Below are 57,671 nucleotides of genomic sequence, written 5' to 3'. Positions count from 1 at the left end.
TCCTGGTCATCTGGGCCGACCGCCGCTTCAAGCTGGGACACGGCCGGGCGTTCGCGCTGTACGTGGCGTCGTACTGCGCGGGCCGCGGCTGGATCGAGTACATGCGGGTCGACGACGCGCACCACGTCCTCGGCCTGCGGCTCAACGTATGGACCGCCATCGCCGTGTTCGTCCTCGCCGTCGTGTACTTCGTGCTCTCCGCGCGGACCCGCCCCGGGCGCGAGGAGATCGTCGAGCCCGTGCCTGCCGGTCAGGAAGCCGCGGAGGTCGACGACACGAAGCCGTCCCTGAGCAAGGACGTGGAGGACAAGGGCAAGGACAAGGCCGACGAAGCCGAAGCCGACGCCTCTCCGGACACAGGGGACAAGGACAAGGACGGAGCCGGGTCCGCCAAGAAGGGCTGACGCGCTCCACGCTCCGTACGTCGATGGGGCCGCCGGATCACTGATCCGGCGGCCCCATCGCCATGAACCACGCATCGCTAGGGGCGCCGCCGCGCGAGCTCCAGGACTCGCTGCGCCCCCTCCACCACGGCCTTGTCCACGAAGGTGCCGTCCGGGAGTGCCAGGGCGCCCGACTCCGTCGTGGACGCCTTGACGACCCGCTCGGCGTGGTCGATCTCCTCCACGGTGGGGAGGTAGGCGCGCTCGATGGCGGGGAGCTGACGGGGGTGGATCGCGGCGCGGCCCAGGAAGCCCAGGGAACGGCCGTGCGCGCAGGATGCCGTCAGGCCCGCGATGTCACGGATGTCGGTGTACACCGACTGCGCGGGCGGTGCCAGGCCCGCAGCCCGCGCCGCCACCACCACGCGCGCGCGGGACCAGTCGAGGCCCGCGTCGTCACGTACTCCCAGGTCCGAGCGGAGATCCGCCTCGCCGATGGAGAGACCGTGCAGGGCCGGGTGCGCGGTGGCGATGGCGAAGGCGTGCTCCAGGCCCAGGGCCGATTCGATGAGGGCGTGCAGGGCGGGGGCGCCGCCGTCCGCGGGTGCCGCACGCTCCGCGACGCGGACGACGTCGGCGGGACAGGTCACCTTCGGCAGCCGCAGACCGCAGACGCCGGGCAGGTGCGCGATCGCCCGGAGGTCGGCATCGGCAAGGGGCCCGTCCAGGGCGTTCACGCGGACGTGGACCGGGACGGCGTGGGTGTCGGTGAGCAGTTCGGCCGTCGCCGCTCGCGCGTACTCCTTGCGGTCGGGGCCGACCGCGTCCTCCAGGTCGACGATGACGGCGTCGGCGCCAGCGAGCAGCGCCTTCGCGACGACGGACGGCCGGTCTCCGGGCGCGTACAGCCAGGTCAGCGGCGTGTCCTTCATAGCGCGCCCGCCTCGCGCAGGCCCGTGATCTCGCGCCCCGTCAGGCCCAGTTCGGTCAGCACGGCCTCGGTGTCCGCTCCGTGAGGGCGCCCCGCCCAGCCGATCGAGCCCGGGGTCTCGGAGAGGCGGAAGAGGACGTTCTGCATGCACAGCGGGCCGAGCTCCGGGTCGTCGACCGTGGTGACGCTGTCCAGGGCCGCGTACTGGGGGTCGGTCATGACGTCGCGTACGTCCTGGATGGGGGCGACCGCCGCCTCCGCCTTCTCGAAGGCCTCGATCACCTCGGCGCGCGTGTGCCGCGCGATCCAGCCGCCGACCGCCCCGTCGAGCACGTCCGCGTGGGCCGCGCGGTCCGCGCCCGACGCGAACCACGGCTCGGCGATCAGCTCCGGGCGGCCCACCAGACGCATCACGCGCTCCGCGATCGACTGGGCGGACGTGGAGACGGCGACCCAACTGCCGTCCGCCGTGCGGTAGGTGTTGCGGGGCGCGTTGTTCGTGGAGCGGTTGCCGGTGCGGGGCTGCACGTGGCCCAGCTGGTCGTACCAGAGCGGCTGCGGGCCGAGGACCGTGAGGATCGGCTCGATGATCGCCATGTCCACCACCTGGCCCTTGCCCGTCCGGTCCCGGGCCGCGAGCGCCGTCATCACCGCGTACGCCGTCGCGAGACCCGCGATCGAGTCGGCGAGGCCGAAGGGCGGCAGGGTCGGCGGCCCGTCCGGCTCGCCGGTGATCGCGGCGAAGCCGCTCATCGCCTCGGCGAGCGTGCCGAAGCCGGGGCGGCGGGAGTACGGGCCGAACTGGCCGAAGCCCGTGACGCGGGTCAGGACGAGGCGGGGATTGGCCGCGCTCAGCTCCTCCCAGCCGAGGTCCCACTTCTCCAGGGTTCCCGGGCGGAAGTTCTCGACGATCACGTCCGCCGTGGCGGCCAGGCGCAGGAGGGTCTCACGGCCGCCCGGTGCGGAGAGGTCGAGCGTCATCGTGCGCTTGTTGCGGCCCAGGAGCTTCCACCACAGGCCGACACCGTCCTTCGACGGGCCGTGTCCGCGGGACGGGTCGGGCTTGCGCGGGTGCTCGACCTTGATGACCTCCGCGCCGAAGTCGCCGAGCATCGTGGCGGCGAGCGGGCCCGCGAAGAGCGTCGCAAGGTCGAGGACGCGGAGGCCGGTGAGGGGTGCCGTGGGTGCGGTGGTGCCGGTGAGGGGTGCCGTCATGACGCCGTTCCGTTCGCCTGGGTGTCGATCTCGGAGCGGAACGGCATGGACGCCGAAGCTCCCGGACGCTGCACGGAGAGCGCGGCCGCCGACGACGCCCACGCGAGCGCGTCCGGCACGGAGCCGCCCTCGGCCAGTGCCACCGCGAGGGTGCCGACGAACGTGTCGCCCGCGCCGGTCGTGTCCACGGCGGTGACGTGCGGGGCCTCCACCATGACCGGCTCCGCGCCCCGGGCCGCGTACAGGCTGCCGCGCGCGCCGAGCGTGACGACGACTTCGGGGACCTGGGAGAGGAGCGCGTGGGCGGCGGCCCGTGGGTCGGTCAGGCCGGTGAGGGTGGTGGCCTCGTGCTCGTTCGGCACCAACAGGTCGATGGAGGAGAGGAGTTCGGGGGAGAGCGGCCGCGCGGGAGCCGGGGTGAGGATGGTGCGTACGCCGTGCCTGCGCGCGGCCTGCGCGGCGGCGAGCACGCCCTCCACGGGGGTCTCCAACTGCAGCAGGAGGGTGTCGGCGGAGGTGATCAGGCCCTCGTCTCCGGGGGCGAGCGCGGTGAGCGTGCCGTTGGCGCCGGGGATGACGACGATCGCGTTGCCGCCCTCGTCGTCGACCACGATGTGCGCGGTGCCGGTGGGCGCGGTGTCGACGGTGCGCAGCAGGTCGGTGTCGACTCCGGAGTGCTCGAGTGCGGCGCGCAACTGCGTCCCGAAGGCGTCGGCGCCGACCGCGCCGATCATCGACACGGCGTCGGCGCCCGCGCGGGCCGCCGCGACGGCCTGGTTGGCGCCCTTGCCGCCGGGGAGCGTACGGAACTCGCGCCCGGTGACGGTCTCTCCGCGCTGCGGGGCCTTGGCGACGTACGCGACGAGGTCCATGTTCGTGCTGCCGAGCACGGCGATGTGGGTCATGGGCGGGGGGTCTCCTGGATCTCCTGGGCGAATTCGGTGGTGAGGGCCAGTTCGGTGGTGAGGTCCGCGAGGGTGTCGAAGCCGGTGCCGTCGAAGCCGGGGACGGAGCTGGCGAGGCGGTTCTTGAGGGGGGCTGTCCAGCGGTCGGGCAGCGTGTCCGGGTGGCCCGCGAGCAGGCCCGCGATCGAGCCCGCGGTCGCGCCGTTCGAGTCGGTGTCCCAGCCGCCGGAGACCGCGCGGGTGATGGAGCCGGTGAAGTCGCCTTCGGCGTGGGTGAGGGCGGCGGACAGGAGGGCGGCGTTGGGGATGACGTGTACCCAGTGGTGGTGGCCGTAGGCGGCGTGCAGCTCGTCGACCACTTGGTCGAAGTCCGCTGTTCTCGCGGACAGTTGGATGCCGTGACGTACCGCTCGGGCCAGGCGCGAGTCCTGCGGTACGACGGTGAGGCCCGTGCGGAGGCAGTGGTGGACGTCTCCGGTGCCTGCCGCCGCCTCTGCGATGGTGGCCGCCGCGAACATCGCGCCGTACACGCCGTTGGCGGTGTGCGTGAGGCACGCGTCGCGGTACGCGCTGTCGGCTGCCGCCGTGGGGGCGCCGGGGTGCGTCCAGCCGTGGACGTCGGCGCGGATCAGGGCGCCGATCCATTCGCGGAAGGGATTGTGGTGGGTGGCGGTGTGCGGGGGCTCGATGCCGTTGAGGAGGTTGCGGTAGGCGATGCGTTCGGCGGTGAAGGTGCGGGCCGCGGGGAGCTCGTCCAGCCAGAGCTTCGCCACGTCCGTGGTGGTGAAGTCGCTGCCGTGGCGTTGGAGGAGGCGGAGGTTGAGAAGGGGGTAGTTGAGGTCGTCGTCCTCGGGCATGCCGTCGATGTTTTCGGCGAGGGAGGTGTGCGCGGAGCGCTTGTTCCAGGGGTGGGCCGCTGTGAGTTCCGGGGGGAGGCCCTTTTCCGTGAACCAGGTGGTGAGGGGCCAGTTGCCGGTTGCCTTGGCGAGGCTTCTGATGGCGTCGAGGGGGAGCTTCTCCACTGGTTTGCCCAGGAGACAGCCTGCCGCTCTGCCCAGCCAGGCTGCGTGCAGGCGGTGACGGAGGGCTTCCTTTTCCCCGGTCCCGCCCCTTCCCGAAACCGCCTGTAGCGGGGCCTTGTTCTCCGGCGCGGGCTGGTGGGTGGCGCCCTGCGGAACGCCTGCCCACAACGGGGGGAGTTGGGACAGCTCGGCCAGTAGGTCCTCCGCGAGAGCCCTTAGCTGTGGAGAAGGTGAGGTCGGGGACGCGCCCGCTCTTGCCGGGGCCAGGTGGCCGCCCGCTGTCAGCCAGCGGGATTGGATCGCGCTGGTGTCCTTGCCCTCCTCCTGCGCCTGGCGGAGTTCGTGGCCCACCAAGTCCTCCGGCTGGACCCAGGTGAGGCGGATCATGGGGTGGCCGTCAGGGTCGCGTACGCCGACTCGTGGGCGCGGCGGCGCCGTACGTCGCGGGTGAAGATCTCCTGGGTGACCTCCGTGAGCGTCCTCGCGGGGGCGTGCAGGTCCAGGCGGCTCGCCTCCGCGACCGTCTTCGACCACTCGGGCGGTGCGCCCGAGCCCAGAGCGCCCGCGATCGCGCCGCTCATCGTGGCGATGGAGTCGCAGTCGCGGCCGTAGTTGACCGAGCCGAGGACCGTGTGGCGGTAGTCGCCGTCGCCCACCAGGAGCATGCCGAGCGCGATCGGGAGTTCCTCGATGGCGTGCAGGCGGGAGGGGCGGCGTGCGCCGAGGGACGGGGCGCGGTAGTCCGTGCCGACCGTGTCGAAGGGGGTGACGGCGGTGCGCAGGGGGACCAGCGCCGACTCGAAGTCCCGGTAGTGGGCGGCGACTTCGGCCACCGATTCGATCGCGGCCCGCGTTCCGTCCTTCGCGAGGGAGAGGGCGGTGTCGATCACCGAGGTGGGCGTCGCGCCCGGCGCGCACGCCGCAGCCACCGCCGCCGCGAAGACCGCCGCCGCCTCACGTCCGTACGACGACTGGTGCGCGCCCGCGATGTCGAGGGCCTCGGCGTACGCACCCTCCGGGTTCGCGGCGTTGACCAGGCCGACCGGCGCCATGTACATCGCCGCACCGCAGTTGACGATGTTGCCGGTGCCCGCCTCGCGCGGGTCGACGTGGCCGTAGTGGATGCGGGCGACGATCCACTTCTCGGCGAGGAAGATCCGGTGGAGGGGGATCGTCTCCGATTCGAGTTCGGGGATCCAGCGGGGGTTCGTCATGAGGTCGGGGACCAGGTGGTCGGCGACCGCGTAGGCGTCCAAGTGGTCGCGGACGGCGGCGTACACGCGGATGAGCGCGTGCGTCATCAAGGTGTCGTCGGTGACGTTCCCGTCGCCCTTGTGGTACGGCGCGATGGGGCGGGCGGTGCGCCAGCGGTCGCCGTTCCAGGGTCCGACGATGCCGTGTACGCGACCGCCGTGCCGTTCGACGATCTGCTCGGGGGAGTAGCCCTCGACCGGGCCGCCGATGGCGTCGCCGACGGCGGCTCCGACCAGGCAGGCGGTGATGCGGTCGGGGAGAGGCAGGTCGGTGGGGGGCAGTTCAGCGGGGCGTGTCCGGGGTGTTGATGGCGTCATGTCGGAATTGTCCTCCCGGAGTGGTCAGTTCCGTGGCTGCCAGGCGCCCGGCGAGTTCCACCAGGTCCGTGCCCGCGAGGCGGGGGAGGGCGCACCCGGAGAGGGTGCGGCAGGCGTCGCGCCAGGCCTCGGGGATGGCGGAGGCCGTGCCGAGCGCACCGGTCAGCGCGCCGGCCAGGGCGGGTGCGGAGTCGGCGACGCGGGAGAGGCAGGCGGCGGCGGGCACGGCGTCGCGGATGCGGCCGCGGGCCGCGGTGGTCAGGGCGAGGGCGACCGGGACGGTCTCGGCGGCGGCGATGCCGTAGCTGTAGACGTGGTCGACGATCTGGTGCTCCAGGAGGGGGACGAGGCCGAAAGCGCCGTCCTCCTCCGCCTGGGTGCGGGCGAGTTTGACGGCGTGCCAGGCGTTGCGGCCGATCTCGGTGTGCTCGGGGAGCTGGGCCAGGGCGGCGTCCACCGTCGCGTCGACGTCCCAGCCGCCGAGTGCCGCCGCGATCGCCGCGGCCATGGCGCGGGCGCCGTGCACGCCGTCGCCGTCCTGGGTGTAGCGGGCGTCGAACTCGGCCAGTGCGGCGGCCTGTTCGGGGTCGCCCGGGTGGACCAGGGCGAGGACGCAGGCGCGTACGCAGGCGGCGTCGTCGAAGAAGTGGGGGTTGTCGTGACCGGTGGCGGGTGGGCGCAGGCCTGCGGCGAGGTTGCCGAGGCCCGCGCGGACGGAGATGCGGGCGCGGAGGGGGAGTACGGCGGACTCGACCTCGGGGGCGCGGGCCGCTGCGGCGGCGATTGCTCCCGCGAGGTTGTTCCAGGCGCGGTCCAGGGCTGCGCGCATGCGGCGGTCGGGGCTCAGCTTGGCGCTGAGGGGGCCTCCATCCGCTGCGCGGAGCAGTGCCTGGGCGGTGAAGGCCGCCCATTCGGCGTCGTCGGACGGGCCGAGGCGGAGGGGCTCCGGGGGTTGGTTCAGGGCGATGGGTACGGGGAGGGTGGTGGTGGCGTTCTGCTCGGCGAAGGTGTCCAGTTCGCGGGTCAGTCTGCGGGTCCACTCGGGCATGCGGGCGGCGCGGTGCCTGGCCGCGGGCCAACCGGCGGCGTCGCCTGCTGCCAGGCCCAGCAGCAGGCCCTCGATCTGCCGAGCGCCTGGTTCATCCGGACCCGGCATCAAGGGCTGTGCCCACCCGTCCCGCCCAGCGGAACGCCTGCCCACGGCGGGGGCGGCGGGGGCCTCGGCAGCGGGAGCCGCTGCGGGGTGAACGGGTGGGTGGCCGGGAGAGATCCGCCGCGAAGCGGCGGGCTTGTCCTCGGGCGAGGCGGCCCCAGGCCACGACGTGGCAGGCTCGTCGCCGCTCATGAGACCCCCCGGTCGGAAACAAGCAGTTCCGCGACGTCCAGCACGTGCTGCCCCCGCATCGAGGGGAGGCAACTGCCCCGCGCAGGCCCGATCGCGGCCGCCCACGGCGGTGGAATCACCGAGGCACCGCAGGTGGCACCGGCCAGCGCGCCCGCCACCGCCGCGGTGGTGTCCGCGTCCCGGCCCATGTTGACGGCGGTCAGCACCGCCTCCGGGAACCGGCCGGAGGCCGCCGCGTACGCCCCGAAGGCGAGCCCCACCGCCTCGGGGGCGAGGTCGGTCCAGGGGTAGCCGCCGATCACCACCGCGGAGCGGACCGCGCGTTCGCCGCGGTGGGCCACCGCCACCGCCCGCCGCAGCGAACGGGACGTCCAGCAGTCCATCGGGATGACGGACAGGGCCGCGGCCACCACGGAGTGCACCGGCGCCCCGCCCATCGCGGCCGCGACCCCCGCGGCCACCGCCTGCCCGCCGTAGATGCCCTCGCCGTCATGGCTGACCGAGCCGTCGATCGCGACGAGCCGGGCCGCTTCGGCCGGCCGGCCCGGGGCGAAGACCCCGAACGGGGCGGCCCGCATCGCGAGGCCGTCGCTCCACGCGTGCCGGTGCTGCGCCGAGATGGGCGCCGCGAGGCCACGGCGCAGGTTCTCCAGCGTGCCGCGTTCGCTGAAGCCCGCGCCGCGGAAGGGTCCTTCGTCGAGGTCCGCGATCCACTCGTGCCAGGCCGCCTCGACATGCGCGACGGTGAGCGCGGAGCCGTGCCGGGCGAGGAGGAGCCCCGAGAAGATCGCGTACTCGGTGTCGTCCGTGCCCGCCGGATGTTCGGCGACGTACCCGGTGATGCGTCCCCAACGGCGGCGGATCTCCGACGGCTTCATGTTCTCGGCGGGCGCGCCCAGCGCGTCGCCGACCGCGAGGCCGAGAAGCGCGCCGCGCGCCCGCTCTCTCAGGCCGGTCACTCCGGTCGCTCCGGTCGTTCCGGTCGTTCCGGTTGCCCCGGCCACTCCGGTCGTTCCGGTCACTCCAGTCACACCGGTCAAGCCCGTCATGCTGTGCCTCCTGGTGCCGAGACGTGTGCCTGCAGTCGCTGGCTGCGTCTGCCTGCGTCTCTGTCTGCATCCCTGCCACGCGGCACCCCCGACGCGAGCATCCGGGACACCGAAGTCACCCCTCCGACCCATGCGATCACCGGTTCGAGGAACCCGTGTTCACCGGTTCGAGGACCTCGCGTTCACGCAGGTAAGTACGGCCTTCCTTGCTGGCGAGAGCGATTTTTCGCGCGTACTTTCGAGATCGTCCAAGCACTGAGGGGGCCCATCATGGCGATCATCGAGACCGAAGCGACGCTGCACGAGGCACATCGCGACAACCACACCCACCGCGACGTCAACGGCGGCTGGCTGCGCCCCGCCGTCTTCGGCGCGATGGACGGCCTGGTGTCCAACCTGGCCCTGATGACCGGTGTCGCGGGCGGAGCCGTCTCGCAGCAGACCATCGTCGTCACGGGCCTGGTCGGCCTCGCCGCGGGCGCCTTCTCCATGGCGGCGGGCGAGTACACCTCCGTCGCCTCGCAGCGTGAGCTCGTCCAGGCCGAACTCGACGTGGAGCGGCGGGAGTTGCGCAAGCACCCCGCGGACGAGGAGAAGGAGCTCGCCGCGCTGTACGAGTCGCGCGGTGTCGAGCCGAAGCTCGCCCGCGAGGTCGCCAAGCAGCTGTCCAAGGACCCCGAGCAGGCCCTGGAGATCCACGCGCGCGAGGAGCTGGGCATCGATCCCGGCGATCTGCCCTCGCCGACCGTCGCCGCGGTCTCCTCCTTCGGCGCCTTCGCGCTCGGCGCCCTGCTTCCCGTGCTGCCGTATCTGCTCGGCGCCGACACGTTCTGGCCGGCGCTGCTCCTCGCCCTGATCGGGCTCTTCGCCTGCGGTGCCGTCGTGGCGAAGGTGACCGCGCGTTCCTGGTGGTTCAGCGGACTCCGGCAGCTCGCGCTCGGTGGCGCCGCGGCCGGTGTGACGTACGCCCTGGGCAGCTTGTTCGGTACCGCCGTAGGATGAACCCTTGCAGTCCTATGCGGGGCCATGCATAAGTAGTCGTTACTCGGCGGTTTCGAGTCCTTAACCACCGGGCATGAGCCGTAAGCGCTGCGGGCAATGAGGCCTGTGCCGCTCTCGGGCCCTCGGTCATGGATCTGTCCGCATTGGTCCTCTCCTTGTCGCTCTCCACACCTTTGAGCGATGTCCACATGGTGGAATGAGCTATCCGCTTTTCGAGAAGCGTTCCATCATGTAACCTGCACGAAATTTTGCCTGGGCCAACGTCGTCCCTCGCTTTTTGCCTATGCCACGACGACGACGGGAGAGCCAATGCGTACGCACGCCTGGTCGCCCATGGACGGTCGCCCCGCCCCTCAGGGCATGTACGACCCCCGTAACGAGCACGACGCCTGTGGTGTCGGGTTCGTGGCCACCCTCACCGGTGTAGCCAGCCATGAGCTGGTCGAACAGGCGCTGACCGTACTGCGCAATCTCGAACACCGTGGTGCCACCGGCTCCGAGCCCGACTCCGGCGACGGCGCCGGAATCCTGCTCCAGGTCCCGGACGCCTTTCTGCGCGATGTCACCGGCTTCGCGCTCCCCGAGGCCGGCGCGTACGCCGTCGGCATCGCCTTCCTGCCGGTCGACACGGCGGGCACGACCGATGCCGCCGTCTCGCAGATCGAGACGATCGCTTCCGAGGAAGGCCTGACGGTCCTCGGCTGGCGCGACGTTCCCGTCGCCCCCGAGCTGCTCGGAGCCACCGCACGCTCGACGATGCCGGTCTTCCGGCAGATCTTCGTGGCCGACGGCGAGAGCACCGGCGTCGCGCTCGACCGCAAGGCCTTCGTCCTGCGCAAGCGCGCCGAGCGTGAGGCAGGGACGTACTTCCCCTCGCTCTCCGCCCGGACCATCGTCTACAAGGGCATGCTCACCACCGGCCAGCTGGAGCCGTTCTTCCCCGACCTGTCCGACCGCCGTTTCGCCACGGCCGTCGCGCTCGTCCACTCGCGCTTCTCCACGAACACGTTCCCGAGCTGGCCGCTCGCGCACCCCTACCGCTTCGTCGCGCACAACGGCGAGATCAACACGGTCAAGGGCAACCGGAACTGGATGCGGGCGCGCGAGTCGCAGCTCGCCTCCGACCTGTTCGCCTCCGCCGGCGAGCGCAGCACCGACAAGCTCGACCGCGTCTTCCCGATCTGTACGCCGGACGCGTCCGACTCGGCGTCCTTCGACGAGGTGCTCGAACTCCTCCACCTCGGTGGACGTTCGCTTCCGCACTCGGTCCTGATGATGATCCCCGAGGCGTGGGAGAATCACGGCTCGATGGACCCGGCCCGCCGCGCCTTCTACCAGTACCACTCCACGATGATGGAGCCCTGGGACGGCCCGGCCTGTGTCACCTTCACCGACGGCACCCAGGTCGGCGCCGTTCTCGACCGCAACGGCCTGCGTCCGGGGCGCTACTGGGTCACCGACGACGGACTCGTCGTCCTCGGCTCCGAGGTCGGCGTCCTCGACATCGACCCCGCGAAGGTCGTCCGCAAGGGCCGCCTGCAGCCCGGCCGGATGTTCCTCGTCGACACCGCCGAGCACCGCATCGTCGAGGACGACGAGATCAAGGCCGCCCTCGCCGCGGAGAACCCGTACCAGGAGTGGCTGGAAGCCGGCGAGATTGAGCTCTCCGACCTGCCCGAGCGCGAGCACATCGTGCACACGCACGCCTCCGTCACGCGCCGCCAGCAGACCTTCGGCTACACCGAGGAAGAGCTGCGCATCATCCTCGCGCCGATGGCCAAGTCCGGCGGCGAGCCGCTCGGCTCCATGGGCACGGACACGCCGATCGCGGCCCTCTCCGAGCGCCCGCGGCTGATCTTCGACTACTTCACGCAGCTGTTCGCGCAGGTCACCAACCCGCCGCTTGACGCCATCCGTGAAGAGCTCGTCACCTCGCTGCACTCCTCGCTGGGCCCGCAGGGCAACATCCTGGAGCCGACCGCCGCGACCTGTCGCAGCGTCACGCTGCCCTTCCCGGTGATCGACAACGACGAGCTCGCCAAGCTCATCCACATCAACGCCGACGGCGACATGCCCGGCATGACGGCCGCGACCCTCTCCGGTCTCTACCGCGTCAGCGGCGGCGGCGACGCCCTCGCCGCCCGTATCGAGGAGATCTGCACCGAGGCCGACGCCGCCATAGAGGCAGGCGCCCGCCTGATCGTGCTCTCCGACCGGCACTCCGACGCCGAGCACGCGCCGATCCCCTCGCTGCTGCTCACCGCGGCCGTCCACCACCACCTCATCCGCACGAAGCAGCGCACCCAGGTGGGCCTGCTCGTCGAGGCGGGCGACGTCCGCGAGGTCCACCACGTGGCCCTCCTCATCGGCTACGGCGCCGCGGCGGTCAACCCGTACCTCGCCATGGAGTCCGTCGAGGACCTCGTCCGCGCCGGGACCTTCCTGCCCGGCATGGAGGCCGAGCAGGCCATCCGGAACCTGATCTACGCGCTCGGCAAGGGCGTCCTGAAGGTCATGTCCAAGATGGGCATCTCGACCGTCGCCTCCTACCGCGGCGCGCAGGTCTTCGAGGCCGTCGGCCTCCAGGAGAACTTCGTCGCGAAGTACTTCGTCGGCACGACCTCCAAGATCGGCGGAGTCGGCATCGACGTCGTCGCCCAGGAGGTCGCCGCCCGGCACGCCAAGGCGTACCCGGTCTCCGGCATCGCGTCGGCGCACCGCGCGCTCGACATAGGCGGTGAGTACCAGTGGCGCCGCGAGGGCGAGCCGCACCTCTTCGACCCGGAGACGGTCTTCCGCCTGCAGCACTCCACGCGCAACCGCCGCTACGACATCTTCAAGAAGTACACGGACCGCGTGAACGAGCAGTCCGAGCGCCTCATGACGCTGCGCGGCCTGTTCAACCTGAAGTCGGACCGCCCCTCGATCTCCATCGACGAGGTCGAGTCGGCCGCCGACATCGTCAAGCGGTTCTCGACCGGCGCCATGTCGTACGGCTCGATCTCCCGCGAGGCGCACGAGACCCTCGCCATCGCCATGAACCAGCTGGGCGGCAAGTCCAACACCGGTGAGGGCGGCGAGGACGCGGACCGCCTCTACGACCCGGCCCGCCGCTCGTCCATCAAGCAGGTCGCATCCGGCCGCTTCGGTGTGACCTCCGAGTACCTGGTCAACGCGGACGACATCCAGATCAAGATGGCCCAGGGCGCCAAGCCCGGCGAGGGCGGCCAGCTGCCAGGACACAAGGTCTACCCGTGGGTCGCCAAGACGCGTCACTCGACGCCGGGCGTGGGCCTGATCTCCCCGCCGCCGCACCACGACATCTACTCCATCGAGGACCTGGCCCAGCTGATCCACGACCTGAAGAACGCGAACCCGCAGGCGCGGATTCACGTGAAGCTGGTCTCCGAGGTCGGCGTCGGCACGGTCGCCGCGGGTGTCTCCAAGGCGCACGCCGATGTCGTGCTCATCTCGGGTCACGACGGCGGTACGGGCGCATCCCCGCTCACCTCGCTCAAGCACGCGGGCGGTCCCTGGGAGCTCGGCCTCGCCGAGACCCAGCAGACGCTGCTGCTCAACGGCCTGCGCGACCGCATCGTCGTCCAGACCGACGGCCAGCTCAAGACCGGCCGTGACGTCGTCATCGCCGCGCTGCTCGGCGCCGAGGAGTTCGGTTTCGCGACCGCGCCGCTCGTCGTCTCCGGCTGCGTCATGATGCGCGTCTGCCACCTGGACACCTGCCCGGTCGGCATCGCCACGCAGAACCCGGCGCTGCGCGAGCGGTTCTCCGGCAAGGCCGAGTACATCGTCAACTTCTTCGAGTTCATCGCCGAAGAGGTCCGCGAGATCCTCGCCGAGCTCGGCTTCCGCACCATCGAGGAGGCCGTCGGCCACGCCGAACTCCTCGACACCGAGCGCGCCGTCAACCACTGGAAGGCGCAGGGCCTCGACCTGGAGCCCCTCTTCCACGTGCCCTCGCTGCCCGGCGGCGCCGTGCGCCACCAGATCGCGGTCCAGGACCACGGCCTGGAGAAGGCGCTCGACAACGAGCTGATCAAGCTCGCCGCCGACGCGCTCTCCGCCTCCAGCGCGACCGACGCCCAGCCGGTCCGCGCCCAGGTCGCGATCCGCAACATCAACCGCACGGTCGGCACCATGCTCGGCCACGAGGTGACGAAGAAGTTCGGTGGCGCGGGCCTGCCCGACGACACCATCGACATCACCTTCACCGGCTCGGCGGGCCAGTCGTTCGGCGCGTTCGTGCCGCGCGGTGTGACCCTGCGCCTGGAGGGCGACGCCAACGACTACGTCGGCAAGGGCCTCTCCGGCGGCCGCGTCATCGTCCGCCCGGACCGCGGCGCCGACCACCTCGCCGAGTACTCGACGATCGCGGGCAACACCATCGCGTACGGCGCGACCGGCGGCGAGCTGTTCCTCCGTGGCCGCACGGGCGAGCGGTTCTGCGTCCGCAACTCCGGCGCGACGGTCGTGTCCGAGGGCGTGGGCGACCACGGCTGCGAGTACATGACCGGTGGCCACGCGGTGGTCCTCGGCGAGACAGGACGCAACTTCGCGGCCGGTATGTCCGGCGGCATCGCGTACGTCATCGACCTCGACCGGGACAACGTCAACCCCGGCAATCTGGGTGCCGTCGAGGCCCTGGACGACTCCGACAAGCAGTGGCTGCACGACGTCGTGCGCCGCCACCAGGAGGAGACGGGCTCGACCGTCGCCGAGAAGCTGCTCGCCGAGTGGGACACCGCCGTGGAGCGCTTCAGCAGGATCATCCCCAGCACGTACAAGGCAGTGCTCGCCGCCAAGGACGCCGCCGAGCGAGACGGTCTCTCGGAGAACGAGATCACCGAGAAGATGATGGAGGCGGCGACCAATGGCTGATCCCAAGGGCTTTTTGAACCATGGCCGCGAGGTCGCGCAGACCCGCCCGGTCGGCGAGCGCGTCCAGGACTGGAACGAGGTCTACGTTCCGGGCTCCCTCCTCCCGATCATCTCCAAGCAGGCCTCGCGCTGCATGGACTGCGGTATCCCGTTCTGCCACCAGGGCTGTCCGCTGGGCAACCTGATCCCCGAGTGGAACGACTTCGCGTACCGCGAGGACTGGTCGGCCGCCTCCGAGCGGCTGCACGCCACGAACAACTTCCCGGAGTTCACCGGGCGCCTGTGCCCGGCGCCCTGTGAGTCGGCGTGCGTGCTCGGCATCAACCAGCCGGCCGTCACCATCAAGAACGTCGAAGTCTCGATCATCGACAAGGCCTGGGACGCCAACGACGTGCTGCCGCAGGCGCCCGACCGCCTGTCCGGCAAGACGGTCGCCGTCATCGGTTCGGGCCCGGCGGGCCTGGCCGCCGCCCAGCAGCTGACGCGCGCCGGTCACACGGTCGTCGTGTACGAGCGCGCGGACCGCATCGGCGGCCTCCTGCGCTACGGCATCCCCGAGTTCAAGATGGAGAAGCGCCACATCAACCGCCGTATCGAGCAGATGCGCGCGGAAGGCACCAAGTTCCGTACGGGCGTGGAGATCGGCCGCGACATCGACGCGGTGAAGCTGCGCAAGCGGCACGACGCGGTGGTCATCGCCGCGGGCGCCACGATGGCACGCGACCTCCCGGTCCCCGGCCGTGAGCTCAAGGGCGTCTACCAGGCGATGGAGTACCTGCCCCTGGCCAACAAGGTCCAGGAGGGCGACTACGTCACCACGCCCGTCTCCGCCGAGGGCAAGCACGTCGTCGTCATCGGCGGCGGCGACACCGGCGCGGACTGCGTGGGCACGGCCCACCGCCAGGGCGCGGCGTCCGTGACGCAGCTGGAGATCATGCCGCGTCCGGGCGAGGAGCGGGCGGCGGGTCAGCCGTGGCCGACCTTCCCGATGCTGTACAAGGTGACCTCCGCGCACGAGGAGGGCGGCGAGCGGGTCTACTCCGTCTCGACCACCCACTTCGAGGGCGACGAGGACGGCAACGTCCAGTTCCTGCACCTCATCGAGGTCGAGTTCATCGACGGCAAGCTGACGCAGAAGCCGGGCACGGAGCGCAAGATCCCCGCCCAGCTGGTCACGCTTGCGATGGGCTTCACGGGTACGGACCGCGAGAACGGTCTGGTGGACCAGTTCTCCCTGGACCTCGACGAGCGGGGCAACGTCGCCCGCGACGCCGAGTTCCAGACGAACGTCCCCGGTGTCTTCGTGGCCGGTGACGCGGGCCGCGGGCAGTCGCTCATCGTCTGGGCGATCGCCGAGGGCCGTTCCGCCGCGCGGGGCGTGGACCGATTCCTGACCGGTGCGAGCGACCTGCCGTCGCCGATTCGACCCACGGACCGTTCTCTGATGGTCTAGTCCCTGCGGCACAACCCCATATTCGTCCCGTACAACGGCGTACGGAACTGATGCGACGCCCGCCTTGTCCCCGACCGGACTGGGGCGGGCGTCGTGGCGTTTCCGGGCCACGGTGACGTACCCGTGCGTTGCAGCGTGCGCAACATGCATTGCTTGCAACGCAAATTACGTTTCGGCCCCGCTAGCCGAATGGGTCTAGACCGCACCGAGCCCCTGTGTCCACAATCGCTCCCACGAACGGATCGGCGCAGGAACCAGCACGAACCCATGAGGGGGCCGGTATGAAGCGACGGGTCATCGCGGCAAGTATCGCCATGACGCTCGGACTGACCGCGACGGCATGCGGCAGCGATGACGGGAGCGACAGCGGCGACAAGGCCACCGACGGCAAGGGCAAGACCCTCACCGTATGGATCATGGAGGGGACCAACCCCGACGCCAGGCCCTTCTTCAAGGAGGCCGAGAAGGCGTTCCAGAAGAAGACCGGTGCCAAGATCCACGTCGAGTACCAGCAGTGGGCCACCGCGCAGAAGAAGTTCACCACCGCCATCGAGGGCGGCGCGGACCAGGTCCCGGACGTGGCCGAGGTCGGCACGACCTGGGTGCCGCAGTTCGCCGAGACCGACGCGCTCGTCGACGTGACCGACGAGGTCAAGAAGTCGGGTCTCAACGACGACCTCGTCGAGGGCCTCAAGGACGCGGGCACGCTCGACGGCAAGCAGTACGGCATGCCGTGGTACGCGGGCGTACGCAGCATCGTCTACCGCAAGGACATCTTCGAGAAGCACGACCTGAAGGCACCGACCACCTGGAAGGAGCTCCAGTCCGCGGCCAAGACGCTGAAGGCCAAGGAGCCCAAGATGATTCCCTTCCCGGTCGCGGGCGGCGCCGAAATGTTCGCCACCCCCTTCATCTGGGGCGCCGGAGGCGAACTCGCCACGGAACAGGGCGGCAAGTGGAAGTCGGGGATCAATTCCCCCGAGGCGGTCAAGGGCATCGAGTTCTACACCGGGCTCGCCACCAAGGACAAGGTCTCCCCGGCCAAGGTCAACACCTGGACGGAGAAGGAGGTCGGCGACGCCTGGGGCAAGGGCGAGGTCGCCATGTCCGTCAACGGGAACTGGACCCCGAAGGCCATCGTCGAGGCCAACCCGGACCTCAAGGGCAAGCTCGCCGCCGTGCCGATCCCCGGCCAGACCGGCGGCATGAGCAAGTCGTTCCTCGGCGGCTCCTACCTGTCCACGTTCAACACGGACAAGAAGGACCTCGCCTGGGAGTTCGTGAAGATGCTGACCACCGGTGACTTCGCGGCCAAGTGGGCCGAGGAGACCAACTACTTCCCGGGTCAGAACTCCGAGCTGAAGAAGATCGAGGCGAAGAAGGACCCGCTGGTCGAGCCGTTCGCCAAGCAGATGCTGGAGGCCGGCGCGACCGTCCCCAAGACCAAGGCGTACGGCGAGATCCAGGCGTCGAAGGTCATCCCCGGCATGGTGCAGTCCATCCTGACCGGGAAGTCCTCCGTCCAGGAGGCGGCGGACAAGGCCGCCAAGGACATGGACGCCATCTTCGCCAAGGACAAGTAGGCAGGGGCGAGTCGGCACTGTGAAAGACACGCTTGTCGGCGGCGGGCCGAAGAAGGACGTCACGGCCCGCCGCCCCGCCATCCGACCCGAACACGCAGCAGCCCTCCGCAAGAAGAAGCTGGTCGACCTCACCCGGCCGTGGCTGCTCCTCGCACCGTCCCTCCTGGTCCTCGCGGGCCTGCTGCTCTGGCCGCTGATCCAGGTCGGCAAGCTCTCGATGCAGGACTACGCCGTCAAGTTCGGCGGCGGAGTGGGCACCTTCACCGGCTTCGACCACTACGCGGACCTGCTCGGCAGCGCACTCCTGTGGAAGACGGTCCTGCCCAACACGGCGTTCTTCGCGGTCGCCTGCGTCGGACTGACCGTCGCGCTCGGCACGCTCGTCGCGCTGCTGCTCAACCGCCTCGGCCCGGCCTGGCGGCTGATCTGTTCCATCGCGGTCCTCGCCGCCTGGGCGATGCCCGCCGTCACCGGGACGTACGTCTGGATCTGGCTCTTCCAGCCGCAGGACGGCATGGTCAGCCAGATCGCGGGATCGATGGGGCTCATCGATCCCGAGACCACCAACTGGTTCACCGAGCGGGGGCCGTTCTACGCGATCGCGACCCTGAACGTCGTCCACCACGGCTTCCCGTTCGTCGCCATCACCGTCCTCGCGGGCCTGATGACGATCCCCAAGGAGCTCTACGAAGCAGGGGAGTTGGACGGCGCCAACGCCTGGCAGCGGTTCTGGAAGATCACCGTGCCGACGATCAAGCCCGTCTTCCTCGTGGTGACCATCCTCTCCACCATCTGGGACTTCAAGGTCTTCACTCAGATCTATCTGATGCCGGGCGGCGACGGAGCCAACGAAGAGGTCTACAACCTCGGCGTCTTCTCGTACATCCAAGCCTTCGCCAAGAACGACTACGGCACGGGCGCGGCAGCCGCGGTCCTGCTCACGCTGCTGCTCCTTGCCATCACGATCGTCTACATCCGTACGCTGTTCCGGCAGGGGGAGGAGGACCTGTGAGCGTCCGTCGCACCACACTCGCCGCACGCATCGGGCTTCCCGTCGCGGTCGCCGCGCTCCTGCTCTTCGCGCTCTTCCCCGTGTACTGGATGATCTCCACGGCACTCGACCCGAAGGCGATCACCCGCGGTTCGGACGTGCTGCCGAGCGGGATCAGCTTCGAGCACTTCACCTACGTGTTCGAGAAGGGCAACTTCGGCACGTACCTGCTGAACTCGGCCCTCGTCGGCTTCGGCACGATCCTGGCCGCCGGAGTGCTCTCGCTCTTCGCGGCGATCGCGGTGGCCCGCTTCAAGTTCCGGTTCCGCACCTCCGTACTGATCATGGTGCTGATCGTGCAGATGGTGCCGCTGGAGGCGCTCGTCATCCCGCTCTTCATCCAGATGCGGGACTACGACATGCTCAACTCGCTGCTCGGCCTGACGATCGTCTACGTGGCGCTCTCGCTCCCCTTCGCGATCTGGACCCTGCGCGGCTTCGTGCAGACCGTGCCGAAGGAGGTCGAGGAGGCGGCGTACATCGACGGGGCGTCCTGGTTCCGGATGTTCCGTTCGGTGCTGCTTCCGCTGGTGGCGCCCGGACTCGTCGCGACCTCGATCTTCGCCTTCATCACGGCGTGGAACGAGTTCGTCTTCGCGTACACCTTCATGAAGGGCAGCGACAAGTACACGGCCGCCGTGGGCATTTACCAGTTCTTCGGCGAGAACTCCACGGCCTGGGGCCCGGTCATGGCCAGCTCCACACTGGTCACGGTGCCGGTGATGATCTTCTTCGTGATCGTGCACCGGAAGCTGGGCTCGGGCCTGGCCGCGGGAGCCGTCAAGGGCTGAGCTCCCGGGGAGACGTTCAGGGTTTCCGGGTCACGGAACCTTGTACGTCTCCCCGTACACCTTCCAGGTCAGCGGCGTCTTCAGGTCCAGATTGCCGTCGTAGAGGAACTGCCGCTGCGCCGTGTCCACGCGCGTCGTGTCGCGGTGTGCCTTCTCGGACTTCATCGCCGTGCGGCGGATGTCCAGGAAGATGTCGAGGTACGCCTTCTCCTTGCCGCCCTGCGCGGGCGTGTTCGCCTCCTTCAGCGCCGCCTCGCGCAGGCCGTAGAAGCCGCGCGGTCCTGTGCCGGGGCCGTGCAGGACCATCGCGTCGTAGTAGATGAACTGGCCGAGGGTGCCGAGCCCGTCGAGCTTGGCGAGGCGGACCGCGGGGTCGAAGTAGATGCGGTCGCGCGCGCTGTTCTGGGCCTCGCGGAAGGCGGGCTCGTCGGCTTCGGCCTTCCAGGCCTTGGTGAAGCCCGGGTCGAGCCCTTCGTGCGATTCGCTGCCGTCGACCTTGCGCAGGGCGGGCAGATAGCGGGCGAGGCCGTTGTCCGGGTGGTCCTTCGTGTACCGCTCGACGAGGGTGAGCAGGTCGTGCGTGCCGGTGCAGAAGCCGATGATCCCGGCGGTGTAGCCGTGCCCGTCGTCGATGTCCTCGATGTAGCCGTACTGCCCGCGCCAGTTCAGCGTGGAGTTCTCCGCGCTCGTCACGAGCTTCTGTGCCAGTTCCTTCTTGGCGGGCGCCGCGAGGCCCGGAGGCAGGTCCGCGATCAGCTCGTCGTCGGCCTCGATCTCGGACGCCGACTTGTCCTTGTCGTACGGACGCTGGGTGCCGGACGGCATCCCGTCGGCTCCCGAGGCATCGCTGTCCGAGTCCCCGCCCAGGAGGTAGACGGCGACCGTGGCGACCGGGGCGACGGCGAGAAGAAGGAGGCCTGCACGTTTCATTCGCACAAGATTACGGGTGGTTTCGCGGTAGCGCGCCTTCCGGATCCGGCTCTATTGACTAATAGTCAATCTCGCATCAGTCTCGGGGACGATCCGTACCGGTCATGGTCATGGGAGGCCCTATGAGCACCGAAGCGCGGGAGCGGCTGAGCAAGGAGCTGCGGGACGAGCCACCGGAATCCTTCGGCCAGTTGGCGCCGGAGCAGCTGACCCTGCTGGCCGACGCGCTGGAGCGCGAACGCGAGCGCCGCGCGTCGGGCCTGAACGAGGCCGCCGAGGAGGCGCTGAAACTGGTGCCTGCCCTCGCCCGGGGTCCCGTACGCCGGATTCTGTTCCGCTAGGCGATGGGGAGGGAGCAGGCCATGGACAAGCTGCGGAGCAGGGCGGAGACCCTGAAGATCGCGCGACTGCTGGACGTGGGGCCCGAGGAGCTCGCCTTCCTGGCGACGCTTCCCGTCGAGGACGTACGCCGCTTCCGCGAGAGCTGCGTCGCGGCGCTCTTCGACCGTACGCCCGAGATGCTGGACCGGATCGCGTCCGCGACGAAGCTGGTGCCGGCCGGGGTCGCTGCCGCGATCTCGCAGAAGGCACTGGGCCCGCGGCTCGCCGCCGGGGTCGCCGGACGCCTCGAACCTGCGCGGGCCGCCGACATCATCGAGAAGCTGCCGGTGCCGTTCACGGCGGAGTCGTGCGGGCATCTCGACCCGCGCAGGATCAAGGGCATCGTCGACCGGCTCGACGAGGGCCTCGTGGTGCGGATCGCGGTGACGCTCGCCGAGCGGGGCGACCACCTGACGATGGGCCGCTTCGTCGGCCATCTCCGGGACTCCTCGCTGCGGCGGATCCTGCCGCAGGTGGACGACGCGGCCGTCCTGCGGACCGGGTTCGCGATCGACGTGCCGGAGCGGCTCGGCCAGATCATCGAGCTGATGGGCGCGGAGCGGCTCGCGTCGGTCATCGCGTCGGCGTCGGGGGAGGGGCTGTGGCCGGAGGCGCTGGCCGTCGCCGGGATGGTGACGGGGGAGCAGCGGGGACGCATCGCCTCGCTGGCCGCCGCGCAGCCGCAGGAGCGGCTCGACTCGCTGGTCGTGACGGTGGCGGAGCAGAACCTGTGGGAGTCCCTGCTGCCGCTGGTCGCGCTGCTGGGGGACGAGGAGCGGCGGGCTGTCGCGGTGCTGCCTTCCCTGCGGGATGCGGGGGTGCTCGGCGGGGTGGTCCTGGCGGTGGTGGCGACCGGCCTGTGGGCGGAGTTCCTGCCGCTGGTGGGCGTGCTGCCGGAGGAGTCCCGCAAGATCGTCGCCGACGCCGCCGGGGCGCTGCCCGCGCCCGACCTGGACGCGCTCGCCCTGGAGGTCGACAAGCAGGACCTGTGGGAACTGGTCATGCCGCTGGTCGAGCTGATGGACGACGAGGCCAAGACGCGGATCTTTGAGTTGCCGGCGTTTCAGGAGCAGGTGGGGTAGGGCGGTCCCTGCGGGGCTTCCCCCCCTGCTGTTTAAGAGCTTGGGGGGGTGAGGACGAACTCGGCGGAGCCGGTGATGACGGCACGCAAGGCCCCCGCGCCAGAGCGGGTTTTCGGGAAGGGGCGGGGGCGGGGAAGAGGCATCACCCCGCCGTCGACCCGCCGTCCACGGCGAACTCCGCCCCGGTGATGTACGAGGACGCCTCGGACGCAAGGAAGAGAATCAGCTCCCCGACCTCCTCGGGGCGGCCCATCCTGCCGAGCGGCAGATGCGACCAGTCCTTGCCGGGAGCGGAGGGCACCCCCGCGATCATCGGGGTGTCGACGGCCCCCGGGTGCACGGAGTTGACCCGCACCCCATACCCCGCCAGATCCAGCGCCGCGCTCCGCGTCAGCCCACGCAGCCCGAACTTCGTCGACCCGTACGCCGCATGCCCCCGTATCCCCACGAGCCCCGCCGTCGAGGAGACGTTCACGATCGAACCGCCGCCCGCCTCCTGCAGCGCGGGCAGCACCGCCTGGATCCCCAGGAAAGGGCCCAGCAGATTGACCCGGATCAGCGTCTCGAAGTTCTCGTACGTCTCCTTCTCCACGGACGCCGTCCGCCACAGCGCCGCGTTGTTCACGAGCGCGTCCAGGCGGCCGAAGGCCTCGATACCGGCCGCCACGGCCGACGCCCAGCTCTCCGCGTCCGTGACGTCATGGCGTACGAAAAGCCCCTGCTCGCCAAGGGACTTGGCGACCTCGCGCCCTTCCTCCTCCCGCACGTCCGTGACGACGACCCGTGCCCCGGCCTCCGCGAAGAGCCGCGCCTCGGCGGCCCCTTGCCCGCGGCCCGCACCGGTGATCAGGACGGCCTTGCCCTCAAGTCCGTAGGTGATCACTTCACGCCACCCGCCTCTCCCGTAACCTCGGCTCCCTGGAACGGACGGACGGGAGAGTGGAGCGGCACATGGGACCGGCGATCAGCCTCAGCAAGGTGGAGGAGGCGGCGCCCGCCCTCGTCAGCCTCTACAAGTCCGCCGGCGTCAGCCTCCGCAAGCACGGCCTGGAGGGCGAGCGCGCCGCCGTCTACCTCGTCGTCGACTACTCCGGCTCCATGAAGCCGTACTACAAGGACGGCACCGTCCAAGCCCTCGCCGATCGCGTCCTCGGCCTGTCCGCGAACCTCGACGACGACGGCACCGTGCCCACGGTCTTCTTCTCCACGGACGTCGACGCCGTCACGGAGATCGCGCTCGACCGGCACCACGGGCGGATCGACGAGATCGTCGCCGGGCTCGGCCACATGGGCAAGACCAGCTACCACCTGGCGATGGACGCCGTGATCGACCACTACGTGGACAGCGGTTCCACTGCGCCGGCCCTGGTCGTCTTCCAGACCGACGGCGGGCCCATCAACAAGCTCGCCGCCGAGCGGTATCTGTGCAAGGCGTCGAGGCTGCCGCTGTTCTGGCAGTTCATCGGGTTCGGTGACGCGAAGAGCAAGCAGTTCGACTACCTCCGCAAGCTCGACGAACTGGCCGTCCCCGCCAAGCGCGCCGTCGACAACGCGGGCTTCTTCCACGCGGGACACGACCCTCTCGCGGTCCCGGACGACCGCCTCTACGACCAGCTGGTGGGGGAGTTCCCGACCTGGCTCACGGCCGCGCGGGCGCAGGGCATCGTGACCGCGTGACCTAGTCGACCATCCGCTCCCGCAGCGCGAGAATCGTCCGCGTATCAAGCCCAAGTCCCTTCCTGAGATAGCCGCCCAGGCTCCCGTACTTCTCCTCCACCTCGTCCAGCGCCGCCTCCAGATAGCCGGTGCGGACCTCCTGGAGCGGGATCAGCAGATCCGGGTTCTGCATCAGACCGCTCTGCTTCAGGCCCTCGCGCACCTTCGCGTCGTACGCGGCCCGGTAGGTGTTGGAGGCCAGGAAGTCGCCCACGGCGGTCCGCTCGGGTACGCCGATGGCACGCAGCAGCAGATAACTGGTCCAGCCGGTGCGGTCCTTGCCCGCGGTGCAGTGGTAGAGCAGCGGCGACTTCTTGTCGCCGTGGGCGATGTCGCGCAGCGTCGCCGCGAACTGCGCGCGGTTCGCGCCGTCGGCGACGAAGGTGCGGTAGACGTCGCGCATGAAGGCGTCCGCCTTGCCGTTGCCGAGCATCTCCTCCTGCTTGACCGGGTCCCTGGAGCCGATCACGGTCATCAGCGTCGCGAAGAGGCCGTTGTCGCTGATGGGCCGGGACGTCGGGGTGAGTCCGGCGGGCAGCCGGTCGGGTCCGTCGTACTGGACCTCGGCGGGCACCCGGAAGTCGACGACCTTCTTCAGGCCGAGTCCGCCGAGGGTGGTGACATCGGCGTCGGTGAGCTTCGCCAGGGCGTCGGCGCGGAAGACCTGGCCGTAGCGGACGCGCTCCCCGTCGTAGGTGCGGTAGCCGCCCAGGTCCCTTGCGTTGACGGCCCCTTGGAGCGGTATCCGGCGTACGCCGTCGGATGCGGGGCGGGAGTGGTGGTGCGGGGCGTGCAGGGCCGTGCCGCGCTCGGGTGCGGAGGGTTCGGCGTGGGCCGCCCAGGCAGGCAGGGTGCCCAGGGCGAGCGCGGATACCGCGACTCCGACCGCCGTACGTGTGCGGGTGATGCGCATTGGGCCGCCTTCCTCGGTAGCGGTCGCCATGGCCACTCGTCGCTCAACCAAGCGATTGTTTGGTTGAAGGTAGCGGGGTGCCCTGACAGGAGGAAGGTGCGTGCGCCAGGTATCTGGCCCCGGTGGTCCGCCCCGCAGGCGGCGCGGCGAGTGGAGCAAGGGGGTCCGCCCCCGTCCCGTACGGCCCGCGGCCACCCGGAAACGAGGGGTCCCTCGTCCGTGTTAGGCTTATGCGTCGCAGTTTTGGTACCCATGAACTTTATGTGCGCCTGACGGGAATGTTCCGAAGGCGCATTATTGTTTTTTTCCGGTCTCTCCGGGATGGGGGTCATTGCAGCGCTTGGAATCCACAATTCCGTGGTTTTCCTTACTCTGCCCCTGTTGAGGAGATTGACATGGCAACTGGCACCGTTAAGTGGTTCAACGCAGAAAAGGGCTTCGGCTTCATCGAGCAGGACGGCGGCGGCCCCGACGTCTTCGCCCACTACTCGAACATCGCGTCCTCGGGCTTCCGTGAGCTCCTCGAGGGCCAGAAGGTCTCCTTCGACGTCACGCAGGGCCAGAAGGGCCTGCAGGCCGAGAACATCGTTCCCGCCTGACGTTCGTAGCACGCGAACCTCATAGCCGGGGCCCGCACCGGAAAGGTGCGGGTCCCGGCTTGTGCTGTCACCAGGTCCAGGAAGGCATTTCCGTATGAATCGCTCCGAACGCCCCGCACGTCCTGCCCGCGGGCGCTCCACGAACGCACGCGGAAAGGCCCCGGTGGCCGGCGGCGGCCAGGCGAAGGGCGCCGCGAGGAAGCCCGGCCGCGCCAAGCCGAGGCCCGTCGGCGGTGAATTCGCGCTGCCCGAGAGCATCGAGCCCGCGCTGCCCGCCGTCGAGGCGTTCGCCGACCTGGACATGCCCGAGGCCCTCCTGAAGACGCTGGCCGCACAGGGCGTGACCGAGCCGTTCCCGATCCAGGCGGCCACGCTCCCCAACTCCCTCGCGGGCCGCGACATCCTCGGCCGTGGCCGCACCGGCTCCGGCAAGACCCTCGCCTTCGGCCTCGCGCTGCTCGCCCGCACCGCGGGCCGCCGCGCGGAGCCGCGCTCGCCCCTCGCCCTGGTCCTGGTCCCCACGCGTGAGCTCGCGCAGCAGGTGACGGACGCCCTGACGCCGTACGCGACGTCCGTGAACCTCCGCATGTCGACGGTGGTCGGCGGCCTCTCCATCACCAAGCAGGCGGGAACGCTCCGCCGCGGCGCCGAGATCATGGTGGCGACCCCCGGCCGTCTCAAGGACCTCATCGAGCGCGGCGACGCCGATCTCTCGCAGGTGCGGACGACGGTCCTCGACGAGGCCGACCAGATGGCCGACATGGGCTTCATGCCGCAGGTCACCGCGCTCCTGAAGCAGGTCGAGCAGGGCGGGCAGACGATGCTCTTCTCCGCGACGCTCGACAAGAACATCGACCGCCTGGTCCGGATGTTCCTGACGGACCCGGTCGTCCACTCGGTCGACCCGTCCGCCGGCGCGGTCACCACGATGGAGCACCACGTCCTGTACGTCGCCGACGAGACCGACAAGAAGGCAGTGGCCCTCCGCATCGCCGCCCGAGAGGGCCGGGTGATCATGTTCCTGGACACCAAGCGCGCGGTGGACCGTTTCACCAAGCGGCTGCTCGCCAACGGTGTACGGGCCTCAGGTCTGCACGGCGGCCGTTCGCAGCCGCAGCGCAACCGGACCCTGGACCAGTTCAAGACCGGGCAGGTCACCGCGCTCGTCGCCACCAACGTGGCGGCCCGCGGCATCCACGTCGACGACCTCGACCTGGTCGTGAACGTGGACCCGCCCACCGACCACAAGGACTACCTGCACCGCGGTGGCCGTACGGCCCGCGCGGGTGAGTCCGGCAGTGTCGTCACGCTCGTCCTGCCGGACGAGAAGCGGGAGATGACGCGTCTGATGTCCGACGCGGAGATCAGCCCGAAGACGGCGCGAGTGAAGTCCACGGACGAGGAGCTTGCGCGCATCACCGGTGCGCGGGAGCCCTCCGGGGTGCCGGTGGTCATCGAGGTGCCCCAGCAGCAGCAGGCTTCGCCGCAGCGGGGGCGGAGGCGGCCCGCCGGGAGTGGCGGCGGCCAGGGCCAGGGCCAGGGCCAGCGGAGGTCTCGCCCCCAGGGGCAGTCGCAGTCCTCCCAGGGCGGCGGCCAGCCCCGGTCCCAGTCGCAGGGCGGCGGTCGTCCCTCCGGCGGTGGCCAGGGACGTCCCTCCGGTGGTGGCCAGGGACGTCCCTCCGGTGGTGGCCAGGGGCGCCCCTCCGGTGGTGGCAGTGGCGCCGGCCGTGCTCGCCGTAGCGGCGGGGGCGCGGGGCGCCGGGCGGCGTAGCGCGTGTGCTCGGCGGCGGGGCCTTTCCCCCGCCGCCGGGCGGGCCTCTCCCACCCACCCGCCCGGCACCCCGCATCCGACCCTGGACGAACAGGCCTTTCCCGCCCACCCGCCCGGCACCCCGCATCCCACCCTGGACGAACAGGCCTTTCCCGCCCACCCGCCCGTGAGCCCGCAGCCGACCCTGCACGAACCAGCCTTTCCCGCCCACCCGCCCGTGAGCCCGCAGCCGACCCTGCACGAACCAGCCTTCCCGCCCACTCGCCCGTGAGCCCGCAGCCGGGAGAGCACGCGAGGGGACGTGGCGGTATGTCCGCCCGGAGCACGGTTCGCGGCGCTCCAGCAGCGCAGCAGCCTCGCGGTCACTGGACGATAGCGAGGACGGACATACCGGCACGGCCCCGCACCCACACACGGACCAGCCCCGCAGCACCAGCCCCGGCGCACCAGCCCCGCAGCACCAGCACCAGCCACGGCCTGAGGGAGGCCCCGATGAGTGAGCAGCGCCCCCAGCGCCCCTTGCTGCCCCTGGCCGACGACGACCGGCAAGAGCTGCGGGCCGACTGCGGCAGCTGCTTCGGGCTCTGCTGCGTCGCCCTCACCTTCTCCAAGTCCTCGGACTTCCCCGTCAACAAGGCCGCAGGCACCCCCTGCACCAACCTCCAGCAGGACTTCCGCTGCGGCATCCACCAGAAGCTGCGCCAGAAGGGCTTCTCCGGCTGCACGGTCTACGACTGCTTCGGCGCAGGCCAGAAGGTCTCCCAGACCACCTACGGCGGCATCGACTGGCGGCAGGACCCCGACACGGCCCGCCAGATGTTCGACGTGTTCCCGGTGATGCGCCAACTCCACGAACTGCTCTGGTACTTGACCGAGGCGCTCACCCTGCCGCAGACTCGCCCGATCGGAGCCGAGCTCCGGAGCGCGCTGGAGAAGACCGAGCACCTCACCCAGGGCGCCCCCGCCACCGTCGCAGAGACGGACGTGGCCGCACACCGTGAGGACGTCAACACCCTCCTCCTCCGCACCAGCGAACTCGTGCGCGCGGACATCCGCCGGAAGAAGAAGGACCGCCGGGGCGCCGACCTCTTCGGCGCCCGCCTCAAGGGCGCCGACCTCCGAGGCGTCACCCTCCGCGGTGCCTACCTCATCGCCGCAGACCTCCGCGGCGCCGACCTCCGCCAGGCCGATCTGATCGGCGCGGACTTCCGGGACGCGGACCTGCGGGGAGCGGACCTCACCGGCAGCATCTTCCTGACCCAGTCGCAGGTGAACGCGGCGAAGGGCGACGCGGAGACGAAGCTGCCCCCGTCTCTGAAGCGTCCCGCGCACTGGGGTTAGCGGCACCGCAGGCACGCACGAAGCACGCACGCACAAAGCAGGCAAGCAGGCACGCACAAAACAGGCGCCCACGAACCCGCCCTACGTGTCGCACTCCAGCACCGTCCGGCACAACGTGCACCGCGCCCGCATCCGCCCCCGAGCAGGCAGCCGGATCCGCTGCTGGCACGTGGGGCAGGGGAACGAGACCCGCAGGGGCTCAGCGCCACCCCCCGACGCAGGGGAGAACGAGTACGCACCGCCCCGGGGCGCCGACCCCGCTCCACCGGAGCCACGCTCCTGCGCGTACCGCCGGTCCTTCGCGTACCGCCGCCGCCCCGCCCACCCCGCAGCCGTCAACGGCGGCTGCTGCTCGTCGCGTCGGGCCTGGGCGAGCCCCTTCGTGTAGGCGGTGTATGCCTGCGCGCTGGTGAACCATGTCTCCGGTGCCTCCCCGAAGGCGATGGCCCGCTTGGCCAGTACGTACCCGAACTCCTCCGGCGTGAGATAGCCGAGCTTCTGCGACGAGGCGCCGTCCTCACGGTAGGCGTCCAGGAGGAGCCACCCCGCCCCCAGGTAGGTGGTGGCGGTGTCCGTGAGGATTTCGTTGTCGCGTGTGCCGGGAAACGTCAAATCAAGCCGGTGCAGATACACGTGCATGACCTCGTGGGCGAGCGCCGCGCCGATGTCCCTGCGGTGCGTGCGGAACCGGTCGTTGAGTTCGATGAAGTACTCGGGTCCCGCGGCGAGTTCGACGTACGCCGCGTGCTCCATCTCGCGGAAGCTGACGATCATGCGGGCGTCCGGCAGCCGCAGGTGCCGCACCATCTCGCGGGCCACGCGCTGCACGCCCAGATGGAGGTCGTCCTGGTCGGAGAAGGCGACGTCGGCGGGGGTGATGCTGGTGTCGAAGGTGTGGACGGTGTCGTACGACAGGCGTTTGTAGAGCGCGGTGATCGCCGAGCGCACCGTCTCCAGATGGGGGTAGCCGTGCACCACAGGCCCGCCGTCCGTCACGTGCGCACCCCCTGGAGATGTCCGCGTCGTATCGAGTCGCATGGAGTCGTTTCGGCCCGTGTCGAGCAGGAGCGAGTCGTCTCGACTCGCCTCAACTCGATTCCACTGTAAGGCGCACTCCCGTACCCGGAACCAGCCCACGCGTGGGTCCGTGGCCGAAAACCGCCCCTTGCTCTATGCGGACACCGATCTCCATAATCCGCAACAACGCTTTGGCGGGCTCATGCCATTCTCGTTGTCATTCCCGGGCTTTCGCGGGGAGTTGGCGGGGAGGGAGTGGGTCCGTGGACGCGTGCAACCCCCCACGAACCCCCCCCACGAAGGGAAGCCCGTTGAACACCAAGCTGCGTGGAGTCAAGAGAGCCGCCACCCTCGGTGCCATCGCCCTCGCCGCCGTCAGTCTCCAGCCCGTCGCCGCCTCCGCGGCCCCGCACCCCGGCCCCACGCCGGGTGAGCGCGTGGTCGGCGGAACCCCTGCCGAGCAGGGTGAATTCCCGTTCATGGTCCGTCTGTCGATGGGCTGTGGCGGCGCGCTGTACGCCCAGGACATCGTGCTGACCGCCGCCCACTGTGTGGACGGTTCGGGCGACAACACGAGCATCACCGCCACCGGTGGTGTCGTGGACCTGGAGAGCCCGGACGCGATCACCGTGAAGTCCACGAAGGTCCTGCAGGCGCCGGGTTACGACGGCAAGGGCAAGGACTGGGCGCTCATCAAGCTCGAGAAGCCGATCGACCAGCCGACGCTGAAGATCGCCAAGGACGACAAGCTCAACAACGGCGACTTCGACATCGCCGGTTGGGGTGCCGACAAGGAGGGTGGCGAGCAGCAGCGTTACCTCCTCAAGGCGAAGGTCCCGTTCGTGAGCGACGCGGACTGCGAGGCGGCGTACGGCGCCGACCTCACGCCCGGTGAGGAGCTCTGCGCCGGCAAGCTGGCCGAGGGCGGCACGGACACCTGCCAGGGTGACTCCGGTGGCCCCATGTTCCGCAAGGACGAGGCCGGGGAGTACGTCCAGGTGGGCATCGTGAGCTGGGGCAACGGGTGTGCGCGGCCCAAGTTCCCCGGGGTGTACACCGAGGTGTCGACGTTCGCCGGTGACATAGAGAAGGCGGCGTCGGAACTCTGAGTTCCGCTGGGCGCTGCGCGCTGCGCGCTGGACGCGGGGTCGGACCGGTTGACGGTCCTGCCCCGCGTTCGTGCTTGCGGGGTGCGGGGTGCGGGCTGCGGGCTGCGGGTGCGTGTGTGCTGCGGGTCTGGTCCGTCGGTGGGTGCGGGGCCGCGCCGGTATGTCCGTCCTCGCTATCGTCCGGTGGCCGTGGGGTTGCTTCGCTGCTGGAGTGCCGCGAACCGTGCTCCGGGCGGACATACCGGCCCGTCCCCTCCCGAGCGTCGCCGACTGCGGGTGCGTGAGGGTCGAGCGCCGAGCACCGAGGGTCGGTCTTCCATGGCTGAGTGTTGTGGGGCAGGCGGTGTTCGCTTGGTGGGGTGTCGTTAGTCCAAGACCTGGATCGTCTTTGTCCATGGGCGCACAAGTCCCTCCCGGCGCAGGGTGACCGCACCGAGATCCGTCCCACGGAGGGGTGCCATGCAGCCGTCAGACACGTCCGGCCCAAGCCGCAGAGCCGTAGTCGCCACGGGCGCGCTGGCCGGCGTCAGCGTTGCCGTCGGCCTCGGGGGCGCCGCGCCCGCCTCGGCCGGAACCGCGGCCGAGGCCGTACTTCGCTCCGCCGACCTCGACGTACGCGTCGCCACCGACTTCCCCCGCGTCATCTCGTACACCGACCGCGCCACCAAGGCGGTCCTGCACGCACAGCCGGAGCCCGTCACCACGCTCCTGGTGGACGAGGTGACGCACACCCCGAAGGTGACCGTCACCGCGACCGATGACGACCGGGTCGCGTATCTTCTCGCTCTCGACGGGGGCGCCACCATCCGCGTCGAGATCGCCGTCGAGGGGCGCCAGGTGCAGTGGCGGGTCACGGAGATCGACGACACCGATGACCTGCGTGTCGGCACGCTTCGTATTCCAGGGCTCGCCCTTCTCTCCGTACGAAGTGATCAGCCCGGCGCCACCCTTCTCGCGGCCAAGATCCAGCTCGACAAGGCCAAGAGCGGCGACACCGAGGTCAATCTCGCCGCGGACACCGCCGCCGAGGCGGCCACCGGATGCGCCTACGCCGTCGTCGCGCACGACGCGCTGGGCGGCGCCGTCGAGACCAACACCGTCTACGACAAGCCCACCACCGAGGCCGGGACCACCTGGGACAACGGCCGGCTCTGGCGGGAGACCGTCAGGAAGAGCGGGTACGTGGAGGCCCGGCTTGCCCCCGGCCAGTGGACGTACCGCGCGGCCACCGCGGCCGTCGGCGACACCGAGCCCCTTCCGTACGCCACCGTCGTCATCACCGGTGACCGCAACGACGACGGCAAGGTCGACTGGCAGGACGCCGCCATCGCGTTCCGCGACATCATGGTGAAGCCGCTGGGCGCGGACGAGCAGCACCTGCGCGTCGTCCCGCACATTCCGTTCAACTTCGCCTCGCAGGCCACGAACCCGTTCCTCGTGACCCTCGACAACGTCAAGCGGATCCACCTGGCCACGGACGGCCTGCGGCAGTACACGCTCCTCAAGGGCTATCAGTCGGAAGGCCATGACTCCGCGCATCCCGACTATGCGGGGAACTACAACACGCGCGCGGGCGGACTGGGCGATCTCAACACCCTGGTCAGGGAGGGCAAGAAATGGAACAGCGACTTCAGTGTGCATGTGAATGCCACCGAGTCCTATCCCGTCGCGAATTCGTTCTCCGAAAAGCTTGTCGACAAGAGTAATGAGCAGTGGGACTGGCTTGATCAGAGCTATCGCATCGATCAGCGGCGTGACTTGGTGTCCGGTGACATCATCGAGCGGTTTGCCGAACTTCGGGATGATGCCGACGGGGCGCTCAATGCTCTGTACATTGATGTGTTCCGGGAATCCGGGTGGACCTCCGACCGGCTTCAGCGCGCGCTGCGCAAGCAGGGCTGGATCGTCACCAGCGAATGGGGGCACGGCTTCGAGCGCTCGTCCGTCTGGTCGCACTGGGCGACGGAGCCCGATTACGGTCCCGATACGTCGCGCGGCATCAATTCGCGGCTGATCCGCTTCATCCGCAACCATCAGAAGGATGTCTTCGCCGACAAGTGGCCGACCCTGCTGGGCATTGCCCGCATGGGCAATTTCGAGGGGTGGGTCGGGAAGACCGACTGGGCCTACTTCTACGACCTGATCTGGACCGACTCGCTGCCCGCCAAGTATCTCCAGGCTTATCCCATCAAGTCCTGGGGCGAGCACGAGATCAGCTTCTTCGGCGACGGGCAGACGAAGGTATCCGACACCGGAGGCACCCGTCGGGTCGTCACCGATGGCCGTCTCGTCTACGACGGGGGGAGCTATCTGCTTCCCTGGGAGCCCCGCAAGGCCACCGATCCCGGGAAGCTCTACCACTACAACCCGAAGGGCGGGAAGGGGAGTTGGCAGCTGCCGCGCGGGTGGTCCGGGCTCGCCAAGGTCGCCTTGTACCGGCTCACCGATCAGGGGCGTGTCTTCGTCGCCGACGTTCCGGTGCGCGGCGGGAAGGTGACCCTCGACGCCAAGGCCAAGCAGCCCTACGTCCTGTACCGCTCGCGTGCCGCCGCCGTGCCCGCTCCCGGCTGGGGGCAGGGCACGCCTGTGTACGACCCGGGCTTCAACTCCGGTTCCCTGCGCGGCTGGAAGGTCTCAGGACCGGCCTCCGTCGAGCTCAGCAAGCTCGGTGACCATGAGCTCGTCATCGCGTCGGGCGGCAAGGCGGCCGTCGGTCAGCGGCTGCGCCGTCTGAAGGCGGGAGCCTACGTCGCCTCCGTGCAGGTCGAGGTCGGGGAGAAGGCGGGAGACGAGCGGAAGGCCACCTTGGAGGTGCGCACCCCCGACGGTGTCACCGCCGCCAACTGGACGCGGACCTCCACCGCGGGCAACTACGTGGCGGCCGACCGCAAGCACGGCACCCGCTTCCAGCGCATGTCCGTTCCCTTCACCGTCCCCGACGGCGGCGGCGCGGCCGAGCTGACGCTCCGGGCCGACGCGGGCCACGCGCGCGTGCGCTTCGACAACGTGCGCATCGTCTCCGCCACGGGCGCCGGCGCCCCCGGAGGCGGCACGCTCGCCTCCGAGGACTTCGAGCACGTGCCGCAGGGGTGGGGGCCGTTCGTGAAGGGGGACGCCGGGGACGTCACCGACCCGCGTACGCACATCGCGCAGCGGCACGCCCCGTTCACCCAGCGGGGCTGGAACGGCAAGGCGATCGACGACGTCATCGACGGCGCGCAGTCCCTCAAGTCCCGTGGCGAGAACGCGGGGCTCGTCTACCGGACCGTCCCGCACACCGCCCGCTTCGAGGCCGGCAAGCGCTACCGCGTCTCCTTCCGGTACGAGAACGAGAAGGCGGGGCAGTACGCGTGGATCACCGCCGTCGACGAACCCGCGGCTCGTGAGATCGACCGCAAGGAGCTGCCCGTCGCGACCGAGCCGACTGCCCTGACGTACGAGTTCACCGCCCCCGCCAAGGGCGAGGCGTGGGTCGGGCTGCGCAAGAGCGGGGACGACGGCACCGCGGAGTTCGTCCTGGACGCCTTCGAGGTGCGAGAGGTCTGAGGCTCCCCGCGTCGGCTCCCCGCGTCGGCTCCCCGCGTCGGCTCCCCGCGACGGGCTGATTTCTCAGCCCGTCGCGGGTGTCCCCTTGCGGCTACCGGCCGATGGAGTCGGTCCGGGGGAGGGGCGGGACCGGGGAGAGGGTGACCGCTCCCGGCTCGGCCGCCCCTTCGAGCTCAAGGACCCACACCTCGTTCTCGCCCTCCCGCAGCACGGCCCCGGGAACGTACAGCGAGGACTGCGGGCCCACCGCCCAGTACCGGCCCAGATTGAATCCGTTCACCCACACGAACCCCCGCTCCCAGCCGGGCAGTTCGAGCAGTGCGTCACCGGCACCACGGACGTCGACCGACCCCCGGTACAGCCCCGGACGACCACCACCGTCCCCGGCGGCAGGAATCTCCCGCACGGCCTCCGCCGAGGAGAACGCGTCCAGCCGCAGCCCCTGGGCCCGCACCCCGTGCAAGTACTGCCGCTCATGCAGCACCCCACCGGTGATGCCCTTCGCCTCGCCGGTCCGCGGCCCGTAGTTGACCCGCCCCAGGGACTCCACCCACAGCTCCACGCGCGCGTGCCCCGCGACAGGCTCGGGGAGGGACGGCTCGTCCTCGGTGAGGACACCGGCCCGCACCCCGTCCACGTACACCACGGCCCGGTCCCGCAGCCCCCGCACACTCAGGGGGTAGGGCCGCCGCGGGCCCGGGACCGTCAGCGTGTACCGGACCAGGCCGCGGTCGACATCGAGCTCTTCGAAGGTGGGCGGTACGGCATGTTCCGCATCGGGGCCGCCGAGCGACTCCACGACCGCGGACAGCGGCGCCCACTGGGAGAGGTCCGCCGCCGCGCGCTCCCTGAGCGAGGGCGGTGGCGCGGGCAGCTCAGGCAGTGGCCCTTGCGCGTACGGGGCGAGCACCTCGCGGAAGCGCCAGAACTTCTCCGTGGGGCGCCCGAACTCGTCGATGGGCGCGTCGTAGTCGTAGGACGTGACATCCGGCTCAAGGACGCCGTCGTGCAGCGCGCCACCGCCCCGGTTCGCCCCCGCCCACCCGGCGAAATTCGTGCCGCCGTGCGCCATGTAGAGGTTGACCGAGGCCCCGCACTCCAGGATCTCGCGCAATGCGTCCGCGGCGTCCTCCGCGTCCCGCACGACATGCTCCGCGCCCCAGTGGTCGAACCAGCCGCACCAGAACTCCATGCACATCAGCGGCCCCTTGGGGCGGTGCCCCCGCAGCGTCTCGAAGGCCGTGCGGGCCTGCGAGCCGAAGTTGGCCGTCGCGAGGATGCCCGGGACGGAGCCGCCGGTGAGCATGTGGTCCTCGGGGCCGTCGGACGTGAACAGCGGTGCGGTCACGCCCTCGGAGCGCAGCAGGCCGGCGAGGTGGCGGAGGTAGACCTGGTCCGAGCCGTAGCTGCCGTACTCGTTCTCCACCTGCACCATGATCACCGGGCCGCCCCGGTCGTGCTGGCGCGGGACGACCTCCGTCATGAGGCGGCCGAACCAGCGGTCCACGTGCCCCAGGTACTCCGCGTCACGGGTACGCGCGCGTGCCCCCACCGCACCCGTCAGCCAGTGCGGAAGTCCGCCGTTCTCCCACTCGGCGCAGATGTACGGTCCTGGCCTGACGATCGCCCACAGGCCCGCCTCGTGGGCGGCGTCCAGGAAGCGGCCGAGCGCCCCGACGTCGCTGAACTCTCCGGGGCGCGGCTCGTGCAGGTTCCACGGGACATACGTCTCCACGCAGTTGAGCCCCATCGCGCGCAGCATCGCGAGGCGGTGGCCCCACTGCGCCTCGTGCACCCGGAAGTAGTGCAGCGCGCCGGAGAGCAGCCGTACGGGCCGCCCGTCCAGTTCGAAATCGTCCTCGCCCACCCTGAAGCCGTTCATCGTGTCCCTGAATCCCTCTCGCTCACCACTGATCAGCCACGATCACCTCTGGCGGGCAGCAGGGTCCATGGACAAAGATCTAGGCGGGTTGGACGCAGCGAGCCGGGCCGCGGCCCGGACGGAAGGGGCACAAGCGGATGTACCACACGTGGATGCGGTATTTCACGCCGAGCCCGGCCCACCACCGCCTCGGCCTGGCCTGCCTCGGGGTCGGCCTGCAGCACGGCGCCCTGCCGACCGTGGGCCCGCGCACCCTCGACCACCACGTCGCCGTGGTCGTGAGCGCGGGCGGCGGCTGGTTCCAGGGTCCCGACGGCAGACGTACGACGGTGACGGCGCCCGCCCTGATCTGGCTCACCCCCGGAGTGCGCCACCACTACGGGCCCGACCCGGAGAGCGGCTGGGACGAGTGCTTCGTCGACTTCACGGGGCCCGCCACGGCGACGTACACCGAGCTCGGCTACATCGAACCCACCCGGCCCGTGGTGCCGCTCTCCGACGCGACCGGCGCGCGGGCCGCCGTCGGGCGCATCGCGCGCGCGGCGCGGCGCGGCAACCCGCTCCTCGAGGTCGAGACGGGCGCCGCCGTCCATGAGCTCCTCGTCGCGCTCCGCCGGGCCCGCGCCGACATCGCCCCCGACGGCGACCCGGTGCTCCAGGCGCTCGCCCGCGACGCCTTCCAGCCACTTTCCGTCGCCGAGCACGCGGCGCGGCACGGCATGACGCCCGCGGAGCTGCGCACGGCGGTGCGCCGGGGCGCGGGCTGCAGCCCCAAGGACTACCTCCTCGGCATCCGTCTCGGGCGCGCCAAGGAGCTGCTCGCCGCCACGGAGCTGCCGGTGGCTGCCGTCGCGCGCCGGGTCGGCTACGACGACCCGGCGTACTTCTCGCGGCTCTTCACACGCCGCGTCGGCATGGCACCCGTGCGCTTCCGCGAGCAGCAGGGACGCGCGGTCCCCGGCGGCTGGTCGCAGCAGATTCCCGACCCCGACCACCCGCCGATTTTGCGCTCTTCCGCCGTCGGCGGCGAAGGACCGGCAACGTAGGCTCGTCGACCATGACCACCAGCCACACAAGTGACGCCAACGGAGCCGGGCCCGCGGACGAGGCCGTGCGCGCCGAGCTGTCCCGCCTGCGCGACAGCATCGACAACATCGACGCGGCCGTCGTCCACATGCTCGCCGAGCGCTTCAAGTGCACCCAGCAGGTAGGCCATCTCAAGGCCAACCACCACCTCCCGCCCGCCGACCCGGACCGCGAGTCCCGCCAGATCGCCCGCCTCCGCGAGCTCGCGGAGAGCGCGAAGCTGGATCCGGCGTTCGCCGAGAAGCTCCTGAACTTCATCATCGCCGAGGTCATCCGCCACCACGAGACGATCGCCAAGTCGTCGTGAGGCGCGGGCGCGAGGCCGCTCGGGGCCGAGCCCGCCGATATCCGGGGCTCCCGCACCACTGTCAGTGACATCAGGCAGCATGGACCCATGTCCGTACTGACGCGCGACGAAGCGCAGACCCGAGCCCGGCTCCTCGACGTCCACCGGTACAGCGTGGAGCTGGACCTGACCACAGGAGCCGAGACCTTCGACTCCCGCACGGTCATCCGCTTCACGGTGCTCGGGGAGCCCGCGGACGGCTCCGCGGCCGCGGTCGACACCTTCGTCGAGGTCAAGCCCGCCGAGCTGCGCTCCGTCACCCTCGACGGGCAGCCGCTCGACCCGCGGGGCCTCGTCGAGAACCGCCTCGCGCTCACCGGACTCACCCCGGGCGAGCACGAACTGCGCGTCGACGCGGCCATGCGCTACTCGCACACAGGCGAGGGCATGCACCGCTTCACCGACCCCACGGACGGCGAGACGTACACGTACACGCAGCTGTTCATGGAGGACGTGCAGCGTGTCTTCGCGGCCTTCGACCAGCCCGACCTGAAGTCCGTCTTCGAGTTGACCGTCACCGCCCCGGAGGGCTGGACCGTCCTCGCGAACGGCGTGAGCGAGCACGTGGGCGGCGGCACCTGGCGGGCCGCGGCCACCCCGCTGATCTCCACGTATCTCGTCGCCGTCGCCGCGGGCCCCTGGCACTCGGTCCGCACCGAACACCGCGGACTGCCCTTCGGCATCCACTGCCGCCGCTCGCTCGCGCCCTTCCTGGACGCCGACGCCGACGAGATCCTCGACGTCACGCGCGCGTGCTACGACCGATATCACGAGAAGTTCGACGAGCCCTACCCCTTCGACTCGTACGACCAGGCGTTCGTCCCCGAGTTCAACGCCGGAGCGATGGAGAACCCCGGACTCGTCACCTTCCGCGACGAGTTCATCTACCGCTCCGCCGTCACCGAGACCGAGCGGCAGACCCGCGCCATGGTCATCGCGCACGAGATGGCCCACATGTGGTTCGGCGACCTCGTCACGCTCAGGTGGTGGGACGACATCTGGCTGAACGAATCCTTCGCCGAGTACATGGGCTTCCAGACCACGGCCGAAGCCACCCGCTTCCGTGACACCTGGACCGACTTCGGCGTCGCCCGCAAGGCCTGGGGGTACGACGCGGATCAGCGCCCCTCCACCCACGCCGTCGCGCCCGACCCGGACGCCGTGCCCGACACCGCGTCCGCGATGCTCAACTTCGACGGCATCTCGTACGCCAAGGGCGCGTCCGCCCTGCGTCAGCTGGTCGCCTGGCTCGGCGAGAAGGACTTCCTCGCAGGCATCAACACCCACATCGCCCGGCACAAGTTCTCGAACGCCACCCTCGCGGACTTCATCGATTCGCTCGCGCACAACACCGACCGCGACGTGCACGGATGGGCCGAGGCCTGGCTGCGCACGACCGGCGTCGACACGCTCACCTCGACGGTCACGCACGACGCCCGTGAGTGGACCCTCGCCGTCGACCGCGAGGGCAGCCGCCCCCACCGCGTCGCCGTCGGGGTGTTCGACCGCGACCTCACCGACCCCCAGGGCCTGGTCCTGCGCGAGCGGTACGAGACGGACGTCCCGCGCTCCGGCCCCTCCGCGCCGCCGAGCGACGGCGGGCGGCCCGCCCTGATCGTCCCGAACGACCAGGACCTCACGTACGCCAAGATCCGCCTCGACGACGTCTCCATGGAGACGGCCCTGCGCAGCCTCTCCCGCGTCCCCGACGCCCTCACCCGCGCCGTCCTGTGGAACAGCCTGCGCGACATGGTCCGCGACGGTGAACTCGAAGGCACCGTCTATCTGGAGACGGCCCGCGCGCATCTTCCCGGCGAGACCGACCTCGCCCTCGTCCAGGGCGTCCTCGCCTTCGCCACCACGTATGTCGCGGGCCGTTTCCTGCCCCCGGCCCGGCGGACCTCCGCCCTCACCACCCTCACCGAACTGTGCCGCGACCTGATCCGGCGCACGGAGGACGGCTCGCACCCGGGCCTGCGGCTCACCGCCGTGCGCGGCTTCATCGACGTGGCGACGCGCCCCGACCCGCTCCAGGAGTGGCTCTCCGAGGGTACCGTCCCCGGCGGTCCCGAGCTCGACCCCGAGCTGCGCTGGCGCGTCCTGACCCGCCTCGCCGTCCTCGGCGCCGCCGACGAGTCCGCGATCGCCGCCGAGCTGGAGCGCGATCCCAGCGCCACCGGGCAGGAAGGCACGGCCCGCTGCCGTGCCGCGCTGCCGGACCCGGAGGCCAAGCGCCGCGCGTGGGAGGCGATGTTCGCCTCCGACGACCTCTCCAACTACCTCCTCACCGCCACCGCCCAGGGCTTCTGGCAGCCCGAACAGGCCGACCTCGTACGGGAGTACATCCCCCGCTACTTCGAGGACGCGGTCGCGGTGGCGGCCCGGCGCGGCCCCGCCATCGCCGACGTCGCGGGACGGTGGGCCTTCCCCGCCGAATCGGTGGACGCCGAGACGCTCCGCCTGGGCCAGGAGTGCCTCCGCGACGCCGAGCCCATCCCCGCCCTGCGCCGCAAGCTGGCCGATCAACTGGACGACCTCGCAAGGGCGTTGAAGGTTCGGGAGGCGACAGAGGCCTAGTCCCGGGCCCGGCGGGGACTAGGTCCGCGGACCTACGCGGACCTGGTCCCAGCCGACGATCCAGCGGACCCGCACACCGCCCTAGGCTCGAAGATCCAGCACGAGATCCCTAGGAGCCCTTCGTGATCGTCGTCACCGGTGCCACCGGAAACGTGGGCCGCGCCCTCGTCACCCAGCTCGCCGCCGCACAGGCCCCCGTCCGCGCGCTGACCCGCGACCCAGGCCGTGCGCAGCTGCCCCCGGGCGCAGAGGTCGCGCGCTTCGACCCCGCCGCCGAACCGGCCGCCCTCGCCCCGCTGTTCGACGGCGCGTCCGCCTTGTTCCTGCACATGGCGGCCGTCGGTGAGCACGCCGACGCGGTGCTCAAGGCGGCCCGCGAGGGCGGCGTCGAGCACGTCGTCATGCTGTCGTCGGGCATCATCGAGGACGGCGCCGACGAGACCCACCCCATCTACGTCGTGCACGCGGACCTCGAGGAGCGGGTGCGCAGGGGCGGCTTCGACTGGACCTTCCTGCGCCCCGACGCCTTCGCCACCAACTCCCTCCAGTGGGCGGACCAGATCCGCGCGGGCGACACGGTGCGCGGTCCCTTCGCGGGAGCCCTCACCGCGCCGATCCACGAGGCCGACATAGCCGCCGTCGCCGCCCGCGCCTTCCTCGACGACGGACACCGGGGCGCCGTCCACCGCCTCACCGGGCCCACCGCGGTGTCGACCGAGGAACAGATCCACGCCATCGGGCAGGCGCTCGGCCGTGACGTGCGGTTCGTCGAGGTGCCGCCGGAGGAGGTGACCGAGGACATGTTCCCGCACGTCCCCGCGGGAATGCTGCCGGCCATCCTGGAATCCTTCGCCGAGGCCGTAGGCGTCGCACCGGAGATCACCACCACCGTGGAGTCGGTGACGGGCACACCGGCGAGGACGTTCACGGAGTGGGCAAGGGACCACAAGAACGACTTCACCCGAACCACCTGACGGCGACGCCCCGCAGTGGTCCCCGGGCGGGGCGCCCCGTAAGGGGCGCGAGGAACGGCGCGACCAACCACGACGCACCAGCAGGAGATCCCCCGGCGGGTGGGCGCCCCGCAAGGGGCGCGGGGAACGGCGCGCCAAGCCACGACGCACCCGCAGGTCACCCCCCGGCGGTGGCCCGGCGCCAAGCCGCACGGCACCCGCAGACAAATCCGCCCACCCCCGCGGAGCGCCTAGCACTGCAGCCCCCGCCAACACGCTTTCTCCGCAGGGCAGTACCACTTTCGGGTTCGGATCGTTGAGCTCTCCGGGCGTGCCGCCTGCTCGGCAGACAGGCTGGTGACCCCGCCCGCGTGCACCCGAAGGACGTCGCCCATGAGCACTCCGCCGCCCCTCGCCGGAGGCGCCCAAGGACCCGATGCGCTGCGGCCGTTGCTCACCGCGGCCCTGGACTCCCTGCGCACCGGGGCGACCGCGCGCGGAGGGCCGCTCCCCGCGGGCGGCCCCACCGCCGTCGCCGCCCGGGTGCGCGAGGCCGCAGGCGAGGTCCTGCCCGCCCGGGGCGAAGGCTGCGAACCGGCCCTGCGCACCCTGGTCCACGCGCTCGCCGAGGGCGCCGCCGACCCCGCGGACGCGCTGTGCGCCGCACACCTGCACTGCCCGCCGCTCGCACTCGCCGTCGCCGCCGACCTGGCCGCCTCCGCGCTCAACCCCTCCATGGACTCCTGGGACCAGGCGCCCGCGGCCTCGGAGATCGAGACCCTGGTCACGCGCGCCCTCGCCGCCGAGGCCTATGGGCCCGGCAGGGGAGACGCCCTCGTCACCACCGGCGGCACCGAGTCCAACCAGCTCGCCCTGCTCCTGGCCCGCGAGCGCACCGCCGCGCACGGCCCCGTCCAGCTCGTCGTCGGCGAGAACGCCCACCACTCCCTCGGCCGCGCCGCCTGGCTGCTCGGCATGCCGGAACCGGTCACCGTCCCCGCGCCCGCCGGTGTCCTCGACCCGGCAGCGCTCGACGAGGCCCTCTCCGAACTCGGCGGCCCACCAGGCACGTTCCTCGTCGCCGCCACCGCGGGCACCACCGACGCCGGGCTCATCGACCCCCTCGACCAGATCGCCGACCTCTGCGCCCGCCACGGCGCCCGACTGCACATCGACGCCGCGTACGGCGGTCCGCTCCTCTTCAGCGACGCACGAAGAGCGCTGCTGCGCGGCATGGAGCGCGCCGACAGTGTCACGTTCGACCTGCACAAGCTCGGCTGGCAGCCCGTCGCCGCCGGGCTGATCCTGGTCCGCGACCCGGACGACCTCGTGGCGCTCGGCCACCATGCCGACTACCTCAACGCGGACGACGACACCGAAGCGGGCCTCCCCGACCTCCTGGGCCGCTCCCTGCGCACCACCCGGCGCCCCGACGTACTGAAGATCGCCGTCACGCTCAAGGCCCTCGGGCGGAAGGGGATCGGCGCGCTCGTCGACCAAGTCTGCGCACAGGCACAGGAGTTCGCCGGACTCGTCGCCGCGCACCCCGGCTTCGAGCTGTACGACCGGCCCGTCATCAGCACGGTCCTGTTCCGGCCCGTAGGCGCCGACGACGACCACATCGCGTACGTCCGGCGCGAGCTGCTCGGCCAGGGCCGCGCCGTGCTCGGGCGGGCCAGGATCGACGGACGCCGCTGGCTCAAGGCCACTCTGCTCAACCCGCACACCCGGCCCGGCGATCTCGCCGAGCTCCTGAAGCTCGTGGAAGGAACCACCCCCCGATGACCGGCCAGAACGACAAGCCCGCCCCGCCGCTCACCACCCCCGAGGAACCCCGGGACCTGGTCGGCATCGGCATCGGCCCCTTCAACCTCTCCCTCGCCGCCCTCGCCCAGCCCCTGCCCGGTCTCGACGCCGCCTTCTACGAACAGCGGCCCGCCTTCCACTGGCACCCGGGGCTCCTCATCGACGGCGCGAGCCTCCAAGTTCCTTTCCTCGCCGACCTGGTGACCCTCGCCGACCCGGCGAACCCCTGGTCCTTCCTCAGCTACCTCAAGACCCGCGAGCGGCTCTTCCCCTTCTACTTCTCCGAGCGGTTCCACATCCAGCGCGCCGAGTACGACGCGTACTGCCGCTGGGTCAGCGAGAACCTCCCCGCGCTGCACTTCGGACACCAGGTCGACGCGGTGCGCTGGAACCCCGAACGGGACCTCTTCGAGGTCGACTTCACGCAGCTCGACGCCGAGGGGGAGGCCGAGGCGCTCGGCCGGACCTACACGAAGAACGTCGCCGTCGGCGTCGGCACCGCGCCCCACGTCCCCGAGCCCCTGAAGCCCCTCGCGGACGCCCCCGCCGTCCCCGTGATCCACGCCGCGGACTATCTCCTGCACCGCGACCGGCTGCTCGCCGCCGACCACATCACCGTCATCGGCTCGGGCCAGTCCGGCGCCGAGGTCTTCCTCGACCTGCTCAAGCACCGCCCGGTGGGCGCGGAGAAGATCCACTGGCTCGCCCGCACCGAGGCGTTCGCGCCCATGGAGTACTCCAAGCTCGGCCTGGAGCACTTCACCCCGGACTACACCCGCTACTTCCACTCCCTGCCCGAAACCGTGCGCGACGGCCTCGTCCCCCACCAGTGGCAGCTCCACAAGGGCATCGACGCCGACACCATCGCCGCCATCCACGACGAGCTCTACCAGCGCACCCTGCACGGCGGCTGGCCCGACGCCGTCCTCACCCCGGGCGTCTCCGTGCGCACCGCGGGCCGCGTCGCCACCACCCGCGTCGAACTCCACCTGGAACACCTCCAGCAGGGCACACGCTCCCGCCTCACCACGGACGCGGTCGTCCTCGCCACGGGCTACCGCGAGCGCCCCCTCGACCAAGTGCTCGGGGGCCTCGACGCCTACATCCGCCGGGACTCCTCGGAGCGCCCCCGCATCGACGAGCAGTACCGCCTCGTCCTCGACCCCTCCGTCACCGGCGGCGTGTACATCCAGAACGCCGAACGCCACACCCACGGCGTCGGCGCCCCCGACCTGGGCCTCGCCGCCTGGCGCAGCGCCACGATCCTCAACACCCTGACGGGCACGTCCCCCTACCCGCTCCCGCAGCGCACCGCTTTCACCAGCTTCGGCCTCCAGGGACCCCAGGCCCGCACCGCCGCCGGCCTCATCGGCGAACAGCGCGGAAACCTGGTACCCCTCAAGAGCTGAAGGTCAGAAGACCGGAGTGCCGTCCCGGGTCAGCTTCCAGTCCACCGACGCGAACTGGACCGGGTCGACCGTTCCCTTCGCCTGGACCCACTGAATGATCGTGTTCCGGATCTCGTCCGAGTTCGCCCACAGCTGCTTGGCGGCCGGCACGTGCGGGAAGTTGCCGCCGCCGCTGGCACGGTAGTTGTTGACCGCGAGCACGAACTCGGCCTTGGGGTCGATGTCCTTGCCGTCGAAGCTCAGCTTCGCGATGCGGGAACCCGCGGGCTTGGCGATGTCGATCTCGTACGTCACGCCGTACAGCGCGTCGTAGTTGTAGTCCGGGGTGTTGTCCGCGTTCGTCAGCTTCGCCGGGTCCACCGGGGCGCCGGCCGCCGTCCGCACGTAGTAGCGCGCCGAGAACTCCAGGTACTCCTTGAGCTGCGCGCCCGTGATGAGCCGCGCCTCAAGGGTGTTCTCGAACGGGTAGAGCCCCGCCGCGTCCTTGATCGTCACCTCGCCCGCTGGAATGCCCGCCGTGCGCGAGAAGCACGAGGCCTGCGAGAGCACGGGGAGCGCCGCGTACTGGCCGCCCTTGAGCGCCTCCTTGACCGTCTCCGCCTGGACGTGGCTGATCAGGTCGATGATCGCGACATCCTTGTACGGGCCTTCGGCCGTGCTCATCGCCTGCGTGGACGTGCCGATGACCTGGTTGACGTACGCGACGACCTTCTTGTGCTCGTCGGCGAGGAGCCGGGTGACCTTCTTGTCCTCCGCCGCCGTATTGGAGTTGAGGACCTCCGCGCCGACCTTCTCCACCGTCCAGCGGCCCTTGGCCCACACCAGGTCGAAGTCGAAGAGCGTCAGGCGCTGGCCCCACTTCAGCGGCTCGGACAGGACGACCTTCTTGCCCGTCTCCTTGTTCTCCACGAAGTACTCGGGGATCTCCGTGTGCGCGTGCCCGACAAGGATCGCGTCGATGCCGGGCACCTGCTCGGCCACCAGGCCGGCCGCGTTCTCGATGTACGGGAGCTGGTCACCGTACGAAGAGGTGCCGCTGGACCCGGAGTGGGCCGAGACGATCACGACGTCGGCGCCCATGGACCGCAGCTTGGGCACCCACTTCGCCGCCTGCTCCTCCAGACCCGGGAACGTCATCTTGCCCTGGACGTTCGCCTTGTCCCAGATCGCGATGCCGGGGTTCGTCAGGCCGAGGACCGCCACCTTCACGTCACGGCCGTGCGGGGTGCGCAGCCGCTTCATGAAGTACGGCGGGAAAGCGGGCTTCTGCGTCTTCGCGTCGAGGGCGTTGGCGCCGAGCAGCGGGAAGTCGCACTGCTCCTCGAATTTCCGCAGGACCGGAATGCCGTAATTGAATTCATGGTTGCCGAGCGCCGCCGCGTCGTAGCCGATGCTGTTCATCGCCTGGGCCATCGGATGGACCGGGCCGCGCGCGGCGGTGATCGGGTCGATCTTGGCGTAGTAGTACGAGAGCTGGGTGCCCTGAATGGTGTCGCCCGCGTCGATGAGGAGCGTGTTGCGGCGGCCTCTCTCCTCGCGGATCTCGTTCACGAGGGTGGAGATCTTCGCCAGGCCCACGTCGTTGTGGTCCTTGTCGTCGAACTCCTTGTCCGTGAAGTAGTCCCAGTTGAAGACATTGCCGTGCAGGTCCGTCGTGCCCATGACGGTGAACGAGTACCGCTTCTTCCGCTGGGCGGGCTTCTGGGGCGCCCGCGCCGACGCGGAGGGCGCGGCGGCCACGCCGCCCGCGAGCGCCACACCCGTGGCGGCGGCGGACTTGCCCAGGAACTTCCGGCGGTTCAGCGGCATTTCGTACTCCCCTTGGACCCTTGGTCGACCGATGTAACGCGCGTAGATTCTGACCCCGACCACCCCACCGGCAACAGACCCCGCAGGTTTCGATCCGATGACTGTCCGGTGCCGCGCCCCGATGTCTGTCCGCTGCCGCCGCCCAGTGCGAGAGTGGCCGCATGGACGAGACGACCCCCGCTCCGGCCCCCTACGGCACCCCGGACGCCCCGCGCCTGGCCGTCAAGGGCGAGGCGCACCTAGAAGTCGACCCCGAGATCGCCCGCATCGGCATCACGGTCAGCGCGCGCGGCACCGACCGGCGCGACGCCCTGAACGACCTCACCCGCCGCAACGCCGCCGTCATCGACCTCGTGAAGGCCTATGGCGAATCCGTCGAGACGCTGGAGAGCGGCGCCTTCTCCATCAGCCCCGAACTGACCAAGCACGGCCGCGGCGAACGCATCCGCGCCTACCACGGCCGGGTCCACATCACCGCCGAGCTCACCGACTTCACCGCGCTCGGCGAGCTCACCACGCGCCTCGCGGACCTCGAACTGACCAGCGTCGACGGCCCCTACTGGGCCCTGCGGCCGGGCTCGCCCACCCACCGCGACGCCCGCCAGCACGCGGTCAGGGAAGCGGTGCAGCGGGGCAGGGAGTACGCGCAGGCGCTGGGGACCACGCTCGCCGCCCTCGTCGAGCTCGCCGACATCGGCGCCGAGAACGCCCAGCCGTACGGCTACGGCGCCCCGGCCCCCGCCATGCGCACCGTCGCGTACGGCGGCGCGGGCGACCCCTTCCAGGAAGCCGCCCCCCTCGACCTCGAACCCCAGCGGCAACACGTGTACGCACAGGTCAATGCGCGCTTCACGATGACGCCGCCGCAGCTGTAGCCACGGAGGGGATTTGCACGGCGGGGCGCCCGGTAAATCGCTCATCAGAGCAGCGCCCCGCACAATTCAACACTTGTCAATAACCTTTCATGCAAAGGTTGTTGAGTAGTCATGCTCAGCCAATTCCCTACCGGCCGGTAAGGCCTAGGCTCGAAGCATGCGCCGAGCAAAAATCGTCTGCACCCTGGGCCCCGCCACCGACTCGTACGACCAGATCAAGGCACTGGTCGAAGCCGGAATGGACGTGGCCCGCTTCAACCTCAGCCACGGCACGTACGCCGAGCACGAGGAGCGCTATCAGCGCGTCCGGAAGGCTTCCGACGAGACCGGCCGCAGCGTCGGTGTCCTCGCCGACCTTCAAGGCCCGAAGATCCGCCTCGGCCGCTTCAGCGAAGGACCCGTACTCCTTGAACGCGGTGACGAGTTCACCATCACCGTCGAGGAAGGCGTCGAGGGCGACCGCCAGACCTGCGGCACGACCTACGGCGGCCTCGCCGGTGACGTCACTCCCGGTGAGCGCATCCTCGTCGACGACGGCAAAGTGACCCTGGAGGTCACCGCGGTCGATGGTCCCCGCGTCACCACCACCGTGGTCGAGGGCGGCATGGTCTCCGACCACAAGGGGCTCAACCTCCCCGGTGTCGCCGTCTCCGTCCCCGCACTCTCCGACAAGGACGAGGCGGACCTGCGCTGGGCCCTGCGTTCAGGATTCGACGTCATCGCCCTGTCCTTCGTCCGCAGCGGACGCGACATCGAGGACGTGCACCGCATCATGGACGAGGAGGGCCGCCGCCTCCCCGTCATCGCCAAGGTGGAGAAGCCGCAGGCCGTCGAGAACATCGACGACATCGTCGCCGCCTTCGACGCGATCATGGTCGCCCGCGGCGACCTCGGCGTCGAGATGCCCCTGGAGCAGGTCCCGATCGTCCAGAAGCGCGCCATCAAGCTCGCCAAGCGGAACGCGAAGCCGGTCATCGTCGCGACCCAGATGCTCGACTCGATGATCGACAACTCCCGCCCCACGCGCGCGGAGGCCTCGGACGTCGCGAACGCCGTCATCGACGGCACGGACGCGGTGATGCTCTCCGGCGAGACCAGCGTCGGCAAGTACCCCATCGAGACGGTCCGCACGATGAGCCGCATCGTCGAGGCCGCCGAGGAGGACATCCTGGCCAAGGGCCTGCCGCCGCTGACCGAGCGGAACAAGCCCCGCACCCAGGGCGGTGCCGTGGCCCGCGCCGCCGCCGAGATGGGCGACTTCCTCGGCGCCAAGTTCCTCGTGGCCTTCACGCAGTCCGGCGACACGGTCCGCCGCCTCTCGCGCTACCGCTCGCCGATCCCGCTGCTCGCCTTCACCCCGGACCGGGCGACGCGCTCCCAGCTGAACCTCACCTGGGGCGTGGAGACCTTCCTGGGCCCGCACGTCGAATCCACCGACGCCATGGTCCGCCAGGTCGACGAGCTGCTCCTGAAGTACGGCCGCTGCGAGAAGGGCGACGTGGTGGTCATCACCGCCGGGTCCCCGCCCGGAGTCGCGGGCTCCACCAACCTCGTACGCATCCACCACATCGGCGAGGACGACAGCCCCAAGTAGGCGGATTCCGTACGTGGACGGAGTGGCCGCTCCGGGGGGAGCGGCCACTCCGTCATATGCCCTACGGGGTGACGATGGCGAAACCCGGATCCGGCTTCTCGACCACGCCGAGCAGATCCGTCAGGAGCGAGGCGTCCCCCTCGACCCCGATGTCACCGAGTCCCTTGCCGCCCAGCATGGCGAGCAGCTGAGGCTTGGTCATCGTCAGCGTGACGCCGGCCTCCGAGTCCTTCTTCGTGTCGCTGCGGTAGGTCAACACGCCGTTTCGCAAGGTCAGATGCCAGACCTTCCCCAGCGCCGGAAGACTCCAGTCCATCCGCAGCTTCAGGTCCCACGCCTTCGGACCGTTCACACGGATCGCCACCGAATCGATCAACTGGTCCACGGAGAGCGCCATCAGCAGGTCCGCACTCGCCACGGACGTCGGGGACTCCTTGACACCCTCACGCAGCTCCTGGGCGCCCATCAGATAGAAGTTCCGCCACACGGCGTTCTCGGAGGCGTGCCCCAACTGGGTGTACAGCTTGGCCAGTTCGGACCTGGCGGTCCTGTGACCGGGGTCCGCGAACACCACGTGATTGAGCAACGTCACCGCGAACCGCGGATCACCGCCCCGCGCGAACGCCTTGGCCTTCGCGACCGTCGCCGTACGGCCGCCCATGGCCTTCACGTACCGCTTGGCCTCCTCGACGGGCGGGTGCTCCCACAGGTGCGCGGGGTTGCCGTCGAACCAGCCCATGTACCGCTGGTAGATGCCCTTCACGTTGTGGCTCAGCGATCCGTAGTACCCGCGATTCGCCCATACGCCGGCGAGCGCGGGCGGCAGCTCGATCTCCTCGGCGATCTCCCGCCCGGTCATCCCCTTGTTGATCATCCGGAGTGTCTGGTCGTGCATGTACGCATACAGATCGCGCTGCTGCTCAAGCAGCTCCACGATCGTCTCCCCGCCCCACGTCGGCCAGTGGTGCGAGGCGAAGGCGACATCCACGCGCCCCTCGAACAGCACCACCGACTCATTCAGGTAGTGCGCCCACTGCCGGGCGTCCCGCACCTGCGCGCCGCGCAGCGTGATGATGTTGTGCATCGTGTGCGTCGCGTTCTCCGCCATGCAGACGGCACGCAGATCGGGGAGCACGAAGTTCATCTCGGCGGGGGCCTCGGTCCCCGGCGTCATCTGGAACTCGAACCTCACACCGTCGAGCGTCTCCACCTGACCGGTCTCGGTGATGTCCTTGGTCGGCGGGATCAGCCCGATCGACCCCACCGAGACGGTCTGCCCGAGGCCGCAACCGATCTGCCCCGCAGGCGACTTGGGAAGCAGCGCGCCGTACATGTAGCCGGAGCGCCGCTGCATCGCCGTACCGGCGTAGACGTTCTCCGAGACGGCATGCTCCATGAAGCCGTCGGGCGCGAGAATCGGCACGTCCCCGGCCCCGTCCGGCAACACACCGCGGCAGCCACCGAAGTGGTCGACGTGGGGGTGCGTGTAGATGAGCCCGGTGACCTTCTTCTTCCCGCGGTGCGCGCGGTACAGCTTGAGCGCGGCGGCAGCGGTCTCCGCGGAGATCAGCGGATCGATGACGACGATGCCGGTGTCACCCTCGACGATCGTCATGTTCGACAGATCGAGCCCACGCACCTGATAGACGCGATCGGTGACCTTGTAGAGCCCCTGCTTCGACACGAGCCGCGACTGGCGCCACAGGCTCTTGTGCGCGGACTTGGGCGCGTCACCTTCGAGGAAGCCGTACGCGTCGCTGTCCCAGACGACCTGACCCTTGGCGTTCTTCACGACACCGGGAGTGAGGGCGGCGATGAACCCCTTGTCGGCGTCGGCGAAGTCGTCCCCGCCCCTACTGGTGCCTTCGCGGTCGATCGCGGAGGCGGTGTGCGGATTCATGGCCACGGCAGCCGCGGCGGCACCCGCGGCTGCGGCGACGAAGCTGCGGCGGTTCAAGGGAGTCATGGGGCCGAAGATCGCAGCGGGGCATGGGGCCGGGCAAGGGTTCGCCGGGGATTTGGGAAAGGTCCCAGGGCGAGTGTGGGAGGGGAGTGACGTGTCCTATTGCGCGGGCTGTGAGCGGTCAGTATTTGGGGCCTACGTGGGTGTCCATGAGGGCTACGGATTCCCTTCGGGCTACGGAGATGTTGTACGGGTTGCCGTGGCGGGTGCAGTGCTTCCACTCGACGTCAAGTTTGTCGAGGGTGTCGGTATAGAGCTTGCGGATGTCGTCGGAGACATTGGTGAACCAGTACCGGGGGTACTCGTAGCGCTTGAGCTCCCCGCCGACCATGCGGGTCGTCCAGTTGATGTTCCGGCAGCCGTCGGAGTGGATGAGGCCGCGGACGAAGTCCCAGGGATGGGCATCGACGATCTTTTGCTGCCAGGGCTCCAGGGTGATTCTGCGCTCGTGCTTCTTGCCGGGTCCGTGCTGAGGGAACATGCAGGTCCAGTGCTTGCTGTACGACTTCACTTCGGTGCAGCCCGGTCGATTGCGCGCCTTCACGCTGGGGAGAGGCATGACCCGGCGTATGGCTTCCTCGGCTGCCGCGACCAGGCCGGTCTGCTGTGCGTTGCAGAAGATCGACAGGTGATGCTGCCTGGGTTTCGCGATGATGTGGCCGTCGCCGAGGTAGAGGCCGAGCAGGTAGGCGTATGCGCTCTCGTCGAACGCGCGGTTGGTGCACCGCGGACAGTCGGTTGGTTGCTCGTACGTCTCACCGCGGGTCCGCCGATCTTCGCTGCGCCACCACCCGACGGTTCCACGCGGGATGCCGAGGCGCGCCGCGACGATGCGGTTGGGGACGCCCTGACGCATCAACGTGACGGCTTGGGCTCGAAGCGAGGGGCTGTGCTGTTCCATGCGGTCACTCTGTGTGAAGCATCGTGACGGCAGGCGGCAAAAAAGCGGATGTTCACGAGAAGGTGAACATCCGCTTTGCTGCATGGTGCCGGGTGCGGGACTCGAACCCGCAAGCCCTTTCAGGCAGAGGTGTTTGAGACCTCCGTGTATACCGTTCCACCAACCCGGCAGGCACTGCCGGAACTATACCGGGTCACCGCCGGACGCTGCAGCTAGGTAGGCTGCAGAGGCAGCAGTACCTGCCCGGCCCGCAACAAGGAGCCCCCGTGACTTCCCCCGAGTCGCCCCAGCCCGTAGCCGATGACGACGACAAGTCGCACGTGCCTCCGCTGACGACCCGTGTCGTCATCGCCGAGGACGAGGCTCTCATCCGGCTCGACCTCAAGGAGATGCTCGAGGAAGAGGGTTACACCGTCGTAGGCGAGGCCGGAGACGGTGCGAAAGCCGTCGAGCTGGCCCGCGAGCACAAGCCGGACCTGGTGATCCTTGACGTGAAGATGCCCGTCATGGACGGCATCTCGGCGGCCGAGAAGATCGCGGAGGAGTCCATCGCCCCGGTGCTCATGCTGACCGCGTTCTCGCAGCGTGACCTGGTCGAGCGGGCCAGGGACGCCGGTGCGATGGCGTACCTCGTCAAGCCCTTCAGCAAGACGGACGTGGTGCCCGCCATCGAGATGGCCGTCTCGCGCTTCACGGAGCTGAAGACGCTGGAGAAGGAGGTCGCCGACCTCACCCTGCGTCTGGAGACGCGGAAGCTGGTGGACCGCGCGAAGTCGATCCTGCAGACGGAGTACGGCCTGACGGAGCCCGCCGCGTTCCGCTGGATCCAGAAGACGTCGATGGACCGGCGCCTGTCGATGCAGCAGGTCGCGGAGGCGGTCATCGAGGACGCCGACGAGAAGAAGGCGGCCAAGGGGCAGTAACCCCCCCCGTCGTAACGAAGAGGCCCGCACCCCTGAGAGGGGGTGCGGGCCTCTTCGTTACGACGGGGACGGAGTCCTAGTCCTCGCCGAGGTACGCCTTGCGCACGGACTCGTCGTGCAGCAGGTCGCTCCCCGAGCCGGAAAGGACGATCTTGCCGACCTCCATGACATGACCGTGGTCGGCGAGCGAGAGCGCCGCCTGGGCGTTCTGTTCGACGAGCAGAATGGTCGTGCCCTGGGACTTGAGCTCGGAGATGGTCGCCATGATCTTCTGCATCATGATCGGCGAAAGACCCATGGAGGGTTCGTCGAGCATGAGCAGTTTGGGCTGGGACATGAGCGCGCGTCCCATGGCGAGCATTTGTTGCTCGCCGCCCGAGAGCGTGCCCGCCGCCTGCTTTCTGCGCTCCCCGAGAATGGGGAAGAGCTCATAGGCGCGCGCGATGTCCTTTTCGATGCCGGCCTTGTCGCTGCGCAGATATGCGCCGAGCCGCAGATTGTTCTCGATCGTCATGCGCGGGAAGATGTGCCGGCCCTCGGGCGAGTGCGCGAGGCCGAGCGCGACGATCTGGTCGGCGCGGTATTTCCGCAGCGTTTTTCCGTTGAATTTGATGGAGCCGCCGACCGGCTTGAGCAGTCCGGAGAGCGTGCGCAGCGTGGTGGTCTTGCCTGCGCCGTTCGTGCCGATCAGGGTGACGACCTCGCCGGCCTCGACCTTGAAAGAGATGCCCTTGACGGCTTCGATCTTGCCGTAGGCGACCTTGAGGTCCTCGACCTCGAGCAGTGCGGTCATCAGCTGGTCTCCTCGTTGCCCGTCGCGTCGGCCTCTGTGCTGCCGGGGGCACCTTCGAAGGGCTCGCCCAGGTAGGCGGCGATGACGCGGTCGTCCTGCTGGACGGTCTCACTGCTGCCCTCGACGAGTTTCTCGCCCTGGACGAGTACGGCCACGCGGTCGCACAGGTTGAAGATGAAGCGCATGTCGTGCTCGATGACGAGGACGGCGATGCCCATGTCCCGGATGGCCAGGACGAGTTCCTCGGTGGCGCGGGTCTCCTGCGGGTTCATGCCCGCGGTCGGCTCGTCCAGGAGGAGCAGGCCGGGCTCGCTCGCGAGCGCCCGTGCGATCTCCAGCTTGCGCTGCTCGCCGTAGGGCAGGTTGCGCGAGAGGTGCTCCGCCTTCTCGGCGAGGCCGACGAATTCGAGCAGCTCCAGGGCGCGGGCCTTGGACTTGGCCTCCGCCTTGTGGAAGCCGGGGCCGCGCAGGAGGGCCGACCAGAGGCCTTCCTTCGTCCGCGTGTGGCGCCCGACGAGGACGTTCTCCAGGACCGTCATGTTGGCGAACAGACGGATGTTCTGGAAGGTGCGGGCCACGCCGGCCGCGGTGACCTTGAAGGACTTGCTGGGCAGGACCTTGCCCTTGTACCGGACTTCGCCCTCGGTGGGGATGTACAGGCCGGTGAGGCAGTTGAAGAAGGTGGTCTTGCCCGCGCCGTTGGGGCCGATGAGGCCGACGATCTCGCCGCTGTTGACGGTGAGGTCGACGGAGCGCACGGCGGTCAGGCCGCCGAAGCGCATCGTGACGCCCTTGGCGTCCAGGACAGTCTCTCCGGCCGGCGTCGCGGCCGGGCTGTCCTTGCTGGTGGTGGTGTCGGTGGTCATGGCTCAGGCCCCTGTCTTGCTGAGGACTGTGGGAGGCGGCGTGTCGCCGGGAGCCAGTTCGGCCTCGTGGAACTCGAGCTGGCGGCGGCGGTTGGGGATGAGGCCCTCGGGGCGGAAGCGCATGAGCAGCACGAGCGCGAGGCCGAAGGCGAAGAGCTGGTAGTCGCCCAGGAACGAGAGCTTGCTCGGGATGAGGTAGAGCAGTGCGGCGCCGACGAGAGGTCCGCTGATGGTGCCCATGCCGCCGAGGACGACCGCGGCGAGCAGGAACGCCGAGTTCGGCGGGACCGTGTTGGCGAACTGGTACTGCTCGGGCGTCACGGTGTAGGTGACGTGCGCCTGCACCGTGCCCGCGAGTCCGGCGAGCGTGGCGCCGAGCGCGAAGGCGATGAGCTTCACGCGGAAGCCGTTGATGCCCATGGCGAGCGCCGCGGTCTCGTCCTCGCGGATGGCGACCCAGGCGCGCCCGATGCGGGAGTCGCCGCTGCGCCGGAAGACCAGCACGACGACGAGGGTGATGAGCAGCATCAGGAAGAAGTAGTTCGCGAATCGGCCGATGGTGACGCCGAAGATGGTGTGCTCGAGGCCGAAGTCGAAGCCGAGGATCTTGAGGTTCGGGATCGAGGAGATGCCGTTCGAGCCGTTCGTGATGTCCGGGCCCGACGTGCCGTCGGAGTTCATCGCGACGAGCCGGAAGATCTCTCCGAAGCCGAGGGTGACGATGGCGAGGTAGTCGCCGCGCAGGCGCAGGGTCGGTGCGCCGATGAGCACACCGAAGATGAGCGATGCGCTCGCGCCGACCAGGATCGCGCCCCAGAACGGGAGATGGACGTCGAAGGGCGAGGACGGCGACCCGGAGACCATGGACGCCGCGTAGGCGCCGACGCCGAGGAAGGCGACGTATCCGAGGTCGAGGAGTCCGGCGAGGCCGACGACGATGTTCAGGCCGAGCGCGACGGTGGCGAAGATGAGGATGTAGACGCCGATGGTGGCGTACTGGTCGTCGCTCTGCGTGAACGGGAAGGCCGCCGCGGCGGCGAAGGCACCGCCGAGTGTGATGTTGCGGTGCCGCGCGGTGTAGGTGGAGACCTGGGCGACGAGGCCCGCCTTGGACAGCGCGGCGAAGCTGAATGCCACGGTGACCAGGAAGCCGACGAAGAGCTCGTCGTACTCGGTGCCGATGCCGTAGGTGAAGACCACGAGGCCCACGGCGAGCGCGGCGACGATGATCAGGATCTCGACGTAGCTGGGGAGCTTGCGTGGCGTGGGCGGGGCCTCGGCGGCGAATGCGCCCTTGAAGACGGTGAGACCGTTGCGCACGCGGTGCTTGAACTGCTCGCTGCCGCTGTCCTCGGCGTCGACCGCGTAGGTGTGCGGCCGGGTGAAGGGCAGGGCGAGGGCGCCGACGAAGGAGCCGAGGGTGGCGATCGCGGCGACCCAGCCGCCGGGTTCGAGGTTGGCGAGGCCGCCGAGCTGGTAGCTGATCGAGAGGATCGTGTACCAGGTGGTCGCGAAGGCGGCGAGGGCCGCGTACTTCAGTGCGGCGTCGGCTCCGCCGGGGGCCAGTGCCCGTACGCCCTTGACGCCGTAGGAGGCGAGGCCGAAGAGCGTGGTGAGGATGCCGGCGATCAGGACGAGGACCTGGAGGCCGCCGGGGTAGCCGTAGACGGTGAGGTCGCCGGGGAAGGCCGAGGTCCAGGTCCACGCCATGAACGTGGAGATGACGGTGAGGATGCCGCCGCCGGTGGCCAGCGCGCGGGCGGGGCTCTCGGGGATGGCGATGAGGCCGGTGGCGGTGTGGTCCTGCTTGGGGCTCGGCGCGTCGGCCGCAGTGTTCTGTGTGGTCATGGTGGTCACGCCCTGTCCGCGACGCGCTCGCCAAGGAGACCTTGTGGCCTGACGAGGAGTACGACGATGAGGAGTACGAAGGCCCAGACGTCGGCCCAGGACTGCCCGCCGAGCTGGCTCATGCCGGGGATGTCGTTCATGTAGGCGGTGGCCATGGCTTCGGCGACGCCGAGGACGAGGCCGCCGAGCATCGCGCCGTAGATGTTGCCGATGCCTCCGAGCACGGCTGCGGTGAAGGCCTTGAGGCCCCACAGGAAGCCCATGCGGAACTGGACTTCTCCGTAGCGGAAGCCGTAGGCGACGGCGGCGATGCCTGCGAAGGCGGCGCCGATCGCGAAGGCCACGACGATGACGCGGTCGGTGTTGACACCCATGAGCTTGGCGGTGTCGGGGTCCTGCGCGGTGGCCTGCATGCCGCGTCCCACGCGGGTCTTCATCACGAAGTAGCCGAGGGCGAACATGCAGATCGGGGCGGTGATCAGCAGGAAGATGTCGCCGGGCTGGATGGTGATGGAGCCCATGTGGATGGAGTCGCCGGGCATCTCGGGGAAGGTGCGGGACGACTTCGCGTTGGGGTACCAGGCCCAGACGGCCTGCTGCAGCGCGAGGGAGAGGCCGATGGCGGTGATGAGGGGGGCGAGGCGGGGTGCGCCGCGCAACGGGCGGTAGGCGAAGCGTTCGGCTCCGACCGCTATGAGGGTCGAGACGATCACGGCGCCTATGAGCATGAGCGGCAGGGCGAGCCACATGCTGGTGCCGCCCGGCAGCCAGAGCCAGACGGTGAGGGCGCCGAAGCCGCCGACCATGAAGATCTCGCCATGGGCGAAGTTGATGAGCTGGACGATGCCGTAGACCATTGTGTAGCCGATGGCGATCAGGCCGTACATGGATCCCAGTAGCAGGCCATTGACCAGCTGTTGCGGCAGTTCGTGCACCGCAGGTCCTCCGAGTCTTTCGGTGTCGTGCGGCCTGCGTGCGGTGGCGGTGGGCCTCGCGGTGGCCGGACGGCTTAGGTGACGGATGCGACGCCGCGCGGGGCGCTGCAGAGGCAGCGCCCCGCGCGGTGGTGTCGTGCTGCGGGGTGAATCAGCCGGTGAAGGTGCCGGACTTGACCGGCTCCCAGCCCTTGGTCGGGTCCTCGGTGGACTTCACCTGGTACACGGTGAGCTGCTTGTTGGTCGCGTCGCCGTACTCGTCGAAGGAGACCTTGCCGGTCACACCGTCGAAGGAGACGTCCTGCATGGCCTCGACGATCTTGGCGCGAGCGTCGTCGGGCAGCTTGCCGTCGTTGTCCTCGACGACCTTCTTGACCGCTTCGATGATCGCCCAGGCCGAGTCGTACGAGTAGCCGCCGTAGGCCTCGTAGGCCTCCTTGAAGCCGGCCTTCTTGTAGTTCGCGATGAACTCCTTGGCGGACGGCAGTTCCTCGACCGGCTGGCCGACGGACGTGGCGTAGTCGCCCTTGCCTTCCTTGCCGGCGAGCTTGACGAAGTCGGCGCTGTAGATGCCGTCACCGCCGACGAGCGGGATCTTGGCACCTGCCTTCTTCATCTGCTTGCTGAGCGGGCCGGCCGCGGGGTACTCGCCGCCGTAGTAGACGACGTCGGCGTCAGAGTTCTTGATCTTGGTGGCGACGGCGCCGAAGTCCTTGGTGTCCGGGTTCACGTGCTCGGTGCCGGCGACCTTGCCGCCGAGCTTGGTGAACTCGTCCTTGAAGGTGGCGGCCAGACCGGCGCCGTAGGTCTTCTTGTCGTCGACGACGAAGACCTTCTTCTTCTTCGCCTCGTTGTACAGGTACTGCGCGGCGAACGGGCCCTGGATGGCGTCCGTGGTGGCCGTACGGAAGTAGGCCTTGTACGGACGGACCTTCTTGCCGCCGTTCCAGTCCTGGCCCTGGGTCATGGCCGGGTTGGTGTTGGCGGGGGAGACCTGGACGAGCTTCGCGTCGTCGAAGACCTTCTGCATCGACTCGCCGACGGAGGAGTTCAGGGGCCCGACGGCGCCGAGGATTTCCTTGTTCGCGACGAACTTGGTCGCGTTGGTCTGGCCCGATGCGGGCTGGCCCTGGTCGTCGGCGGCCTCGATCTTGAAGGTGATGCCGTCGACGTACTTCTTCTCGTTGGCCTGCTTGGCGGCGAGATCCACGGAGTTGCGGATACCGAGGCCCAGCGCGGACAAGTCGCCGGTCAGCGGCGCGTCGACGCCGATGACCACGGTGGTACCGCCACCCCCGGCGTCGTCTTTGTCCTTGTCGTCGCGTGAGCCACAGGCGGTGAGGGTGAGTGCCCCCGCGGTGAATGCAGCGGTGATGGCTATGAGCGAACGTTGACGCACGATCAGTCCTTTCCCCTGGCACGGCCGTCCCCTGTTGGGTGGCCGAGTCGAGCGCAGAACCGAACTGACAGGAATCCGGTGGGCGCGGTGACTGGCCGTGACTC

Annotated in this window: 44 protein-coding genes and 1 tRNA gene (1 of these 45 cut by a window edge); 24 read left to right on the top strand and 21 right to left on the bottom strand. The window is 70.0% G+C overall.

The features are described 5' to 3' along the window. Positions 1-404, top strand: partial view of a prolipoprotein diacylglyceryl transferase gene (lgt, locus tag AC07AG_RS35095; protein WP_478760395.1) — the 3' portion only. 571 nt of this gene lie to the left of the window's left edge; only the last 404 of its 975 coding nucleotides appear in the window; the start codon falls outside the window, past its left edge; it ends in the stop codon at positions 402-404. A gap of 77 nt (positions 405-481) precedes the next feature. Here the strand turns inward: lgt and AC07AG_RS35090 are convergent, their stop codons facing one another. The 7 genes from AC07AG_RS35090 to AC07AG_RS35060 form a co-directional block, all read right to left on the bottom strand. Next, entirely contained in the window at positions 482-1,315 is an 834-nt protein-coding gene (locus AC07AG_RS35090; protein WP_478760394.1) for an HpcH/HpaI aldolase/citrate lyase family protein, read from the bottom strand. Next, positions 1,312-2,529: a CaiB/BaiF CoA transferase family protein gene (locus AC07AG_RS35085; RefSeq protein ID WP_478760393.1), complete on the bottom strand. Its 1,218-nt coding sequence runs from the start codon at positions 2,527-2,529 to the stop codon at positions 1,312-1,314. The genes AC07AG_RS35090 and AC07AG_RS35085 overlap by 4 nt, the downstream gene beginning before the upstream one ends. Then, positions 2,526-3,434: a ribokinase gene (gene rbsK, locus AC07AG_RS35080; protein WP_478760391.1), complete on the bottom strand. Its 909-nt coding sequence runs from the start codon at positions 3,432-3,434 to the stop codon at positions 2,526-2,528. The genes AC07AG_RS35085 and rbsK overlap by 4 nt, the downstream gene beginning before the upstream one ends. Next, the gene (locus tag AC07AG_RS35075; RefSeq protein ID WP_478760390.1) at positions 3,431-4,843 is read right to left on the bottom strand and encodes an ADP-ribosylglycohydrolase family protein; all 1,413 of its coding nucleotides are present in this window, start codon (positions 4,841-4,843) and stop codon (positions 3,431-3,433) included. The genes rbsK and AC07AG_RS35075 overlap by 4 nt, the downstream gene beginning before the upstream one ends. Then, positions 4,840-6,027, bottom strand: coding sequence for an ADP-ribosylglycohydrolase family protein (locus AC07AG_RS35070; RefSeq protein WP_478760389.1), 1,188 nt, complete (start codon positions 6,025-6,027; stop codon positions 4,840-4,842). Before AC07AG_RS35070 ends, AC07AG_RS35075 begins: the two co-directional genes overlap by 4 nt. Beyond that, on the bottom strand, positions 5,993-7,183 hold the full coding sequence (locus AC07AG_RS35065) for an ADP-ribosylglycohydrolase family protein (protein ID WP_478760388.1): 1,191 nt from the start codon (positions 7,181-7,183) through the stop codon (positions 5,993-5,995). The genes AC07AG_RS35070 and AC07AG_RS35065 overlap by 35 nt, the downstream gene beginning before the upstream one ends. A gap of 185 nt (positions 7,184-7,368) precedes the next feature. Continuing rightward, positions 7,369-8,421 (bottom strand): ADP-ribosylglycohydrolase family protein, encoded by a 1,053-nt coding sequence (locus tag AC07AG_RS35060; RefSeq protein WP_478760387.1) that lies wholly within the window; start codon positions 8,419-8,421, stop codon positions 7,369-7,371. A 270-nt stretch (positions 8,422-8,691) separates the two neighbouring features. Here AC07AG_RS35060 and AC07AG_RS35055 point away from each other — a divergent pair, with 270 nt between their 5' ends. The 6 genes from AC07AG_RS35055 to AC07AG_RS35030 all read left to right on the top strand — a co-directional run bounded on the left by AC07AG_RS35055 (position 8,692) and on the right by AC07AG_RS35030 (position 19,197). Continuing rightward, a complete protein-coding gene (locus AC07AG_RS35055) occupies positions 8,692-9,423 on the top strand; it encodes a VIT1/CCC1 transporter family protein (RefSeq protein ID WP_478760386.1) in 732 nt (243 codons plus the stop codon). 309 nt (positions 9,424-9,732) lie between these two features. Next, positions 9,733-14,319, top strand: coding sequence for a glutamate synthase large subunit (gene gltB, locus AC07AG_RS35050; protein WP_478760384.1), 4,587 nt, complete (start codon positions 9,733-9,735; stop codon positions 14,317-14,319). Beyond that, complete coding sequence (locus AC07AG_RS35045; RefSeq protein ID WP_478760382.1) at positions 14,312-15,772, top strand: glutamate synthase subunit beta; 1,461 nt, start codon at positions 14,312-14,314, stop codon at positions 15,770-15,772. The genes gltB and AC07AG_RS35045 overlap by 8 nt, the downstream gene beginning before the upstream one ends. A gap of 281 nt (positions 15,773-16,053) precedes the next feature. Continuing rightward, positions 16,054-17,355: a sugar ABC transporter substrate-binding protein gene (locus AC07AG_RS35040; RefSeq protein WP_478760380.1), complete on the top strand. Its 1,302-nt coding sequence runs from the start codon at positions 16,054-16,056 to the stop codon at positions 17,353-17,355. Positions 17,356-17,374: 19 nt separating this feature from the next. Further along, positions 17,375-18,367: a carbohydrate ABC transporter permease gene (locus tag AC07AG_RS35035; RefSeq protein WP_478760378.1), complete on the top strand. Its 993-nt coding sequence runs from the start codon at positions 17,375-17,377 to the stop codon at positions 18,365-18,367. Next, positions 18,364-19,197, top strand: a complete 834-nt coding sequence (locus tag AC07AG_RS35030; protein WP_478760377.1) for a carbohydrate ABC transporter permease — start codon at positions 18,364-18,366, stop codon at positions 19,195-19,197. Before AC07AG_RS35035 ends, AC07AG_RS35030 begins: the two co-directional genes overlap by 4 nt. A 30-nt stretch (positions 19,198-19,227) precedes the next feature. Here AC07AG_RS35030 and AC07AG_RS35025 read toward each other — a convergent pair whose 3' ends face one another. After that, on the bottom strand, positions 19,228-20,127 hold the full coding sequence (locus tag AC07AG_RS35025; protein ID WP_478760375.1) for a chitosanase: 900 nt from the start codon (positions 20,125-20,127) through the stop codon (positions 19,228-19,230). A 122-nt stretch (positions 20,128-20,249) separates the two neighbouring features. On the opposite strand from AC07AG_RS35025, the gene AC07AG_RS35020 reads away from it, so the two are divergent. Beyond that, positions 20,250-20,468: a hypothetical protein gene (locus AC07AG_RS35020; RefSeq protein ID WP_478760373.1), complete on the top strand. Its 219-nt coding sequence runs from the start codon at positions 20,250-20,252 to the stop codon at positions 20,466-20,468. A 21-nt stretch (positions 20,469-20,489) separates the two neighbouring features. After that, complete coding sequence (locus tag AC07AG_RS35015; protein ID WP_478760372.1) at positions 20,490-21,590, top strand: hypothetical protein; 1,101 nt, start codon at positions 20,490-20,492, stop codon at positions 21,588-21,590. A gap of 142 nt (positions 21,591-21,732) precedes the next feature. On the opposite strand, the gene AC07AG_RS35010 is transcribed toward AC07AG_RS35015, so the two are convergent. Beyond that, positions 21,733-22,470, bottom strand: coding sequence for an SDR family NAD(P)-dependent oxidoreductase (locus tag AC07AG_RS35010; protein ID WP_478760650.1), 738 nt, complete (start codon positions 22,468-22,470; stop codon positions 21,733-21,735). A gap of 71 nt (positions 22,471-22,541) precedes the next feature. Here AC07AG_RS35010 and AC07AG_RS35005 point away from each other — a divergent pair, with 71 nt between their 5' ends. Continuing rightward, complete coding sequence (locus AC07AG_RS35005) at positions 22,542-23,267, top strand: vWA domain-containing protein (protein WP_478760371.1); 726 nt, start codon at positions 22,542-22,544, stop codon at positions 23,265-23,267. Position 23,268: 1 nt separating this feature from the next. On the opposite strand, the gene AC07AG_RS35000 is transcribed toward AC07AG_RS35005, so the two are convergent. Next, positions 23,269-24,219 carry a tyrosine-protein phosphatase gene (locus AC07AG_RS35000; RefSeq protein ID WP_478760369.1) on the bottom strand — a complete coding sequence of 317 codons (951 nt, stop codon included), beginning with the start codon at positions 24,217-24,219 and terminating at the stop codon, positions 23,269-23,271. A 395-nt stretch (positions 24,220-24,614) separates the two neighbouring features. On the opposite strand from AC07AG_RS35000, the gene AC07AG_RS34995 reads away from it, so the two are divergent. The 3 genes from AC07AG_RS34995 (at position 24,615) to AC07AG_RS34985 (ending at position 27,930) form a co-directional block, all read left to right on the top strand. After that, on the top strand, positions 24,615-24,818 hold the full coding sequence (locus tag AC07AG_RS34995; protein WP_160504463.1) for a cold-shock protein: 204 nt from the start codon (positions 24,615-24,617) through the stop codon (positions 24,816-24,818). Positions 24,819-24,912: 94 nt separating this feature from the next. Next, the gene (locus tag AC07AG_RS34990) at positions 24,913-26,589 is read left to right on the top strand and encodes a DEAD/DEAH box helicase (protein ID WP_478760367.1); all 1,677 of its coding nucleotides are present in this window, start codon (positions 24,913-24,915) and stop codon (positions 26,587-26,589) included. Between the two features lie 492 nt (positions 26,590-27,081). Beyond that, complete coding sequence (locus AC07AG_RS34985; protein ID WP_478760366.1) at positions 27,082-27,930, top strand: pentapeptide repeat-containing protein; 849 nt, start codon at positions 27,082-27,084, stop codon at positions 27,928-27,930. Between the two features lie 81 nt (positions 27,931-28,011). Here the strand turns inward: AC07AG_RS34985 and AC07AG_RS34980 are convergent, their stop codons facing one another. Continuing rightward, entirely contained in the window at positions 28,012-28,926 is a 915-nt protein-coding gene (locus AC07AG_RS34980; protein ID WP_478760365.1) for a hypothetical protein, read from the bottom strand. A 332-nt stretch (positions 28,927-29,258) separates the two neighbouring features. Here AC07AG_RS34980 and AC07AG_RS34975 point away from each other — a divergent pair, with 332 nt between their 5' ends. Together AC07AG_RS34975 and AC07AG_RS34970 are read left to right on the top strand one after the other, a co-directional pair. Further along, positions 29,259-30,056 (top strand): S1 family peptidase, encoded by a 798-nt coding sequence (locus AC07AG_RS34975; protein WP_478760363.1) that lies wholly within the window; start codon positions 29,259-29,261, stop codon positions 30,054-30,056. Positions 30,057-30,515: 459 nt separating this feature from the next. Next, positions 30,516-33,602, top strand: a complete 3,087-nt coding sequence (locus AC07AG_RS34970; protein ID WP_478760361.1) for an endo-alpha-N-acetylgalactosaminidase family protein — start codon at positions 30,516-30,518, stop codon at positions 33,600-33,602. A 91-nt stretch (positions 33,603-33,693) separates the two neighbouring features. Here AC07AG_RS34970 and AC07AG_RS34965 read toward each other — a convergent pair whose 3' ends face one another. Beyond that, positions 33,694-35,484: a glycoside hydrolase family 35 protein gene (locus AC07AG_RS34965; RefSeq protein ID WP_478760359.1), complete on the bottom strand. Its 1,791-nt coding sequence runs from the start codon at positions 35,482-35,484 to the stop codon at positions 33,694-33,696. Positions 35,485-35,621: 137 nt separating this feature from the next. Between AC07AG_RS34965 and AC07AG_RS34960 the strand changes: the two genes are divergently transcribed. From AC07AG_RS34960 to AC07AG_RS34935, 6 genes are all read left to right on the top strand, one after another. Continuing rightward, positions 35,622-36,530 carry a helix-turn-helix domain-containing protein gene (locus tag AC07AG_RS34960; RefSeq protein ID WP_249590509.1) on the top strand — a complete coding sequence of 303 codons (909 nt, stop codon included), beginning with the start codon at positions 35,622-35,624 and terminating at the stop codon, positions 36,528-36,530. 11 nt (positions 36,531-36,541) lie between these two features. Beyond that, positions 36,542-36,877: a chorismate mutase gene (locus AC07AG_RS34955; RefSeq protein ID WP_478760358.1), complete on the top strand. Its 336-nt coding sequence runs from the start codon at positions 36,542-36,544 to the stop codon at positions 36,875-36,877. 87 nt (positions 36,878-36,964) lie between these two features. Continuing rightward, positions 36,965-39,493: an aminopeptidase N gene (pepN, locus tag AC07AG_RS34950; protein ID WP_478760357.1), complete on the top strand. Its 2,529-nt coding sequence runs from the start codon at positions 36,965-36,967 to the stop codon at positions 39,491-39,493. A gap of 122 nt (positions 39,494-39,615) precedes the next feature. Then, positions 39,616-40,467 carry an NAD(P)H-binding protein gene (locus tag AC07AG_RS34945; protein WP_478760355.1) on the top strand — a complete coding sequence of 284 codons (852 nt, stop codon included), beginning with the start codon at positions 39,616-39,618 and terminating at the stop codon, positions 40,465-40,467. A gap of 372 nt (positions 40,468-40,839) precedes the next feature. Continuing rightward, positions 40,840-42,231 carry a pyridoxal phosphate-dependent decarboxylase family protein gene (locus tag AC07AG_RS34940; protein WP_478760353.1) on the top strand — a complete coding sequence of 464 codons (1,392 nt, stop codon included), beginning with the start codon at positions 40,840-40,842 and terminating at the stop codon, positions 42,229-42,231. Continuing rightward, positions 42,228-43,661, top strand: coding sequence for a lysine N(6)-hydroxylase/L-ornithine N(5)-oxygenase family protein (locus AC07AG_RS34935; protein WP_478760352.1), 1,434 nt, complete (start codon positions 42,228-42,230; stop codon positions 43,659-43,661). The genes AC07AG_RS34940 and AC07AG_RS34935 overlap by 4 nt, the downstream gene beginning before the upstream one ends. Before the next feature lie 3 nt (positions 43,662-43,664). Here the strand turns inward: AC07AG_RS34935 and AC07AG_RS34930 are convergent, their stop codons facing one another. Then, positions 43,665-45,470, bottom strand: coding sequence for a bifunctional metallophosphatase/5'-nucleotidase (locus tag AC07AG_RS34930; protein ID WP_478760350.1), 1,806 nt, complete (start codon positions 45,468-45,470; stop codon positions 43,665-43,667). 161 nt (positions 45,471-45,631) lie between these two features. Here AC07AG_RS34930 and AC07AG_RS34925 point away from each other — a divergent pair, with 161 nt between their 5' ends. Together AC07AG_RS34925 and pyk are read left to right on the top strand one after the other, a co-directional pair. Then, positions 45,632-46,345, top strand: a complete 714-nt coding sequence (locus AC07AG_RS34925; protein WP_478760349.1) for an SIMPL domain-containing protein — start codon at positions 45,632-45,634, stop codon at positions 46,343-46,345. Between the two features lie 157 nt (positions 46,346-46,502). Then, positions 46,503-47,939 carry a pyruvate kinase gene (pyk, locus tag AC07AG_RS34920; RefSeq protein ID WP_478760347.1) on the top strand — a complete coding sequence of 479 codons (1,437 nt, stop codon included), beginning with the start codon at positions 46,503-46,505 and terminating at the stop codon, positions 47,937-47,939. Positions 47,940-48,000: 61 nt separating this feature from the next. Here pyk and AC07AG_RS34915 read toward each other — a convergent pair whose 3' ends face one another. The 3 genes from AC07AG_RS34915 to AC07AG_RS34905 form a co-directional block, all read right to left on the bottom strand. Continuing rightward, positions 48,001-49,905, bottom strand: coding sequence for an alkyl/aryl-sulfatase (locus AC07AG_RS34915; RefSeq protein ID WP_478760346.1), 1,905 nt, complete (start codon positions 49,903-49,905; stop codon positions 48,001-48,003). A 118-nt stretch (positions 49,906-50,023) separates the two neighbouring features. After that, on the bottom strand, positions 50,024-50,803 hold the full coding sequence (locus AC07AG_RS34910) for a helix-turn-helix domain-containing protein (RefSeq protein WP_478760345.1): 780 nt from the start codon (positions 50,801-50,803) through the stop codon (positions 50,024-50,026). Between the two features lie 83 nt (positions 50,804-50,886). Continuing rightward, positions 50,887-50,972 (bottom strand) — tRNA-Leu (locus tag AC07AG_RS34905). A gap of 97 nt (positions 50,973-51,069) precedes the next feature. Between AC07AG_RS34905 and AC07AG_RS34900 the strand changes: the two genes are divergently transcribed. After that, positions 51,070-51,726, top strand: a complete 657-nt coding sequence (locus AC07AG_RS34900; RefSeq protein WP_351162226.1) for an ANTAR domain-containing response regulator — start codon at positions 51,070-51,072, stop codon at positions 51,724-51,726. A 76-nt stretch (positions 51,727-51,802) separates the two neighbouring features. On the opposite strand, the gene AC07AG_RS34895 is transcribed toward AC07AG_RS34900, so the two are convergent. The 5 genes from AC07AG_RS34895 to AC07AG_RS34875 form a co-directional block, all read right to left on the bottom strand. Further along, positions 51,803-52,519 carry an ABC transporter ATP-binding protein gene (locus AC07AG_RS34895; protein ID WP_478760343.1) on the bottom strand — a complete coding sequence of 239 codons (717 nt, stop codon included), beginning with the start codon at positions 52,517-52,519 and terminating at the stop codon, positions 51,803-51,805. Then, positions 52,519-53,385, bottom strand: coding sequence for an ABC transporter ATP-binding protein (locus tag AC07AG_RS34890; protein ID WP_478760341.1), 867 nt, complete (start codon positions 53,383-53,385; stop codon positions 52,519-52,521). Before AC07AG_RS34890 ends, AC07AG_RS34895 begins: the two co-directional genes overlap by 1 nt. A gap of 3 nt (positions 53,386-53,388) precedes the next feature. After that, positions 53,389-55,233, bottom strand: a complete 1,845-nt coding sequence (locus AC07AG_RS34885) for a branched-chain amino acid ABC transporter permease (protein WP_478760339.1) — start codon at positions 55,231-55,233, stop codon at positions 53,389-53,391. 5 nt (positions 55,234-55,238) lie between these two features. Continuing rightward, positions 55,239-56,168 (bottom strand): branched-chain amino acid ABC transporter permease, encoded by a 930-nt coding sequence (locus AC07AG_RS34880; RefSeq protein WP_478760337.1) that lies wholly within the window; start codon positions 56,166-56,168, stop codon positions 55,239-55,241. Positions 56,169-56,319: 151 nt separating this feature from the next. After that, the gene (locus AC07AG_RS34875; RefSeq protein WP_451215772.1) at positions 56,320-57,567 is read right to left on the bottom strand and encodes a branched-chain amino acid ABC transporter substrate-binding protein; all 1,248 of its coding nucleotides are present in this window, start codon (positions 57,565-57,567) and stop codon (positions 56,320-56,322) included. Between the last annotated feature and the right edge of the window lie 104 nt (positions 57,568-57,671).

The organism is Streptomyces sp. NPDC044044, assembly GCF_056434405.1.
This window is presented reverse-complemented; position numbering and strand designations above follow the sequence as displayed.

Excerpts from the sequence above, each read along its gene's own strand:
- AC07AG_RS34930 (WP_478760350.1), bottom strand. The coding sequence starts at position 45,470 with ATGCCGCTGAACCGCCGGAAGTTCCTGGGCAAGTCCGCCGCCGCCACG.
- AC07AG_RS35020 (WP_478760373.1), top strand. The coding sequence starts at position 20,250 with ATGAGCACCGAAGCGCGGGAGCGGCTGAGCAAGGAGCTGCGGGACGAG.
- AC07AG_RS35060 (WP_478760387.1), bottom strand. The coding sequence starts at position 8,421 with ATGACGGGCTTGACCGGTGTGACTGGAGTGACCGGAACGACCGGAGTG.
- AC07AG_RS34955 (WP_478760358.1), top strand. The coding sequence starts at position 36,542 with ATGACCACCAGCCACACAAGTGACGCCAACGGAGCCGGGCCCGCGGAC.
- AC07AG_RS34985 (WP_478760366.1), top strand. The coding sequence starts at position 27,082 with ATGAGTGAGCAGCGCCCCCAGCGCCCCTTGCTGCCCCTGGCCGACGAC.
- AC07AG_RS35065 (WP_478760388.1), bottom strand. The coding sequence starts at position 7,183 with ATGCCGGGTCCGGATGAACCAGGCGCTCGGCAGATCGAGGGCCTGCTG.
- AC07AG_RS34940 (WP_478760353.1), top strand. The coding sequence starts at position 40,840 with ATGAGCACTCCGCCGCCCCTCGCCGGAGGCGCCCAAGGACCCGATGCG.
- AC07AG_RS34925 (WP_478760349.1), top strand. The coding sequence starts at position 45,632 with ATGGACGAGACGACCCCCGCTCCGGCCCCCTACGGCACCCCGGACGCC.
- AC07AG_RS34995 (WP_160504463.1), top strand. The coding sequence starts at position 24,615 with ATGGCAACTGGCACCGTTAAGTGGTTCAACGCAGAAAAGGGCTTCGGC.
- AC07AG_RS35070 (WP_478760389.1), bottom strand. The coding sequence starts at position 6,027 with ATGACGCCATCAACACCCCGGACACGCCCCGCTGAACTGCCCCCCACC.
- AC07AG_RS34990 (WP_478760367.1), top strand. The coding sequence starts at position 24,913 with ATGAATCGCTCCGAACGCCCCGCACGTCCTGCCCGCGGGCGCTCCACG.
- AC07AG_RS35000 (WP_478760369.1), bottom strand. The coding sequence starts at position 24,219 with ATGCGCATCACCCGCACACGTACGGCGGTCGGAGTCGCGGTATCCGCG.
- AC07AG_RS34915 (WP_478760346.1), bottom strand. The coding sequence starts at position 49,905 with ATGACTCCCTTGAACCGCCGCAGCTTCGTCGCCGCAGCCGCGGGTGCC.
- pyk (WP_478760347.1), top strand. The coding sequence starts at position 46,503 with ATGCGCCGAGCAAAAATCGTCTGCACCCTGGGCCCCGCCACCGACTCG.
- AC07AG_RS34970 (WP_478760361.1), top strand. The coding sequence starts at position 30,516 with ATGCAGCCGTCAGACACGTCCGGCCCAAGCCGCAGAGCCGTAGTCGCC.
- rbsK (WP_478760391.1), bottom strand. The coding sequence starts at position 3,434 with ATGACCCACATCGCCGTGCTCGGCAGCACGAACATGGACCTCGTCGCG.
- AC07AG_RS35045 (WP_478760382.1), top strand. The coding sequence starts at position 14,312 with ATGGCTGATCCCAAGGGCTTTTTGAACCATGGCCGCGAGGTCGCGCAG.
- AC07AG_RS34965 (WP_478760359.1), bottom strand. The coding sequence starts at position 35,484 with ATGAACGGCTTCAGGGTGGGCGAGGACGATTTCGAACTGGACGGGCGG.
- AC07AG_RS35075 (WP_478760390.1), bottom strand. The coding sequence starts at position 4,843 with ATGATCCGCCTCACCTGGGTCCAGCCGGAGGACTTGGTGGGCCACGAA.
- AC07AG_RS35090 (WP_478760394.1), bottom strand. The coding sequence starts at position 1,315 with ATGAAGGACACGCCGCTGACCTGGCTGTACGCGCCCGGAGACCGGCCG.
- AC07AG_RS35015 (WP_478760372.1), top strand. The coding sequence starts at position 20,490 with ATGGACAAGCTGCGGAGCAGGGCGGAGACCCTGAAGATCGCGCGACTG.
- AC07AG_RS34885 (WP_478760339.1), bottom strand. The coding sequence starts at position 55,233 with ATGACCACACAGAACACTGCGGCCGACGCGCCGAGCCCCAAGCAGGAC.
- AC07AG_RS34910 (WP_478760345.1), bottom strand. The coding sequence starts at position 50,803 with ATGGAACAGCACAGCCCCTCGCTTCGAGCCCAAGCCGTCACGTTGATG.
- gltB (WP_478760384.1), top strand. The coding sequence starts at position 9,733 with ATGCGTACGCACGCCTGGTCGCCCATGGACGGTCGCCCCGCCCCTCAG.
- AC07AG_RS35085 (WP_478760393.1), bottom strand. The coding sequence starts at position 2,529 with ATGACGGCACCCCTCACCGGCACCACCGCACCCACGGCACCCCTCACC.
- AC07AG_RS34960 (WP_249590509.1), top strand. The coding sequence starts at position 35,622 with ATGTACCACACGTGGATGCGGTATTTCACGCCGAGCCCGGCCCACCAC.
- AC07AG_RS35005 (WP_478760371.1), top strand. The coding sequence starts at position 22,542 with ATGGGACCGGCGATCAGCCTCAGCAAGGTGGAGGAGGCGGCGCCCGCC.
- pepN (WP_478760357.1), top strand. The coding sequence starts at position 36,965 with ATGTCCGTACTGACGCGCGACGAAGCGCAGACCCGAGCCCGGCTCCTC.
- AC07AG_RS35025 (WP_478760375.1), bottom strand. The coding sequence starts at position 20,127 with ATGAAACGTGCAGGCCTCCTTCTTCTCGCCGTCGCCCCGGTCGCCACG.
- AC07AG_RS34890 (WP_478760341.1), bottom strand. The coding sequence starts at position 53,385 with ATGACCACCGACACCACCACCAGCAAGGACAGCCCGGCCGCGACGCCG.
- AC07AG_RS34895 (WP_478760343.1), bottom strand. The coding sequence starts at position 52,519 with ATGACCGCACTGCTCGAGGTCGAGGACCTCAAGGTCGCCTACGGCAAG.
- AC07AG_RS35040 (WP_478760380.1), top strand. The coding sequence starts at position 16,054 with ATGAAGCGACGGGTCATCGCGGCAAGTATCGCCATGACGCTCGGACTG.
- AC07AG_RS35055 (WP_478760386.1), top strand. The coding sequence starts at position 8,692 with ATGGCGATCATCGAGACCGAAGCGACGCTGCACGAGGCACATCGCGAC.
- AC07AG_RS34935 (WP_478760352.1), top strand. The coding sequence starts at position 42,228 with ATGACCGGCCAGAACGACAAGCCCGCCCCGCCGCTCACCACCCCCGAG.